Source organism: Akkermansia sp. GGCC_0220, assembly GCF_017566105.1.
Classification (GTDB): Bacteria; Verrucomicrobiota; Verrucomicrobiia; order Verrucomicrobiales; family Akkermansiaceae; genus Akkermansia; species Akkermansia massiliensis.
In genome coordinates, this window is sequence record NZ_JABFCI010000003.1 from 1 (window position 1) to 56,358 (window position 56,358).

Consider the following 56,358-nt stretch of genomic DNA (forward strand, 5'->3'; position numbering starts at 1 on the left):
GCCGGCTGAAAGACTTGGGAGAGGTGTACCATGACATCTCCCTGGTTTCTTCCAGTCTCTTGACGGATTCTAAATCCGCTGCGTGTTTTTCTTTTTCTCAAAAAGCCAGGTTAAGAAATTGTCACAAACCCGTAGTAGACCTGGAGCTTCGTTTTTGGGATACCATGCGGTCAACGGCGCAGGACGCGCCATTTGACCGAACATGACTCCGCATCCAGCCGCCGCCGACCAGACCGCCGTAGAGGTGGATTCCCTGGATTTTTGTTATGGGAGCAAGCAATCCCTGTTCCATGTCACCATGAAGGTTCCCAGGAACCGGGTGACGGCGTTCATCGGCCCTTCCGGATGTGGAAAGTCCACGCTGCTGCGCTGCATCAACCGGATGAATGACCGCATTCCGGAGGCCCGCGTCACGGGCGGCTCCATCCGCATTGACGGGGTGGACGTGACTTCCCCGTCCCTGGACCCCATCCATTTGCGCCGGGAGGTGGGGATGGTTTTCCAGAAGTCCAATCCCTTCCCGATGACTATTTATGAGAACGTTTCCTACGGGTTGAAGCTGGCGGGGGTAAGGAACCGCGGCATTCTGGATGAAGCGGTGGAGGAAAGCCTGAGGCATGCCGCCTTATGGGATGAAGTGAAGGACCGCCTGCATGCTTCCGCCAACGGCCTTTCCGGGGGACAGCAGCAGCGCCTGTGCATCGCCCGTTCCATTGCCGTGAAGCCTCGCATCCTGCTGATGGACGAACCTTGTTCCGCCCTGGACCCCATTGCCACAGTGCGGGTGGAAGAGCTGATGCACCGGCTCAAGGAGGAGTTCACCATCATCGTGGTTACCCACAACATGCAGCAGGCCACCCGCGTTTCCGACCTGACCGGTTTTTTCATGCTGGGAAGACTGGTGGAGTTTGATTCCACGGAGAAGATTTTTTCCAATCCTTCCATGAAAGAAACGGAGGATTATATCACGGGAAGATTCAGTTAACAGAGAGTTGTTTATGGTTTTTTCAAAGTTTACTTCCAGAAAGGGAGCCGGGCATTTTTCCCTTTCCTCCGGCGTTGTACGGAGGCTGGCCGCATCCTCCGCCAAAAGGAACAGCCTGCGCCGCCAGCACATTTTTTACCATGCCGGCAAAAGCGCCGCCAGTCATCAAGCCAATATTCCTAATCATGAATCACGACGCGCACACCCTGAGGGAGTTTGACGCCGCCCTTTCCTCCCTGAATACGCATTTGCTCCAGATGGCCTACAAGGCGCAGAGCGCCCTTGACCTGGCTGCCGCCGGGCTGCTGCAGCAGAATGAATCCGCCTCCAACCAGGCCATTGCGGAGGATGAGGAGCTGGATGAGCTGGAAATGACGGTGGACCGGGAAGGCCTGCATCTGCTGGCTTTTTTCAGTCCCGTAGCCTCCGATCTCAAGGTGGTGCTGGCTTCCATACGCATGTCTTCCATGTATGAACGGATCGGGGATGAGGCCGTGACGATCGCCAAGAGGGCCAACAAGCTTAACAAGCGCCCCCGCATCCGGGAGGCTGCCCAGGCGGACCCCGTTTACCGGGAGATGGCGGAGCAGTTCAGAGCGGTGAACAAGGCCGTCTCCTCCTGGGACGGGAAGGCTCTGGCGGAGCTGGTTCCCGCGCTGGAGACGCTGGCGGAGCATGCGGCGGCCATGACGGATACGTTCACGCGCCTGCCGGAACAGTATCAGGACAATCTGATTTCCGTGGCGGACCTGATTTTTGTGGGCCGTTCCATGGAACGCATGGCGGAAGGCCTGCAAAAGGTGGTGGCGGAAGCCCTTTATGCGGCGTCTTGACAGCGCACGCCTGAAAAGCTGAAAGACGGGGTTCCGGAGTTTGGCGCGCCGGAACATTTCCTGCCTTTCCCGCGCAGGGGACTGCGGATATGCCTTTTACCTGACGGTCCAGGTGATATTGCGCGTGGCTGACTGGCCGGGACGCAGGATGACGCTGGGGAAGTGGGGCGTGTTGACGGCATTGGGGAAGCCCTGGGCTTCCAGCGCGATTCCCTGGCGCGCCTGGGGCAGGTATTCCCCGGTATACACCTGGAGGCCGGGCGCGTCCGTCGCCACGATCAGGCGGTGGCGGGATTCCGGGTCCAGAAGGATGGCGGCGATTTTGTCGCCGGGTTCGGAATCCAGCACGTAGTTGTGGTCCAGTCCGGCGGCGGTGTCCGGATGGGCGGCGGAGTTGCGTTCTCCCAGCAGGGCTGCCTTCCGCAGGTCAAAGTCCGTTCCTTCCACGGGAAGGATGCGGCCGTCCGGAATGTTGGTGGCGTCCACCGGGGTGTAGGCGGAAGCCCGCACCTCCAGCGTCATGGAGTCAATGGTGAGCTTGCCGGAAAGGTTCCAGTAGGCGTGGTTGGTGAGGTTGACGATGGTGGCCGCGTCCGCGTACGCTTCCAGCCGGAGGTGGAGGGTTTCTTCCACCACGGTATAGGTGGCTACCACTTCCAGATTGCCGGGATAGTTTTCCTCCCCGTCTGCGGAGTGCAGGGTAAGCACCAGCGTGTTGCGCGTGGCTTCCTGCACCTGCCAGATTTTGCTGTCGAAGCCCTGCACGCCTCCGTGCAGGTGGTTGGGGCCGTTGTTGACGGCCACGGAATGGGAGTCTCCGTCAATGGAGAACCTGCCTTTTGCGATGCGATTCGCGACACGGCCGCAAATCGCACCGCAATAACAGGTGTCTTTCAGCATGTCTTCAAAGTGCTTGGGCCCTACGATCATGTCCATGCCGTCCTTGACGACGGAGATGATGCGCCCCCCGTAGTTGCTGATGCGTACCGTCAGCTTGTCGGAAGACAGTTCAAACAGTTCTACTGGAGCGCCGCCGGGTAAGGTGCCGAAGATCATGCCGGTATGTAGCTGGTCAGTGAAGGAGGGCCAATTAGTAGGCCAGCACGCGGGAACCGTTGTTGCCGATGATCACGCGCACGCGCTGTCCGACCTGGATCGGGTTGTTCCTGCTGGCGACCTGCACGACCGTGTAGTTGCGGGTGCCGTTCCTTTTCTGGTCCAGGCGCACGGTGATGCGTTCCCCGGTCGTGTTGTTCACGGCCTTGTCAATCTGGTTGCCGGCGATGCCGCCCAGAATGGCGCCGCCCGCTGCCGTGGCGTACTTGGCGTTGCCGCCGCCGAACATGGCGCCGGTCAGGCCGCCCGCCACTGCACCGATGCCGGTGCCGGTATTGGCGTTATTGGCCTGGATTTTGACGTTTTCCACACTGGTGACCGTACCGGTATAGGTTTCCTGTGCGCCGCCGATTTCGTTCAGGTTGTAGGCGTTCGGGGAACCGAAGTTGGTGCAGGAGGTGATGGACAGCGCAATGGCCGCACAGCCGATGGTAAGAATGGAAGTCGTTTTCATGATGACAGTTTATAAAATGGGTTGAAGGTTCAAATCAAGTAATTTCATGGTCAACGGGACGGACGGTTTTACGCCCACCCGGTGGAGAAAACCCTTGCCGAAAGGGTTCGGCAAGGGTTCGCGTTCATTGTGATGGTTTCCGTGAGGTTAGGCCTTGGGAGCTTCTTCCTTTTTGGAGCAGTCGCAGGGCTTTTCACCTTTGCTGCAGGGCTTGTCGCATTTTTTGCCGCACTTGCCTTCCTTGTCGCATTTCTTGTCGCACTTTTTGTCTTTCTTGCAGCACTTCTGAGCAGCGGGGGCGGAGGAATCGGCCGGAGCGGCGGCTTCCTGGGCGTAACCGTTGACACTGAATGCGAAAGCAAAGGCTGCTACAGCGAGGATCTTTTTCATATGATGATGTGTGAGGTTGGTGTTGTTGATGATAAACGGCACATAATCTGCCGTTCTACGACTGATAGAGTAACAGAGTTTAAGATTTGTTCAAAAAAATGTGCAGTCAGCATGTTTTTTTTAGGGAGGTTTTCGATTCAACTGCGTTTTTTAAAACCGGGGTAAGTCTGACAGTGCCGCGGCGTGGACGGAGCGGCGGCTTGCATGGCCTGCCGTCTTAAGGCACGCTAAGAAACATGAGTTCAGCCAAGGAGCCTGTGACGCGCCGTTTCGGAAACGGTTTGACGGTTTTGATCAAGGAGGACAAGTCCCATCCCGTAGTGTCCCTTCAGTACTGGGTGGGCACCGGGTCCATGAATGAGGGCCACTGGCAGGGGAGCGGCCTTTCCCATTTGCTGGAACACCTGGTGTTCAAGGGAACGGAGCATTATTCCGGGCAGGACCTGGCCCGCAAGGTCCAGGAACGCGGCGGCCACTGGAATGCCTATACCAGCGTGAACCGCACCGTGTATTATATAGACGGCCCTGCGGATTCCTGGCAGATTTTCCTGAACCTTCTGACGGAGCTGGTGTTTTTCCCCACGTTCCCGGAGGATGAACTAGAGCGGGAGAAGGGGGTGGTGCGCCGGGAGATGGCCATGTACGCGGACGATCCCGATTCCGTGGCTTACCAGCTTCTGATGCAGACATTGTATCTCAAGCATCCGCGCCGCTGGCCCGTGCTGGGGGAACCCGCCGCGTTTGACTGCCTGACGCGCCAGGACGTGCTGGATTACCATGCCAGCCGCTATGTTCCGAACAATGTGGTGCTTTCCATCGCGGGGGATGTGGATGCCGCGGAGATTTTTTCCCATCTGGAACTGCTGGTGGAAGATTTAAAGTCCCGCCCCCTGAACCGGGAGCTTATTCCCCATGAACCGCACCAGTTCGGTTCCCGCAGGGTGCGCAAGGAATTTGCCGTGCCTTATTCCAAACTGAACCTTGCCTGGCGCCTGCCCTGTTCAGGCCATCCGGATACGCCGGCTCTTTCCGCCCTGGCCAGCATCCTGGGCGGGGGCCGTTCCGCGCGTTTTTATGAAAAGTTCCACGACCGCCTGGGGCTGGTGTACAGCATTGAGGTGCATTCCAACCAGTCCGAGACTGACGAAGGGGCGTTCACCATCAGCATTGACGTGGACCGCGCCCAGCGTGACAAGGTGCGGGACCTGGTGCTCCAGGAACTGCGGAATCTGGCACAGGAGGATTTTACGGAGGATTTGAAGAGAGTTTGCAAGCAGACGCGGGTCAGCCGCCTGCGCCGCAGGAGTTCCGCCGCCGGAGTGGCCTCGGAAATGGGGGCGGACTGGTTCGGGGCGCGCAATTTGAACCTGTCTTCAGAATGGCAGGAAGCCATTGAACGGGTGACCACGGAAGACCTGCACCGCGTGTGCTCCACCTGGCTGTCCTCCCCGAATGTGACGGAAGTCAGCCTGGATCCCGTGGGCAGCAACGCCGCGGAGGAAGACGGTTCCGCCGCCGGGACGGAAACGGCCCTGAGCGAGCATGTGCTTGGCAACGGCATGAAGGTGGTGATTCGTGAGGACCACCGCCTTCCGCTGGCCTATGCCTGCCTGGCCTTCAAGGCCGGCTGCCGTGCGGAGAATGAACATGACGCCGGGGTGACGGATTTGATGTCCGAATGCCTGCTGAAAGGGACCGCCACGCGTTCCGCAGGGGACATAGCGCGTTTTCTGGAGGACATCGGAGGGGCCATCAATACCTCCACAGGCAACAATTCCCTGAGCGTGGGCTGCCAGATTCTGGCGGAAGACCTGGATTCCGGACTGGAGCTGATGGCGGATGTGGTGATGAATCCCTCCTTCCCGGAGGACGCCTTCCTCCGGGAGAAGGAGTCCTTTGTGGCGGATGCGGAGGAGGATTTGGAAGATCCGCTTTCCGTGGCGTTCCGGCAGGAACGGAAGGTGGCCTACGGCCATGTTTCCTACGGGAATTCCCCGTCCGGCACGCCGGAGAGCCTTTCTTCACTGACAGTGCGGGACGTGAAGGAACAGTATGAACGCATCATCTGCGCCTCCAATGCCGTGATATGCATTTCCGGAGATGTCAGGAAGGAGGAGGTTCTCCCTCTTCTGGAAAAGCGTCTTGGCGGAATGAGGGCCGGAATGCCGCCGGTCCTGACTCCCACGCCCGCGCTGCGCGCTGGCCGGGAGGTGTCCGTGCTGGATAAGCAGCAAGCCGTGCTGGTGGTGGGAATGCCGTGCGTGGACGTGGCTTCCCCGGAAATGGCGCAGGCGCTGCTGTTCCAGGCCTGGTGCAGTGACATGGCCGGTCCCGTTTTCACCAACATCCGGGAGGAAGCCGGGCTGGCCTACTATGCCAGCTCCTCCCTGTTCATCGGCATGGACGCCGGAGGCATCTGCTTCTACTTGGGCACCTCTCCGGAACAACTGGAGGAAGCCGGGCGGCGGCTGGAAAAGACTCTGGAGATGATTCATGAGCGCGGCATGACGGAAGAGGAGCTGGAACGCACCAAGGCGTCCGCCCTTTCCTCCCGCCTGCTGGCCATGCAGTCCAACGGAGCCCTGTGCCAGATGCTGGCTCTGGATATCCTGTTCGGGCTGCCCCTGGATGCGTTTGAACGGCAGACAGTCGCCATCAGGAACATGGAGCTGGACCAGGTGAACGCCTTTATCAAGAAGGTGCTGGACCCCGCGCAGCCGCGTTCCTGGTCCATCGTGCGTCCGCCCCTTTCCTGACTTTCCTGAGGAAGCGGGATAACGGAGCGGCTTTTGCTCCACCTCCCGTTTTTTGCCCTGTTGGCGGCCAGGTTCCACCGGAGGCCTGGCCTGCCTGCCGCAAAAGTGGGAATCGGCGTTCCGCCCGGGAATGAGGGCCTTCCGGTCCTCATCAAGTGCGGCTGCGGGAGAAAGGGAAGAAAGACCAGCTTTGCTTCGGACGGACGTAAATGCGAAAGGCGGGAGCCTTCCGCTCCCGGATGGGAGTTTTCCGTCTTTACCGGTTTTTCAAGCGGAGTATTCCTCTTTTTCTGCCGGGCTGCCCTGCCACCGGGCGTAAAAAAGCCGTTCCCTCGCGCAGGAAGGAACGGCTTGATGAAAAAATGAGGTTCGCGGTTTTAACCGATTTCCGTGCGGCCCAGCAGGTGGGCGCCTTCTTCCATGGCGAGGCTGCGGGTCTTCATGTCCCCGACGACGCGGGCCTGCTGCTTGAGTTCGCAGCGGTCGGAGGTGACCTTGCCTTCTACGTTGCCGTAGATGCGCACGTCTCCGGCGGTGATGTCGCCCTTGATCTGGGCGGTTTCTCCGATGGTGACTTTTCCCTTGTCGGAAATGATTTCACCTTCGATTTTGCCGTCGATGTGCATGTCGTTCTGGAAACGGATGGTTCCCTTGATTTCAATGCCGGAGGCGAGGAAGTTTGTTACGTTGTCTGTCATTGTCGTAAAATGGTTGGGGATGGATGGTTCTGGCTCAGATGGTCATGATGTCCTTTTCCTTGACGGCCACCAGCTCGTCAATGTCCTTCACGTACTTGTCCGTGAGCTTCTGGATCTGCGTTTCCAGATCGCGCTGGCCGTCTTCCGTGACGATGTTGTCCGCCTTGAGCTTTTTGGCGGAGTCCATGCCGGCCTTGCGGGCGCCGCGTACGCGCACGCGGGCTTCTTCCGCCTGGGATTTGACAAGCTTCACGAGGTCCTTGCGGCGTTCTTCCGTGAGGGCGGGAATGGGCAGGCGGATGGAGCGGCCTTCCACCAGCGGGTTGAGGTTCAACTTGCTTTCATTGATGGCGCGGCCGATGTCATGGACGGTGCTCGGGTCAAAGGGCTGGATGAGGATGAGGCGGGGTTCCGGCGTGCTGATGACGGCCAGGCCCTTCAGCTTCATGACGGAGCCGTAGCTGGAGACGTGCACGTCCAGGTTTTCAACGAGGCCGGGGGAGGCTTTTCCCGTGCGCACGCCGGAGAATTCCTGTTTGGCGAAGTCCACGGCCTTGAGCATGGATTCCTCCGTTTCCAATATTAATGTTTCTGCGTCCATGATTGTGGTGGGTGCTAAGTGTTTTTTGTAGGTTGGAAAAAGGGGCGTGCGGAGTTCAGCTGATGGTGGTGCCGATGGGTTCCCCGAGCAGGGCGCGCGTGATGTTGCCCGGCGTGTGCATGTCGAATACGATGATGGGCTTCTTGTTGTCCATGCACAGGGTGAAGGCCGTGGAGTCCATCACCTTGAGCTGGCGTTCCAGGCATTCCTGGTAGGAAATGGCGTCAAAGCGCTTGGCGTCGGAAACCTTCTTGGGGTCCGCATCATAAACGCCGTCCACGGAGGTGGCCTTCATGACCACTTCCGCATTGATCTCGCTGGCGCGCAGGGCCGCCGTAGTGTCTGTGGAAAAGAACGGATTGCCGGTGCCGGCGGCGAAGATGACGATTTTATTGTTGTCCAGGTAGGTGCGGGCTTTCAGGCGGATGAAGGATTCCGCCACGTTTTTCATTTCAATGGCGGACTGCACCACGCAGGGGACTCCCGCGCGTTCCAGCGCGCTTTGGAGGGCCAGGGCGTTCATTACCGTGGCGAGCATGCCTACGTAGTCCGCCGTGGCGCGGTCCATGCCGCGCACACTGGCTTTAGCCCCGCGCCAGAAGTTGCCGCCGCCCACGACCAGGCCGATCTGCACGCCGGCGCGGTGCGCCTGGGCGATTTCTTCAGCAATGCGGGCGACGATTTCCGGGGAAATGTTGTCCATGCTGCCGGGGCTGCGCAGGGCTTCTCCGCTGAGTTTCAGGAGGATTCTTTGATAGGCGGGTGCGGATGTGTCAGACATAGATGCGGATTTTACGCAGACAAGATTGAAATTTCACGGGGCAAAAAGAAAGCAAAAAGAGAGCACCTACTGATTTTTCTCCGCCGTGCCGGAGATTTCCACCTGGATGGGGCTTCTGCTCTCCAGACTGCGGGTGGGGAAGGGGAAGGAAATGCCCTCTGCCGCAAAGCGGTGCTTGATGTCGTGGGCAAGCGTTTTCTGGCAGTCCAGAAAGTTGTCCTTCAGGCACCAGGCGCCGATTTTGAATCCCAGGGAGGAATCCTGGAATCCGGTGAACATGATGACGGGAGCCGGGTCGTCCAGGCAGAGCTTGTTCTGTTTGACCACTTCCTGCAATATGCTCACGACGTGTTCAATGTCGCAATTGTAGTCCACGCCCAGGTCCAGGTCACAGCGGCGCGTGGAAAAGCGGGTGATGTTGCTCACCGGGTTTTTGATGATCATTTCATTGGGTATGCGGACCATGGTGTTGTTCGGCAGCCGGAGCTGGACGGACATGAGGTTGATGGAGTCCACATTGCCGGTGATGCCGCCCACTTCAATCATATCCCCCAGGTTGATTTGCTTTTCCCCCACCAGGAAGAGGCCGCTGATGATGTTGGACAGGGAAGTCTGGGAGGCGAAGCCGACCGCCACGCCGATGATGCTGGCCGCGCCCAGCAGGGTGAGGATGTCGAACCCCATCAGGGCGAAGGCTTCCACGCCGATGATGATGTAGCCTGCCTCCTTGACTATTTTAACGGTCAGGCGGGACGCCTGGGGGGACATTTTCAGGGCGGTGATTTTCCGGAGCACCTGGCAGAGCAGCTTCAGGAGAATCCAGCTGACCACCAGCCATATCACCACATGCAGGATTTTGGCGCCCACGGACTGCACCATCTCCAGCTTGAGCCAGTCCGGCATGTTCAGAAAATCCATGGTTCTTGTCCAGATATCTTCCCTGGAGGATGCGGCTGCCATGAAATCCATATTCATGCCAAGGATGTAGCAAACACCCCTGTGCGGCTCAAGGGGCGTGCGCGTATTCCTCCTGATTTATGACAGTTCCGGCATTTCCGGAAAGGGAGAGGCCGCAGCCGGGGAAGGGGGGATAGCCGGGAATGTGCGCCTTAAAGGGCCGTCAGGTACCGGATACGCGCGTCAAGATAGAGAAAAAGCGGGAGGGCCTGTTCGGAATGAGGTACACTTTTCCTCCGGCGGAAAAGAAAATGACTTCCATGCCCTTTTCCGTCCCCCGGTCCACACGAGCCATTTTCCATTCCCCTGCAGGACTGGCGGACGTATAAACCAGATAAAATTTCAGGGAACCGTCCGGGCCTTTCTTGGCCGCTTTTGATTTATTGGAAAAGTCATACAGCTCTCCCGCCTGGTTCTTCCAGATTCCGTTTAACAGCTGGTCCACCGGTCTGCCCTCGGAATTGAATGGCTTCATGTAATTGTGGATGGCGATCGCTTCCTCCATGCTTCCCTGCTGGGCCAGCTGCTTCTGCCTTTTTTCCACGGCGGCCAGATATTTCCGGGTTAACGGCTGGCACGCCTTGGAGTATTCCGTCAGGAATTCCTGGTGCAGGTTGTTCAATCCCGGCTCCGGTGATTTGATGATGTTTTGCCTGCCGTCTTGCAGGGTGAGCCAGTCAGTACTGGAGTCCTTGTAAATCTGAATGATGGTGGAGTCGTCTTTTTTAACCCAGATGCGCAGGGGCTCCCCGGTGAAGACCACTATTTCCCGGGAGGATTTTCCGGGGTCCGCCCACTGGTCCTGGGGCTGGAATGCTGTTTGTTTAACGTCTTTTGAGAACCGCCTCAGCCCGGCATCCAGAAACTGCGTGAATTCGTTGCTGTCCCCGTTCTTTTTCCACGCCTTTCCTATGAAGAACGGGTCGATGGTGTTGGAAGAAGGCGGAGAGAGAATATCTTTTTTGATGTTTTGAAGAACGGATTGAATCTGTTTGGCTTTTTCAAAGTCGGATTGATTGACCGCCTGCTGCTGGAGGGCGAGAAGTTTTTTTGAAAATGCGGGAAGAAGAGCTTCCCCGCGCCTGGTGCAGAATTTTTGATAGGCTGTTTCAAGGTCCCTGATGTTTTCAGGCGCTTGGGCATTTGCGGCCCAGACGGAGCCTGCAAGGGCAGAAATCAACAGGAAAGCCGGCATGAAGTAGTTCATTCCGGGTAAATTAGAACGGAAGGGTTCGTTGTCAATACTTATATGTTAGAGAAAAGCGGCAAAAAGGCCGTTCCCCGGAAAAGGGAACGGCCTTGAAATATTGCCGGGGCAGCTTACTTGCTGAGGTAGGAGGCCACGCCTTCGTGGGACGGGGTCATGGCCGCTTCACCCTTGTGCCAGCCAAGGGGGCAGACTTCTCCGTACAGTTCGAAGTGCTGGAGGGCGTCTACCACGCGGATGGCTTCATCAATGGAGCGTCCCAGCGGGAAGTCGTTGATGAGCTGGTGGCGGACGATGCCGTCCTTGTCGATCAGGAAGAGGCCGCGGTAGGCGATCAGTTCCCCGTTGACTTCCACGTTGCCGTCTTCGTCAATTTCCTCGTCTCCGGCCAGAACGCCGTAGTCGGCGGAAATGGTCTTGTTGATGTCGGAAACGATGGGGTAGCTCACGCCCTGGATGCCGCCCTGGTCACGGGGGGTGTTCACCCAGGCCCAGTGGGAGAATTCGCTGTCCGTGGAGCAGCCTACGACGGCCACGTCACGCTTGTCGAATTCGCCCAGGGCTTCCTGGAAGCCGATCAATTCAGTGGGGCACACAAACGTGAAGTCCTTCGGGTAGAAGAACAGGATCACGTACTTTTTACCCTTGAACTGGTCAAGACTGAAATCCGGTACGATGGTACCGTTTACAACTGCGTTTGCACTGAAATGAGGTGCCGGTTTTCCTATGAGGAGCATGGTCGGTTTTTTGGTTTGGTTCTAAAAGAATGATTCCAAAAAACGAACGAAAGTCAAGTGGCAATGATGCCTTCTCTGTGGCAAAAGGGCCTGTTTTCTCTTGAAAATGAAGCTTTTTTTGTCAGTATTGCCTGCATGTCATCCTCAAAGGCGCAACAAGACGAGTGGTCCGGCAAAATTGGCGTGATTCTTGCTGTGGCCGGGAGCGCCGTGGGGCTGGGCAACTTTCTGCGTTTTCCGGGGCTGGCGGCCCAGTACGGCGGGGGCGCCTTCATGGTGGCGTACGGTCTCATGCTGGTGCTGGTGGGCGTGCCCGTGGCATGGGCGGAGTGGTCCATCGGGCGGCGCGGCGGCCAGATGGGAGCCCACTGCGCCCCCGGCGTATTCTGGTACCTGACCAAGGGGTCCAGGCTGTGGAAGTTCCTGGGGGTGCTCGCGGTTCTGGGCCCTTCCTCCGTGGCCTTTTACTACATGGTGGTGGAGGCGTGGTGCTGCGGCTATTTCTGGAAGATGCTGACCCAGCCGGAGGTATTTGCCACGGCTGAGGGAACGGCGCAGACCTTTTTCAGTTTCACGGGGATGTACGGGGACGGGAGCGCCCTGCTGTCTAACAACGGGCTGCTCTGGATCGTCGGTGGGGTCATCCTGCTGAACCTGGGAATCATTTACCGGGGCATCAGCAAGGGAATCGAGATGTTTTCACGCTGGTTCATGCCGATACTCCTGCTGATTTCCCTGGTGCTGCTGGTGCGCATTTTGTGCATCGGCACGCCGGACCCATCCTATCCGGACCGCAGCATTGAGCAGGGGCTGGGGTATATGTGGAATCCCAGCAAGCTGCTGGTGGAGGAGCAGGACCGGGACAGCGGGGAGTGGAAGACGGTTTCCATGGTGTCCGCCTCCCACCGGGGGGCCATGGATGAAGCCGTGCGGCAGGTGGAAATGTCCGGCGGAACCCGCAGGCTGACCGAGGTGACGTTGTGGGACGGCCTGAAAAACATTGAACTTTGGATAGCGGCGGCCGGGCAGGTGTTCCTGAGCCTTTCCGTAGGGACGGGGCTGATCCTGACTTATGCGAGCTACGTCAGGAAGAAGGAGGACATCGCATTGAGCGGCCTTTCCGCGGCCGCCTCCAACGAGGTGTGCGAGGTGGGCATTGCCGGCATGATGACGGTGCCTGCCGCCGTGGCGTTCCTGGGGGTGGCCGGAGCCGCCGGGCAGGGAACTTTTGCGCTGGGGTTCATGGTGCTTCCGCAGGCCTTTGCCAAGATGGGCTCCAGCGTGATCTTCGGCAGCCTGTTTTTCCTGCTCCTGACCGTGGCGGCGGTTACCAGCTCCATTTCCATGATGCAGGTGGGCCTGTCCTTTATTGAAGAGTTCATGGGGTTGAAACGCAAGATGGCCGTGGTGGTGCAGGGTTTTTTCACGGCCACGGGCACGCTGATCGTCGCTTGGTACAGCGGCAACCTGCTGGCGATGGATACGTATGATTTCTTCCTGGGCACCCTGTGTTTCTTTGTAAGCGCCATGGTGATGATGATTCTGTTTTCCTGGAAGCTGGGAGTGGACCGGGGGCTGATGGATCTGGAAGACGGTTCCGTCATCCGCATTCCCAGAATCTACCGCTTCATCATGAAGTTCGTGACGCCCACGCTGCTGCTGGCGATTTTCCTGACCTGGCTGGCCCAGAACATCTGGGTGAAGCAGGCCGCCCCCATTGAAGCGCTGGGACGCGGGGAGCATGGCGCAGTTATTCCGATGGGCTTTCTGGCGGCCTACACCCTGTTCCTGCTCTTTATCACCATGGCGTCCGGAAGGCACAAGGTGTACCACAGCCCGCGGTAAGCGGGGGAAAACCGGCGCGGATGTCCGTTTATCCGTGGCTTGCGGCAGCCGGAGGTCCAATCCGGAGGCTTGACCGCCGCCGGATTTGATATAGTCTGTTACCATGTCCAGAATGAGGAGGATACGCAGGAAAAAGCCCCGTGCCGGAGGCATTTGGAAAAAGCTGTTGCTGTGGGGCGTGCTGGGGGCTCTGGTGCTGGCTGTGGCGGCGGTAGCCGGCTCCTACCTGTATGTCAGGTCCTATTTGAAGAGTGACGATTTTTTAACCATGCTGGGGCAGTCCGCCGTTGACGACATGAATGTGGATGCCGCCAGGATAGCCCCGCTGGACTGGGACGGTTCCGGCATCCGGTGCGACGGCGTGACGATGGAAGGGCATGAGTTCTTAACCTCCCTCCAGGCAAAAAACATTGAAACGGAGTTCAGCCGCTGGGATTTGCTGAAGCGCGCCTTTGTGATTACCTCCGTGAATATTGCGGAGCTGAAGCTTCAACTGGCTCCGGCGCCCTTCCGTTTCCGGGAAAAGGAGGAGGGACCCAGGAGCTGGGTGGAAAAGAATATCCTGCCGGATACGTTCCGCCTGGAAAAGGGGAGCATTGATTCCCTGTCCGTCTCCTACGGTGTTCCCGGCAAGCTGTACGCCCTGAACGGAACCCGTGTGGAGAGTACCCATGATGCCGGGTCCAGCCAGTACAAGTTTGACGTGCAGGGGGGCAGGCTGCTCCTTCCCTTCAAGGGCTGTCCGGAGTTTTCCCTGATGTCCGGCACGGCGCAGTTCAACCATTCCAGCAGGCGGGTGAACGTTCCCTCCTGCCGCCTGACCACGGATGCCGGCGGCTATGTGGACATCAAGGGGGACTGGGACGGCCTTTCCTCCTCCTGGACGGCGAATATGGTGGTGAACAGCGTTCCCGCCTCTTCCATCCTGGAAAATGACTGGAAGAAGCATGTCCAGGGCAGTGTGAGCGGCGGGGTGGACCTGCGCGGCGGCCGGGACGGCGTGACGCATGTGGCCGGGCTGGTAAGATTGCAGGACGGGATGCTGACCGGGCTTCCCGTCCTGGACAGGCTGGCCCTTTTCTGCGGTTCTTCCAGATTCCGCCAGCTCCCCCTGCACAAGGCGTCCGCCCAGTTCCGCTATAAGGAAGCCGCCTGGCATGTCTCCGACATTCTGGTGGAGAGCGAAAATCTGGTGAGGGTGGAAGGCTGGCTGGAAATCGGAAAAGGAGGCGAGCTTAACGGAAGGTTGCAGGTGGGCCTGCGGTCCGACGGCCTGTGGAGCGCCCTGCCGGGCTTTTCCGACGTGTTTTCCGCTTCCCGCCAGGGAGCCGGAGGCAATCTGGTGTGGGCCAATGTGAACATTGGCGGCACGCTGGACAACCCGTCGGAAGACTTGTCCGCGCGGCTTATCAAGGCGGCGGGAGACCGCCTGACGGAGATCGGCATGGGCAAGGTGGCGGAAGTGGCGGACGTCGCGTCGCGCCTGCTGAACAAGGGGGCCGGGGAAGGCAGGGGGAAGGATGGCACGGAAAAGGGTAACGGGGGGTTCAGGATTCCGGCCGCAGACCAGGTTCCCGCTCCCGTCATGCCCCAGCTTCAGGACGCCGCGGAGAAGGGGCTCAAGACCGGGAGCGACCTGATGAACGGATTGATGAATTTGTAACCTGATTTTTCCAGATGAAACTTTATCCCTACCAGACGGTGCAGGCAGTGGCCGTTATTGCGGAGCGCATCGCGGATACGGCTTTCCGCGCCACCCTGCCGAACGGCAAGACTACTGTGGCTTTTGTGGAGAAAAAGAACGCTCCGTTAAGAGATGTGCTCAAGCCGGGCGACCGGGTGAACGTGACGATTTGCCCGGCGGATTTTGACCGCGCCCGCGTGGACGGCCTGGCGGAATGACGGGGGATTGAGGTTGAAACGGCATATTTCAAGCTGTTTTCATTCCCCTCCTCATATTTGGGAACGTGGACTTTTTGGCACACGGCGGGGGTACGTTTGTGCAGATCCATTTTATTTGCGGGATGGATTCTGCCATGCGGGCTCCGTGGCCCCTTCCTCCGGATTTTTATTCTGTTTTTAGCCGTTATGGCATTTTCATGTGGAAAGGCATATCCATTTTCCCACCGTTTTAAAGCGTCTGAGGATGTTGAATACAAAGACTGAAACAGCAAAGACAAGAACTGGTTCAAAGAATTTCAGGATGGAGTGCAGCGTGCTGTTTTCAATGCTGGCGGGTATGCTGTGATAGAATAGCATAATGCCTATGGGGTGGAAGACATAGACGAAAAAGACGGAAGGCGCCAGGCTGGATAGTTTAGTAGCCGTTCCCGGAGATAGCCGGGTGCAGGCTATGGCGCATACCATGGGGAAAATGACCATGAAGATGTTTTGGACGGATATCAATATGAGGGCGGCATGCTGGCTGTCTCCGGCATCCTGCATGGCGTATTTGCCTACTGCGGCGCACAGCAGCATTACCAGCGTCAAGGATGAAACAAGGGCAAGGTGCTCGCAAATCCATGCGTGAAGACGGATGATGCGCTTCCTGCGCGCGCAAAAAATACCAAGCAGGAACCAGAGGACATGCCGTACGCTCCCTGTGCTTTAAATAAAAAGGGGATGCCATCTAAACCCGCATGGTAAATTAATTCGGGGGCAGCCCCCAGAATTTGGAAAATGACGGTAAATAACAACAGTGCCGCATCATTCAATTTACTTAACAGAGGGCTGACAAGGCTTAACAGCAGCAGTTCCCTCAAGAACCACAGTATTCCGTAGGCGGGGAAGGTGTTGAAGATATTACAGCCGAAAACGGCAACCATGTTGGCATAGATGGCATGAAGATTGAATTTGAAGTAGATCAACGCTCCAATCAGGCACCAGAGAAGATAAGGAATGAACAGTTTGAGAAAACGGCTGTAATTGAGCGCCTTTTTACTGTCCTGCTTAATAAACAAGGCTGAAATGAAAAAGAAAACGAAGACGGACCAAGCGCCTATTATATTATCGCTGAAATAGTTCCATACATTGGCATGGGATGCTATAATACACAGCATGGTGAGTACCCGGCAGATGTCAATCCAGACAATACGCCCGTGAGATTTAATCTGCTGTGTATTAATGAATTGGTTGTCAGCGATGTTGCTACATGCGTGACTGATTGTTTTCAAAGGGAGTCCGGGTTTGTTTTTAGAGCGTTTTCAAAGGGCCGTCCTGCCTTCCAGCGCTTTCATCAGCGTCAGCGTGTCCGCATGGCTGAGGCCGGCGCCGGCGGGCAGGCCCTGGGCGGGGCGGGAAATCTTGCAATCCAGTTCTTTGAGCAGGTGGTGGAGGTAGGTGGCCGTGGCTTCCCCCTCCACGTCGGACCCCGTTGCCAGAATGACTTCACAGCCCGGCTGCCGGGTGACGCGTTCCACCAGGGACTGGATATTGAGGTCTTCCGGCTCCACGTCGTCCAGCGGGGAGAGCTTGCCGCCCAGGCAATGGTACAGCCCGCGGTAGGCGCTGCTGCGCTCAATGGGAATGACGTCCGTGGCCTGTTCCACCACGCAGATGAGGCGGCTGTCCCGTTCTTCATCCCGGCAGGCGGCGCAGAGTTCTCCGGCGGTGCTGAAAAAGCCGCAGACGGGGCACGGCGTGACGTGTTCCGCCGCCTGGCCGATGGTGCGGGCAATCGCCTCCGCTTCCCCCATGTGCCCCTGGAGCATCCACAAGGCCATGCGTTCCGCTCCGCGGGTGCCGATGCCCGGAAGCTGCTTGAGGGCGGTTACCAGTTCAAGCACGGGAAGGGGATAGTCCAGATTATTCATGAGTGGGAGGATGTTCGGAATGATGCGGGCCGGGTGACGGCTGGGGCCACAGGATGGCGAGCGCACCCGCGCTCCCCGCGGAGAGCAGGCACGGAACGGCGTTGAAGAAGATGCCCCACAGCCCCAGCACCGGGGTAAAGCAGGCCAGCAGAAGAAGGAAGGCGGCCAGAACGGCCGTTTTACGGAGTGTTCCGCGGATCAGGATCAGGTCGTAAACCAGGGCCAGCGTCAGCGCAATGCACAGCAGGAAGCCCATGCCGGGGGAGAGGGCCGGAGCATCTGCAGCCAGCAGAAACGGAGCGGAGGCCATGGCTCCCTTCAGGGCTTGCGCCCAGGCGGGGGTGACGCCCAGGGAATACAGCACCACGATCAGGATGATCCCCGCTACGGAGAACAGGGCCCACCGCATGAGCAGAATGTCCTGGTGCGTTTTGGAAGGCATGGCTGTGAAATGAAGAAGGCGGAAGCGCGATGGCTGCGGTGGACACAAACATCAGCGCTTCCGCCAGGAAGGGGTTTCCTGAAAGGGTCAGGCGAATCTCTTCACGATGACGGAGGAGTTATGCCCCCCGAAACCGAAGGAGTTGCTCAGGACGGCGTCCACTTTGGCCTCGCGGGCCTTGTTGGGCACGCAATCCAGGTCGCATTCCGGGTCCTGGTTGTCCACGTTGATGGTGGGCGGGATGATGTTTTCCTGCATGGCCATGAGGCAGGCTGCCAGTTCCACGCCGCCGGCGGCGCCCAGAAGGTGGCCGGTCATGGATTTGGTGGAGCTGATGAGCAGCCCGTTTTTGGCGTGGTCGCCAAAGACGGCCTTGATGGCCTTGATTTCGCAGATGTCCCCCAGCGGGGTGGAGGTGCCGTGCGTGTTGATGTAGTCAATGTCCTCCGGCTTCATGCCTGCGTGTTCCAGGGCCATCTGCATGCAGCGTGCGGCGCCGCGGCCTTCCGGGTCCGGAGCGGTGAGGTGGTGGGCGTCTGCGGAGATGCCGTAGCCGACGAGTTCCCCGTAAATCTTGGCGCCGCGTTTCTGGGCATGTTCCAGCGTTTCCAGAATGACGACGCCGGAGCCTTCGCCCATGACGAAGCCGTCGCGGTCCACATCATACGGGCGGGAGGCGCGCTGGGGTTCGTCATTGCGGGAGCTGAGGGCTTTCATGTTGCTGAATCCGGAGACGCCCGTAGGCAGGATGGTGGCTTCCGCGCCGCCGCAGACCATGACGTCCGCATCGCCGAATTTCATGATGCGCCAGGCTTCCCCGATGTTGTGGTTGGAGGTGGCGCAGGCCGTGACGATGGACATGTTCGGGCCGCCGAATCCGTATTCCATGGAGATGAGGCCGGAGGCGATGTTGCTGATCATGTACGGGATCATGAAGGGGGACACGCGGGCCGGCCCCTTGGAAAGAAGCGTGGCGTGCTGGCTTTCCAGCGTGCCGAGGCCGCCGATGCCGCTGCCCACCATGACGCCTATGCGGGTTTTGTCCTCCGCTTCCAGATCCATTCCGGAGTCCTTGAGAGCCATTCCGGCGGCGCCCATGGCAAAGTGCGTGAAGCGGTCCACGCGGCGGGCGTCCTTGGGCGTCTTGAAATACGGGGTGGGATCGAAATCCTTGACTTCACCGGCGATTTTCGTGGAGTAGTCGGTGACATCCATGGACTTGATGGTGTCAATGCCGCTGCGGCCAGCCTTCATGGCTTCCCAGGTGGATGCAAGATCATTGCCCAAGGGGCTGATCACTCCGATGCCGGTGATAACAATTCTGCGGTCGGTCATAATAAGTGTGAGTGGTTGCAAATAATGCTTGAGTCAGAATAGGCGACATTACAGGAAAGTCAAGCTAATCCCCCCCGTTCCCCAGTGCGGGGCGAACGGGGAATGCGGAAGGGGCTTTCCTGCTGGGGGACAAGGGCTTTCCGGATACGGGCGTTCCCTGTTCCGCCGCGGCGGAGCCGGTCCCGCGAACGGATTTCAGGATAAATTCCACAATGGGAGCCGGGTCCGGCAGGCTGTGGGGATGGTGGCCTGCTCCCGGTTTATGGATCACCCGGATGCTGCCGCCCATGGCGCGGTATTTCCGTTCCACTACGGCCATGTTCTCCTCCAGGGGCACCACGCCGTCCGCGTCCCCCACCACGGCGAGCACCGGAATGCGCGCGTTGGCGAGCGGCGCCAGCCTGTTGACGGGGCTCAGCTTTCCGCTCAGGGCTTCCTGTTCCGTAGCGCCGTAAACGTCCAGCAGGCGGAGCCAGTCTTCCGGGGATCCTGTTCCCTTCCCCCTGCCGCCGGGCCAGCTCGCCACGTCGCAAACGGGGGCGTCCGCATAAATGGCGGCCACCCGGCCGGGATGCAGGGCAGCCCAGTTGAAGGAAAAGAGGCCTCCGCGGCTGAACCCTTCCAGCACCGTTTTTGGAGAAAGGCGGTAGTCCCGGACCAATGTTTCATAAAACCGGTCCATGATGTCCATGGCTGCGGGCGCGCCGTACATGTTCTGCACGTCCACGTAAGCCACATGAAACCCTTCCTTGAGCAGGGCTATGTCCGCCTGCGGCTCGTTCCCGAAGAATTCCTGCCGCCAGATCCACGGCCTGTTTTCCGCCGGGGTTTTGGGGAGAACGAGGGTGGCGTTCCTGCCCGCTACCTTGAAGTGAAGGGACGGGAAGCCGTGCCAGTCCGAGACGGCCACTCCCTCCCGGATGCAGGGAAGAACGGAAACCGGAACCCCCTTCGGGATGCCGGGGCGGCGGTGGCCCGTTTCCGTCAGCCACGCCAGCTTGTACAGGTTGTGGCGCTCCAGGGCTTTCCTGAACTCGTCCCTTTCCGGAAAACGGACGCGGGCGGGCACGCGGAGGATGGAGGCGAGGGGAGGCCAAATGGCCCTGGCAATCATGAAGTGGCCCTCCTGCCCGGGATGGACGCCGTCCCCGGCGTAAATGAAGCGGGGATTCCTTTTCTTCGCTTCCCGGATTTGGCGGCCCAGCTCCGGGCGCATGTCCACAACCTTCCAGCCGTCCTTTTTACGGCTGGCGAGCCATGCGGCATAAGTGTCCAGCACCTGGTTGTAACGGGCCGCATCCTTTTCCGGGGTATCCGCCATATAGGGAGGCGGCGTGATGGCGATGAATTGGGCCCCGGAGTCTTCCACTCTTTTTTTCAGTCGTTCCATGCCTTGTTGATAGGCCTGGAAGCCTGATTCGGAAAAGGGCTGCATCATGCCGTCGTTCATCCCATAGCAGGCAATGACGAGGGTGGGCGCGTATTTGGAGAGAATGGAATCCAGGCGGTCATGAAGGCACGGGCGGGGGAAGGCGCCCCCGGCGTGGCCCGGTTCCGACAGGCCGGAGACCGTTTCACTGGGGAGCGCCATGCTGACGATTTCCGCGTGCCGGTAGGCCGGAGCCTGCCGCAGGGCCGCTTCCACCAGGGCAGGCCATTGTCCGGAATAGGGGATGCTGTCCCCCAAAATGGCGATTTTGGGCTCCCCGCCCATGGCGTGCGCCAGGAAAAGGGCCAGCAGGACCGGGATGATGCGCAGGGTGGTCATTCTCATGATACCACATTACGCAGGGGCGGGAATGAATGTTTCAGAGGCGCATTTCTTCCGGAAAATAGAATTTTCCCGGAGCTTTTATTCGGTTCCCGGCTTTTCCGTCCGGTCCTTTTTTCCGTGCCGTGCGCGTCAATGGGGGCTGTTCGCCATGGCCGGCTGCGGCGCAGCCTGGAATTCCAGGGAAAGGGAATTGACGCAGTAGCGCGTGTTCTTCGGCGTCAGGCGTTCTCCGGTGAAGATGTGCCCCAGATGGGCTCCGCACCGCGCGCATGTGATCTCCGTGCGCCGCCCCTGGCCTGCGTTGATGTTTCTGACGGCGTCCGGCAGGGAATCGTCAAAGCAGGGCCAGCCGCATCCGGCGTCGAATTTGTCTTCCGACCGGAACAGGGCTTCCCCGCACTTGCGGCAGCCATAGGTGCCTTGTTCAAAGAAGCTGACGAACTCCCCGGAAAAGGGCGGTTCCGTTCCCTGGTGCTCAATGATGCGCTTTTCCGTTTCCGTGAGGGGACGGCGCGTTCGGGATGGGCCGGGATCAGGCACGCCCTGGGAGGCGGGAATTCCGCCGTCCACAGCCATGACGCCTGCCACCCCTTCCGCAATCGTTCCTATCCATGATGCCCAGTGTCTACGTTCTTCCTGATTCATACGTACCTATGACCAGGTTGGAGCGGATTTCGCTCATTCATACACCAATATCTTGTGGATAAGGTTGATTTTAAGGGGAGAATACTAAAAATATGGGAGTCTGTGGGAGGATTAGTACTCTAAATCCAGCCAAAGCTGCTCCCAGATTCCTTGCCGCTGTTCTTCCTGGGGGTGGGAGACGGACAGCCCCAGAAGGCGGAACGTGCGGTCCCCGGAATCCAGGTCTTCCATCAAAGTCCGGGCCAGGGGCAGGATGTCCTCCTTCTCCGTCAGGGAATCCGGAACGGTCATGCAGCGGGACTTCTGGACGAAGTCCGGGAATTTAACCTTCAGGGTAAGCGTGTTGCCCCGGAAGCCGGAGCGCGCCAGGCGCCCCGTGAGCTCTTCCACCAGCAGGGGAAGGTGTTGTTCCAGGGCCTCCGCCCTGGTGACGTCTGCCCGGTAGGTTTCTTCACAGCCCACGGATTTGCGGATGCGGGAAGGTTCCACGGGGCGGTCGTCCATGCCGCGGGCGAAGTTGTAGAAGATCCCCCCTATCTTGCCGAAATGGCGGAGCAGGAAATCCAGGCTGCGTTCCCGGAGCTGCGCCCCGTTGGTGATGGAGAGGGCGCGCATGCGTTCGGCGGTGGCGTGGCCGACGCCCCAGAAGGCCTCAATGGGGAGCCGCGCGATGAATTCCTCCGCGCGGGAGGGATGAATGGTGAACAGGCCGTCCGGCTTGCGGTAGTCGGAAGCGATTTTTGCCAGGAATTTATTGTAGGAAACGCCAGCGGAAGCCGTCAGATGAAGTTCCTGCCTGATTTCCCTTTTGATGCGCCGTGCAATGTCGACGGCCAGCGGAATGCCCGGCTTGTTTTCCGTGACGTCCAGAAAAGCTTCATCCAGGGAAAGGGGTTCCACCAAGTCCGTGTAACGGTGGAAGATGGAGCGTATCTGCGCTGAAACGGATTTGTACACGTCCATGCGGTTGCGGGTGAAAATCAGCTTGGGGCAAAGCTTCATCGCCTTCATGGAAGGCATGGCGGAACGCACGCCGAAGCGGCGCGCCTCATAGCTGGCCGCCGCCACCACGCCGCGCATCTCCGGTCTTCCTACGGCGATGGGCTTGCCGCGGTACTCGGGATGGTCGCGCTGTTCGATGGATGCGTAAAAGGCATCCATGTCCACATGGATGATTTTTCTCTGTTTCATGGGTGCGCTTCATGATCCCGGTTAAAGCGGAAATCATGAGGAAAGGAGCGGCCGCATCATAACGCGATTTGCCTGCCAAGTCCAGTTGGACAGGGTAAAGAAAGGCTTGAAAATGAAAGAAAGGGAGGTTTTTGGAAAAGGCGGCGATTTTGAATGAAACGGTTTGGAGGAAGGTGGTTGAACACCGGAATTTCCAGAGGAAAATGGAGCGCCGTCAGACTAATAGGGAAAGTATCTCTTTCTCCGGTCGCGCCGTGCTGAAAGGAACTTCTCTTCTTCCTAGTCCGGAGATTCGTTTTTTGCCGGGAACCCGATAAAAGAGGGAGTGGCTGCGCTTGATAAGGAAGCGGAAAAATGAAGGGAACGGGCTGGAGGGAAAAACAGCAGGCAGTTTCCCCTCTGCACGGAGGAAACGGCCTTGTTGGCGTTGGGGCATGGAAAAGGCGAAGGACGCGGACGCCTTTGCCTTTTCCCTTGATGGCAGTGCGACTTTCGCCATCGTCCGGAACAAGGGAGATTTTTTAAAAAAGATCAGAGGCTCTGGCAGCCCACATTTTTTTCTTGATCACGGGGTATTTGAGGCGAAGGTGTTATGTTCATGGCATGAAGGAACGGCATGCTCCGGATTTTTTTCCTAAGAAAAAAACTGCCGGGCACGGAACCAGTTGGAGAAATGGTGACTTCATGATAAAAACCGAACATCAGGAAACGGCGATGAAGAGGTATTTTTCCGGAGAGGAGATTGAAATAGGCGACCACATCACCACGGACGGGGGCGAGGATCATAACGTGATTCTGAAAATCATCGATTCTCCCGCAGTCAGGGACGATTATGGCCTTGATTGTTTTGGCGCCCTGATGTCCAGCTCTCAAACCGGGGGTATCATCTTCGTGTCTTTTGATGAAATTTGTTCACCAGATGCCAGGCTGCTTCACCGGAAAACGAGTGATGACCATTTGACGGCGATATGAGGGGCATGAATTTCTTGGCCGGAGGAAAGGATAGTGGCCCTTCCTCCGGAACGGGCCGGGATGGCGGCGCATTACTGGAGCGCCAGTTCCATCTGGATATCCACCCTTTCATAGGACGGGCGGTAAATCTCCACTTCCCTGAATCCCGCCTTCCTGTATAGCTGGATGGCCGGGCGGAGCAGGGTATTGCTTTCCAGAAAGATTTTTTTGCAGCCCAGTTCTTTCGCCTTGGCGATGACGGTCCGGCACAGCAGCATGCCGATGCCTTTGCCCTGCGCGCTGGGGCTGACGGCAAGTTTGGCCAGTTCATACTGATGTACGGGGTCATCCTTCCTGCACAGGGCGCATACGCCGACAGGCTCTTCCCTGTAAAGCGCCACGAAGATGTGGCCGCCCTTGTCCAGAATGTGCTCCTGCGGGTGGTCCAGCGCGTGATGGTCCGGTTCTTCCATCTGCCAGTGCGCCGTAATCCATTCTTCATTGAGCGCCTTGAAAGCGGCCCGGTAGCGGGGATCGTAGGGAACGATGGAGACATCCCTGCCTTCCCGTTCCTTTTTTGCTTCCTTCACCCGTTCCAGCAGCGTTTTTTCCGCCAGCAGCCTTTCCCATTCTTCAATGGCGCGCCACAGGTCGTTCCGGGTTTGGCGGGAAATTTGTTCCACGGCGGCTTCCACGTCGGGATATTGTTCCGCCATGATATCGGACATTTTCTTTCCCTTGGCGGACAGCATGACGAGGTTTCTCCGTCCGTCCGCTTTGTCCTTCTTTTCTTTCACCAGCCCCCTGGCGCCCATTTCCTTGACAATGTTGCTGACGGACGGGTGGGAATGCCCTATTTCCCTGGCAATGGAGGTGATGGTCTTGGCTTCCCCCTCTGACAGGACAAAGAATACGGGAAACCATTTGGGACGGATGTCCACGCCGGACATCCGGAAGATCAGGGCGGCGTCATTCGTTATTTTATCCGTCAGCATCCGCAGTCTGCTTCCAATGGCCATTTTTCCTGTCCGGTTGAAGAAATCCATGTTTCCGGGTTCTGTTGTGTTGTTAAAAATGTAACTGATTACGTAATTGGTTATATAATTATTCCCCAATGTCAAAATAATTTTTTTGGATGCATGTCCGAAAATGGCGGGAATCATGTCCGCGGTTTGCTATCATGAGCCTCAACCGTGGAGTTTGCAAAACCATGAAAGGAAATGAAAAGGCCTGGTATGCCGCGTTTAAATCCAAGGATGCCCGTTTTGACGGCCATTTCTTCGTGGGGGTAGCGTCTACGGGCATTTACTGCCGCCCCATATGCCGCGCAAAGCTGCCCAGGGCCGGGAATTGCACCTATTACGCCACAGCGGCTGAAGCGGAACGGGCCGGATTCCGGCCTTGCCTGCAATGCCGCCCGGAGCTTGCGCCCGGAACCGCCCCGGTGGACGCCGCCGCTTCCCTGGCGCGCCGTGCGGCCGGTTTCCTGGAGGAGAATTGCGGAGACATGGAAAGCCTGGAAGAGCTTGCCGCCCACCTGGGCTGCACCGGGCGGCATTTGCGCCGGGCTTTTGCCGCGGAGTTCAATGTTTCCCCCATCCAGTACTTGCAGACTCTCCGGCTGCTGCTGGCGAAGAATCTCCTGACAAGCACGAGGCTTTCTGTTCTTGACGTTGCCATGAGCGCGGGGTTCGGCAGTTTGCGGCGCTTCAATGAATTGTTCAAAAAGGAATACAGGCTTTCCCCGGCGGCATTGCGGAAGCTGGGGAAGGGGGGAAAAGAGGAGGAGGGTTCCGGAATAACGCTGACGCTGCCTTACCGTCCTCCCTGCCGGTGGGAGAGGCTGCTTGAGTTCCTCGCGCTGCGGGCCATTCCCGGCGTGGAGGCCGTACGCGGCGGGGAGTATGGCCGCACCGTGCGCCTTGCAACCAGAAGGGGGAAAGATGTCTATGGCTGGATACGGGTGGGCCATTGCCCCGTGAAAAATGCGCTGATCGTGGTGATCGCGAGGTCTCTGCTTCCCGCCTTGTCCCAGGTTCTTGCAAGGGTGCGGCATTTGTTTGACTTGTACTGTGACCCGGCCGCGGTGGATGAAACGCTGGCTGTCATGAACGGCCTGACTCTGGGGCTATATGTTCCGGGAACCCGTTTGCCCGGCTGTTTTGACCCTTACGAGCTGGCGGTGCGGACAGCGCTGGGAAGGCAAATTTCCATGAAAGCCGCGAATGCTCTGGCGGGGAGGCTTGCGCGGAGCCATGGCGAGCCCGTGCGGACGGGGATGGAGGGGCTGACCCATGCGTTTCCTGCGCCGGGGAAGATTCTTTCCCTGAGTGGCCCGGAAAGCGCTGGATGGGACATTCCCGGAATGACCGCGTCCAGGGGCAGGGCGGTTGTCGAGCTGGCGCGCGCGTTTGAAGAAGGGAGCATTGATTTCAGTTTCCGGGCCGATCCTGAGGCTGAAATGAAAAAGCTGGCGGGGCTCCCCGGCATCGGAACATGGACGGCGCAATATATCGCCATGCGGGCCTTTGGATGGACGGATGCCTTTCCTTCAACCGATCCCGGCATTAGAGAGGCGCTCTCCCCGCGCACGCAAAAGGAAATTCTTGCTCTGGCGGAAGGCTGGAGGCCGTGGCGCGGCTATGCTGCCGTCAATTTATGGAATTCACTGAAACAACACTGAAACAATAGAAAGATGATGTATTACTCAACACACTATTCGTCACCCCTTGGGTCGCTCACGCTGGCGAGCGATGGGGAACATCTCGCAGGCTTGTGGCTGGAGGGCCAGAAGTATTTTGGAGATACCGTCAGCGGGGACATGGAGGAAAGGGACGGCCTGTCGGTATTTGCCGCGGCAAGAGACTGGCTGGACAGGTATTTTGCGGGCGGCAGGCCTCCGATAGCCGAATTGCCGATGGCCCCCGTGGGGGGAGAGTTCCGCCAGGCCGTATGGAAGATTCTCTGCGACATTCCCTACGGAGAGGTTACCACTTACGGAGAGATTGCCCGGAAGATGGCCGCGCGCGGGAATAGAAGGAGCATGTCTGCTCAGGCAGTAGGAGGAGCGGTGGGGCATAACCCCATTTCCATCATCATCCCGTGCCACCGGGTGGTGGGCGCAGGCGGGAGCCTGACGGGCTATGCCGGCGGAATTGCCGCGAAAATCAGGCTTCTGAAGCTTGAGGGAGTGGACATGTCCCGCCTTTTCATGCCGAAGAAAGGGACCGCCCTTTAAGTGGGCGGGGAATGTCCTGCGGTTGATGTTTCCGGGAGGCCGGCAGGATGTGGTGCGGAATAACCTGCACAGGCGGAACATTGCCGCCAGACGGTGCGGAGGGGTAATCAAACGCCGTTCCGATGTCTTGCGATTTCAATCAAACAAAAACCGCAGGCACTGATAAACAGCAACTTGCGGTATGAAAAGTCTGGTAGGCCCGGTAGGAATCGAACCTACATCGTCGGTACCGGAAACCGATGTCCTATCCATTGAACGACGAGCCCATGTTCTCAAGGAACGAGAGAGATAGAATAGAAAAAACGGGCCGGATGCAAGTATTTTTATACGGGTGACGGGATTGGCGTGATGAAAATATTAAAGACGAAAGACTAATGGCAAAAGGGCGCCAGAATGTTCCGGGGCCGGGAAAGCAAAGTTTTCCGTCAGGAGATTTTATGGTGGAAGGAGAAAATGGCTGCCAGAACGGCCACCACCGTAACAGTCATGATGGCCGCGAAGAGGGGCCAGAGGTCCAGGAATCCGGCCCCTTCCAGAAAGATGCGCTGGATGAGTTCCAGGCCGTACCTCATGGGGTTGAGCAGGGTGAGGTCCTGGAAGATTTTCGGCATGCTGGAGATGGGCGTGGCAAAGCCGGAGAGCATGACCATGGGCACCAGCAGCAGGAAGGTTCCCACAATGGCCTGCTGGAGGGACTGGGCAAAGGAGGAGATGCACAGCCCGATGGCCGCCGCCGTGACGATGAAGAGCAGGAGCGCGGCGGAGAGCAGCCAGACGGACCCCTGGAAGGGGATGCGGAACCAGAACATGGCTACCAGCACCACGAAGACGGCCTGCATGATTCCGGTGATGACGGAGGCAATCCCCTTGCCGAGCAGGATTTCTCCGGGGGTGTACGGGGCGACCAGGAGCTGGTCGAAGGTGCCTTCCTCCCGTTCTCGGGCGATGGAGAGCGCGCCGGAGAGGATGGAGTTGATCAGCACGAGCACGGCAATGAGGCCGGGGACGATGAACCAGCGGGTGATGAGGTTGGGGTTGAACCAGGCGCGGGATTCTATTTCCACCGGGGAGGAGCCGCCGTTTTTGGCAAGCAGGTCCGCTCCGTAGGCGGAGGCGATTTGCTGGCCGTAGCTGAGGGCGATGGCCGCCGTGTTCGTGTTGCGGCCGTCCGCAATGAGCTGGAGGGAGGCGGGACGTCCGGTCTGGAGGTTGCGGGAGAAGTCCGGGGGGATGGTGAGCCCCACGACGATTTCCCGGTTGTCGATCATGCGGTCGATGTCCTTTTCCGTGGCCGCCGTGGCCTGCCGCCGGAAGATGCCCGTGCCTTCCAGGTCCGCGATGTACTGGGCGGCCGTTTCTCCCCCGTCCTTGTCCAGCACGGCGTACGGCACGCGGGTGACGTTCATGGTGGCGGCATAGCCGAAGATGGCTATCTGGAGGATGGGCGGGATGATGAGGGCCATCCGGCTTTTTTTGTCCCTGAGCACGGCCAGCAGTTCCTTTTTGACGAGGGAGGCTATTCTGACGAGGAAGTCCATGGCGTTATTCGAGGGATTTGGGGGCTTTCAGCCGGGCGATGCCCATGAGCACCACGGCAAAGACGCCCAGCGTGATGCAGCACGGAATGATGACGGAGGGGATGTCCCCGGCCAGGAAGAGGGTCTGGAGCAGGGTGACGTAGTAGCGGGCCGGGATGATGTAGGTGATGGCCCGGACGGCGGGGGGCATGTTGAGGATGTCGTACAGGAAGCCGGAGAGCATGAGCGCCGGCATGAAGGTGCCCATGATGGCGAACTGGCAGGCCAGGAACTGGTTTTTGGTGGCGGTGGAGATGACCAGCCCCAGCCCCAGGGCCACGATCAGGAACAGGGCGGAGACCGCCAGCAGCAGGATGAGGGAGCCGCGGATGGGGATGTCAAAGACGAAGGCGGCGAAGATCATGGAGATGGCCAGGCTGACCATGCCCAGCAGGAAGTTGGTGGCGGCCTTGGCCGTCAGGATTTCCCCGCTGCCCACGGGCGTGACGAAGAGGCTTTCCAGCGTGCCCCGTTCATATTCCCGCGCCATGACGAGGGAGGTGAGCAGCGCCCCGATCATGGTCATGATGGTGACGATGACGCCGGGGACCAGGTAGTAGTGGCTGTCGTTGGCTTCATTAAAGCGGGTGCGCGTCTGCACGTCCAGCACGGGGGCGGCCTGGCCGTTCAGGGAGGCTGCCCAGGACCCCACGACGGCCTGGAGGTAGTTGCGGATGAGGGTGGCCTGGTTGGCGTTGACGCCGTTGACCACGATCTGGACTTTCGTGACTCCGCCGTTGAGCGTGTCCGGCGCGTCGCTTTGCAGGGCGATGAAGGCGTCCGCCTCATGGGTGCGCAGCTTTTCTTCCGCCTCCCGGGTGGAGAAGACGCGCGCGGTCTGGAAGTACCTGGAGAGGGTGAGCCGCGTTTCCAGCTCCGTGGACTGGCTGGAGGCGGGAACGGCCAGGTACGCGATGCGCACGTTTTTGATGTCCATGCTCATGCCGTAGCCGAAGAGGAGCAGGAGCACGGCCGGCAGGATGACCGCAATGCCCACGTTGCCGGGGTCCCGGACCACCTGGTGGAGTTCCTTGACGATGAGGGCTCCGATTCTTTTAAGGGAGGCAATCATGCTTCTTCCCCTCCTTTCTTCATGTGTTCCTCCGTGATGGACAGGAAGGCGTCTTCCAGGGAAGCGGGGGCGCCGTCCTCCCGCGGAGGGGCGTGTTTGCGGATGTCGTCCGGGGAGCCTTCCGCCAGCGTGGTCCCGTCCATCATGATGAGCATGTTGTCGCAGAATTCCGCTTCTCCCAGGAAGTGCGTGGTGATGATGATGGTGACGCCTTTTTCCGCCAGGGCGTTGATGCGCAGCCAGAAGTCCCGCCGGGCCAGGGGGTCCGCGCCGGAAGTGGGTTCGTCCAGAAAGAGGATGTCCGGGGAGTGGAGGAGGGCGCACGCCATGCTGAGGCGCTGCTTGTAGCCGCCGGGCAGGTGCGCGGCGGGGGCGTTCATGTACGGGGTCAGGTGGAATTCCTCTTCCATGGAACGGATGGCTTCCTGCCGTTCCTTTCCGGCCATGCCGTAGGCCCCGGCGAAGAATTCCAGGTTCTGCCGCGTGGTGAGCATGCCGTACATGGAGAATTTCTGGGCCACGTATCCCACTTTCCTGCGCGCCCGCGCGGCGGCGGTCCTCAGGTCCGCCCCGGCCACATTGAGCGTGCCGCCGCTGGCGGGCAGCAGCCCGCAGAGCATGCGGAAGGTGGTGCTTTTTCCCGCCCCGTTGGGACCCAGCAGACCGAAGACCTGCCCCCTGCGGACGGAGAAGCTGACGTGGTTGACGGCAATGAAGCTGCCGAATTTTCTTACCAGGTCCGTCACCTGGATGACGGTGTCCCCTTTTTCCGCCTGTTCCGGTTCCGGCGGTCCGGCGGGGACGGGGATGTCCTGCGGAGCGAGGTCCATTTGATCGGCCAGCAGGGTCATGAAGCCGTCGGAGAAGTCCGGCTGCGCGGGTTTGGGGTGGTATTCCTCCAGCTTTTCCCGCGCAGGGTGGCCGGGGGGAACGATGATGCGGACGGTGTTGCCTTGCGGGGTGGCGTTGATGATGCCGGGCACGGCGGCCAGCCTGCTCTGGAACTGGCGCGCATGCAGCCCCTCCGGCGTGCGCACCGTGACGCACATGCCTTCCGCCCGGGCAATGACGTCGGAGGGCGGGGCGTCCATGAGCAGGCGCCCTTCATACATGATGAGGGTTCTGTTGCAGTAGGCGGATTCGTCCATGTAGGAGGTGCTGACCAGCACTCCCACGCCTTCCTCCCCGGAGAATTGCTTCAGGATGTTCCACAGTTCCCGGCGGGAGAGCGGGTCCACGCCCACGGTGGGCTCGTCCAGCAGGATGAGGGGCGGGGAGGAGACCAGGGAGCAGCACAGGCCCAGCTTCTGTTTCATGCCGCCGGAGAGCTTGCCCGCCAGGCGCGTGGTGAAGCGTTCCAGATTGGTCATGGAGAGCAGGCTGCGGAAGCGTTTTTCCCTGTCCTGGCCGTAGACGCCGTGCATGCGGGCGTAAAGCTCCATGTTTTCCTGTACGGTGAGATCCTCGTAAAGCCCGAATTTCTGCGGCATATAGCCTATGGAGGCCTGGATGGCCCGGCTTTTTTTCACGGAGTCTAGGTTCAGCACGGAGATGGAGCCGCCGTGCGGTTTCATCAGTCCCGTGATGAGGCGGATGAGGGTGGTTTTTCCCGCGCCGTCCGGCCCCAGCAGTCCCACGATTTCCCCGGCGGAGAGGCGGAAGGAAACGCCGTCCACCGCCGCGAAGGGAACGCCGGCGGGGTCCGGAAACATTTTCTGGACGTTCCGGCAGTCAATCAGGGGCTGGGAGTCCGTAGTCATGGCCTGGGCTGTTCCGGAGGCTGCGTTCCGGCGTTCTGGTCCAGGGGGATGGTGACGGTAGCGGGGGCGCCCAGGCGCAGCTGGTTGTCCGGGTCGTCCACGATGATGCGCACTTCATAGACCAGGGCTGTTCTGAGGTCCGGCGTTTCCACGTTTTTAGGGGTGAATTCCGCCACGGAGGAGATGAAGCCCACCGTTCCCTTGAAGTCCGTATCCGGGAAGCTGTCATTGTGCACGGTGGCGGAGAAGCCGGGCTTCACTTTGCCGAGCTGGGATTCCGTGAGGTAGGCCCGCACCCATTTGGTATGGTTCAGGGAAAGGTTGTAAACGGGTTTCTGCGGGGAGGCCATGTCCCCCTTTTCCAGAATGCGGTTGCGCACCACGGCATTGCTGGGGGCGTAAAGCACGGCGTCTTTCAGGTTCTGTTCCCTGATGGTCAGGTTGGCTTTGGCCTGGTTGTACTGGGCCAGGGCCTGGGCGATGTCTTCCACGCGGGAACCGGCCAGCAGCAGCTCCAGTTGTTTTCTGGCTACGTCCAGATTGGCGGCGGCCACCTGCTGGGAGGCGATGGCGTCGTCCGCCTCCTGGCGGGAGATGGATTTGGTTTCAGCCAGAGCCACCAGCCTCTTGCTGCGCACCCCGGCGTTGTTCAGCGTAGCTTCCGCCGCCTGCACGTTCGCCCTTGCCTGGGCTATTTCTTCCGCGCGCGGTCCGTTTTTAACGCGCAGGTAGTTCTGGCGGGCGGCTTCCGCGGTTTGCCGGGCCTCGTCCGCGGCCTGTTGCAGCCGCACCGTTTCCAGCGTGGCGAGTTTCTGGCCGGGAACAACCGTATCTCCCTCGTCCACCAGCACGGAATCAATGCGTTCGGAAATCAGGAAGGCCAGGTCCACCTGGCGCAGGTCCACATTGCCGTAAAGAACGGCCTTGTCCTCAGGCCCGGACGGAGCTTCCCGGTAGATGAACCAGGCTGCCGCTCCTGCCGCCGCAAGAAGAATCAGGAGGATCACCAGCTTTTTCATGTCTTTATTTATACGCATGTATAATTTATTACAAGCAAAAATGCAGCCGTCATGACGGAGAAGGAATTAGCGGTTTACTAACGGGGGCGGAACAGGCATAATCCGGCGACTTTTACTTTTCCTATTATTGATATGATGACCGCCACCGAGATACGCCAAAGCTTTCTGGACTTTTTCCGCGAGAAACAGCACACGGTCGTGCCCTCCGCTTCTTTGATGCCCCAAAGCCCCGGTTTGTTGTTCACAAATGCCGGCATGAACCAGTTTGTTCCGTATTTCCTGGGCGTATGGACTCCCCCCTGGACGCCCGCCCGCGCCACGGACACCCAGAAGTGCATCCGCGCCGGCGGCAAGCACAACGACCTGGAGGATGTGGGTTATGATTCCTACCACCACACGTTTTTTGAAATGCTGGGGAACTGGTCCTTCGGGGATTATTTCAAGAAGGAAGCCATCCGCTGGGCCTGGGAGCTGGTGGTGGAACGGTGGGGATTCCCCGCGGAACGCCTGTACGCCACCGTGTACGCCCCGGACAAGACCAAGGGCGACCCCGGGGAGTTTGACCAGGAGGCATGGGATTACTGGGCGGAGCTGTTCCGTTCCCGCGGCCTGGACCCGGACGTGCAGATCGTGCACGGGAACGTGAAGGATAATTTCTGGATGATGGGGGAAACCGGCCCCTGCGGCCCGTGTTCCGAGCTGCACGTGGACCTGACCCCGGAGGGGAATACGAAGGGCAGCCTGGTGAACAAGGATTCCGACCAGTGCATAGAAATCTGGAACCTGGTGTTTATCCAGTATAATGCGGAGAGCGACGGCTCCATGCGCAATCTGCCGGCGTGCCACGTGGATACGGGCATGGGTTTTGAACGCGCGTGCTCCATCATGCAGTGCACGGACGGGTTCAGGGATTTTTCCCGCAAGCCTTCCAATTACGCCACGGACGTGTTCCGCCCCCTGTTCGACCGTCTGGAGGCCTTGAGCGGCCGGAAGTACGCGGACGTGTATCCGGCGCCCGGTTCCAAGAGAGTGGAGGCGGGGGACGACACCCTTCAGGAGGCGATTGCCTTCCGCGTGATTGCCGACCATCTGCGCACGCTCAGTTTTTCCATAGCGGACGGCATTCTTCCCGGCAACAATGGCCGTAATTACGTGCTGCGCCGCATTCTGCGCCGCGCCGTGCGCTACGGGCGCCGCCTGGGCTTCACCCAGCCGTTCCTGGCGGAACTGGTGGATACGCTGGTGGAATCCTTCGGCCAGGTGTTCCCGGAGCTGTCCGCCCGCGCCTCCACCGTGAAGGAAGTTCTGAACCGTGAGGAGGCCAGCTTCAATGAAACGCTGGACCGCGGCCTGGATCTGTTTGACGCTGAGACGGCTTCCGCCGGAAAGGTGAGCGGCGAGTTCGCCTTCAAGCTGTATGATACGTACGGCTTCCCCATTGACCTGACCGCGCTGCTGGCGGAGGAACGCGGCCTGGACATCGACATGGAACGGTTCAACAGGCTGATGGAGGAGCAGCGGGAACGCGCCCGCGCCGCCCGCAAGAGCGAGGTGGTGCGCGCCCTGGATTTGAAGACGGACGCCGTGACGGAATTTACGGGATACGATGTGGACGAATGCGCCGCCACGGTGCTGGAAGTGAGCAGCCAGGGGGATTCCCTGTTCATCATTACGGACAAGACTCCGTTTTATGCGGAGATGGGCGGCCAGGTGTCTGACGCAGGGTTGATTGAAATCGGCGGGGAGAGCTACCATGTGATGGCCGTCCAGCAGATCGGCAATGCCCGCGCCCATGTGGTGGAAGCCCGCGAAGGGCTGGACGTGAAACCCGGCGACCGCGTGCATTTGAGCATTGACGCGGAACGCCGCCGCCGCATTGAGGCGCACCATACCGCCACCCATCTTCTTCACTGCGCCCTGCACCAGGTAGTCAGCCCGGATGCGGCCCAGCAGGGTTCCTTCGTTTCGGAAGACCGCCTGCGTTTTGACTTTAACAGCGCCGCCGTGGCGCCGGACCAGCTCCGCCTGATTGAAGAGAAGGTGAACGGCTGGATTGAGGCGGCTCTCCCGGTGCACTGCACGGAACGCGCCTATGCGGACGTAAAGGGCAATTCCGCGATTGCCCAGTTCTTCGGCGACAAGTACGGGGATGTGGTGCGCGTGGTCCAGGTGGGCGGCTGCAGGAATGAACTGGACGGCGTTTCCATGGAATTCTGCGGCGGAACGCATATTGCCAATACGAAGGATATAGGCCTGTTCAAGATCAAGAGCGAGGGGGCCATCGCCTCCGGCGTGCGCCGCATTGAGGCCATGACGGGGGACGCCGCCCTGGAAATGATCCGCCAGCACGTCGTCGCCCGGAGCCTGGAAATCGCCAAGGCGGTGGAAAAGATCAAGGAAGTCAATTATGAGCTGGCGGACATGGGGCTGGAACAGGTTCCGGTTCCCACGATTGAGGACAAGCCGGGGCTGTCCGCCCTGGGAGCCTCCGACATCCGGACGGTGAATGATTCCCTGGCGCGTTTCGACGCCTCCGTGGAGCATTTCAAGCAGACAGCGCTGGAGGCGGAAAAGAAGCTTAGGAAGGCCCGCGCCGGGCAGTCCGCCGCCAGGGCTGACGCCCTGCTGAATGAATGGCTTTCCGATGACCCCGCCTCCCTGATCCAGGTGGCGGAAGGGGCCGGGGAATTGCTTCAGGAATTGCTGAACGGCCTGAAAAAGCGCCAGTATGCGGGCGCCGCCTTCCTGCTGTGCGTGGACAGTTCTTCCTTGCTCCTGGGCGCTTATTGTGGCAAAGATGCCATTGCGGACGGATTGTCCGCCGGGGATATGATCCGCGAGGTTTCCGCTCTTGCCGGAGGCAAGGGGGGCGGCCGTCCGGACCAGGCCCGCGGTTCCGCTCCGCAGGATGCCGATCCCCAGGCCCTGGCCGCGGCGGCCCGCAACATCATTAACGGGTAAGCCCTTCACGGGGCGCCCCACTGGACACCGATCATGGACAAGAAGATTTTTCCGGACGAACCTGAGATTCCCATTCTGCCGAACCTGTTTACGGCAGGGAACCTGGTGTGCGGGTTTTTCGCCATTCTGACGATTTTTGAAGGGATCAACCAGGCGGACAGCGACGCCGTGGCGGCCTTCTCCTATTACCAGAATGCCACGTTCCTGATTTTCGCGGCGTGCCTGTTTGACTTGTTTGACGGCCGCATTGCCCGCATGCGCGGGCAGGACGGCCCCTTCGGCCGGGAATTCGATTCCCTGGCGGACATCGTCTCCTTCGGCATTGCCCCGGCGCTGCTGGTGGCCAAGGCCGTCCTGTTCCAGCTTTCTCCGCCGGAGGTTGGCTGGGGCATAGGCATCCTGTACCTGCTGTGCGCCGCCCTGCGCCTGGCGCGGTTCAACTGCATGGCCGCCGCTCCCCGCAAGGAGGGGCAGAGCAGCGACTTTGTGGGGCTGCCCGTTCCGATGGCGGCGGGAGCCGTGGTTTCCACCATGTACCTGGTGATGTACCTGGCGGGAAGGGCTCCGAACGGGGCCATGGACCTGGGCGTCTTCAAGTACGTGATTGCCCTGGCGATGGCGGGGGTGTCCGTCCTGATGATGAGCCGGGTGGTTTATCCCAGCTTCAAGCACATCAACATGCGCACGCGGGGGACCATGTACGCGATCGTGCTCATTGTGCTGACGGTCATCTGCATCTTCAAATTCCCGTGGGTGATGCCCGCGGTCATTTTCTCCATTTACCTGCTTTACGGGCTGGTGCGCCCCTGGGTGGCCCGCCGCTGGCGTAACAGGCTGGAAGCCAGCAATGGAGAATAAAAGGGCTTTTTAGGAAGCTGTTCCTCCTTTAAATGGGCCGTCGTGCGCCTGGCCAGGGTGGTTGGCGCGGATTTGCCGTGTTTCAAACCTCGGGCATGCCTTTGGACCAGGTCTTTTTCTGGGGAAAGAAAACGTCCGTCTCCGGAACTCGCCGCAATTTTCCCGCACGGCGGTATAACGTCAAACCGGCCGCGCATCACAGAGACGGCGGCCGGTTGAAAGACGGAGAAAACGGATGGCATGCGCGAAGGGCGGAACGATTGCCCGCGGGTCCGGCGCTTACTTGCTCTTCTTTTTAAAATCGTCGGCAAAGGGGTCCTTTTCCGGAGCGGTGGGAACGGCGTGCGTCTCAATGTCCTTGGTGCTCTTGACCAGCGTGATGCACACGGGCTTGCTGCGGTTGCCCATGTCGTCATATGTGTAAAGGAAGCGGCGCACGAGTTCCTTGCTCTTGGAATCGAACATTTGTTCCTCCCTCAGGTTGGCGTTGCCGTCGTAACCGTAGCGTACGAAAAAGAGTTCGTTCTTCTGCCCGTCAAAGATCAGGCATGAGCGCAGTTCTCCAAAGGGGCCTCTTTTGTAGAGGGTTACGGAAACGAGAACGTTGTGGATGTTGTAAGTGGTTTTTTTCATCCCCTTGCCGTCCCCGGTCTTTTCAAAGTAGCTGCGCGACCCGTCTTCATGCTTGACCATGCGGGAGGAAGCGGTCTGGACGTTGAAATCATCCTGGCTGGCCGCCAGGGCTCCGGCCGTCATGAGCAGGGGGATGATGAGAAGCAGGGGCGTTGTTTTCATGGTGAAAAAAGTGTTTCTGACTTATTAAAGTGATGTATAGTGCCTTTGACAAGAACGTAATTAGATGAACTGGCTTGTAAGGCGAGACATATTGAATGTGGCGCGCGGCGGCGTGCTGATGGGAATTGTAAACGTCACTCCGGATTCCTTTTCCGACGGAGGGCGTTTCCATACGGTGGAACGCGCCGTTTCCCATGCAAAAGAGCTTGAGCGGCAGGGAGCCCTTATTCTGGACATTGGGGGGGAATCCACCAGGCCGGGTGCGGCGGAGGTCTCCGTGGAGGAAGAACTGGACCGGGTGCTTCCCGTGGTGCGGGAACTCCGCCCATGCACGGACGCCGTGATTTCCGTGGATACGCGCCATGCCGCCGTGGCGGCGGCTGTGCTGGAAGCGGGAGCGGACGTGATCAATGATATTTCCGGATTGCAGGAGGAGGGAATGGCGGAGCTGTGTGCGGAGGCGCGCTGCGGCGTAGTGGCGATGCACATGCAGGGACGGCCTGAAACGATGCAGAACGCGCCTTTTTATGAAGACGTGGTGCGGGAGGTGCGCGGCTATTTTGAGGAGCGTTATGATTTTCTGCTGGGTCGCGGCCTGGTCCCGGAGCAGATTTGCTGGGACCCCGGCATCGGCTTCGGCAAGACGCTGGAACACAATCTGGCCCTGCTGTCCAATATGGACAGGCTGGAGGTGGCGGGACGTCCGGTATTGCTGGGCCTTTCCCGCAAGCGCATGCTGGGAGCCGTTCTGGGTGATGCGGAGCAGGGGCGGGCGCCGCTGAGCACCGCCGTGATGACGGTATGGGGACATTTGCACGGCGCCCGTATTCACCGTGTTCATGATGTGGAGGAATGCGCCCGCGCCCTGCGCCTGGTCCAGGCCGCCGAACCGTTTGTCCGCTGATTGAGCCATGGAACCCGCTTCTTCCCGCCCGGTATTGACGTCTCTGGCGTCTGTTGCGTTCGCCCTGGCCGTTCTGTTCCTGTTCCTGGCGGTGCGCGGAATTTGGCCGCTTGGCGGCCATTACCTGGAATACATGGATAACGGGCAGATGGTGTATCCCACCTTGAAATATTATGCCTCCGCCCTGATGACCGGAGCGTTGGACGGATCCTTCTTTTATGATGTCAATGGAGGAGCGGGCATCCGCGTGAGCCCCTCCCTGCCGCACCAGCTGCTGGTTCCCTCCACCTGGATTGTGGTGGCGATGGGAGACTCCTTCCTGTTGAAGGACATGGTATGGGTGATGCTGGCGGACGCGGCCTGCATCTGCCTGACGGCTTCCTGGTTCCTGAGACGCGTCTTCCCCTCCCTGCCCGTATGCTGGACCGTGCTGCTGACGGCGGGTTATGCCCTGGGGGGATTTTTCCAGACCAAGTACGGGTTCATGCAGTTCCTGGACCACGCCGCTATGTTCCCCCTGTTTGCCCTGGGCCTTTACCAGCTGGTGAACGGAGGGAGGGGGTGGCTGTATGCCGTCGGCCTCTTTCTGCTGGCTACCTCCATGTACAGCGCTTTCATGGCCGTCGTGACCGGCTGGCTGTTCGCGTGGGCCTTCACGCTTCCCCTGAAAGGGACGGCAGAACGCCGCGTCCGGCTGGCGCGCGTGTTCTGGTACACGGCGGCGGTGACGCTGGCGACCTGCTATTACTGGCTGCCCATGATGGAGATGAGCCGGGATTCCATGCGGTCCCTGTTCATGACTCCCCCCACTTTTTTTGAACTGTCCTGGCCGTTTGACCCTCCCAAATTCCTGGAACGCCTGTATGCCTGCCTGCCGGGAATGGCGTGCGCCGCTTTGGCTGCCGTCTATCTGGTTTACGGGAGGAAAGAGGCTCCGCCGGCGAACAGGGGGAGGCGGCTGTTTCTTCTCCTGCTGGCGGCGTCCGTGCTCCCTGCGTTCATTGAACCCCTTCACCGCGCCGCCCATCTGTGGAGCTACGTGGATTTTCCGGTCCGGTTCGGGTTCATTCCCAATCTGGTGGTGGCGTCGTTCTGCGCCTGGATCCTGTCCGGCGGGAGGTTGCCGCAGCCGGCGGGGCGGCGCTGGGGCTGGGGCTGGGGATGGAGTCTTGGCCTTCCCGTGGCGGCGTTTGCCGTCTCCCTGATTGTCCTTCACGTGACGGATATGGACCTGGTGGCGCGCCTTCTGCCTCTGCTGTTTTTTTCATGCGCGTGGCTGTGCTGGAGGCATGTGGAAGGCAAAAGGCTGGTGTGGTCCATAGCCGCCGTGATGCTGCTGGGGCTGCCCGTGGGGGCTGCCGCGTTCTGGAAGCAGGGAGAAGAGGAAAAGGCCGCTGTACTGGCCCTGAATGCGGAATGGCTGGCGCGCGGAATGGACGGGTACGCCGGGCTTCTGCGCGTGAAAGACAGGGACCGCCTGCTGGTGGACAACGCGGATTGCCTGGGGCCTGTCCCGAGCATCGGCAACTTCCGGCATACCACGAGCATCAGCCATTTCCGTTTTCTGAAAAACCTGGGGTACCGGGATGAATTCACGCGCACGTACGGTCAGGGGGGCACCCTGTTTTCCGATCTGCTGCTGGGCCATGGCTTTATGCTGGCGTCCCGTCCCGTGGAAGGAATGGAGAGCGTGCTTTCCCGGGAAGGCATGTATTTATACAGGCTTCCGGGCGCCCGCTGGGGGCTGGTGGTTCCCCAGAGCGCGCTGGGGCTGCGGCTGGATGCGGAAGCCGGCGTGTTCAGCAATCTCAATGCCCTGCATGCCGCGCTTTGCCCGTCAGCGGAAGGCCCCCTGTATGCTCCCGTGGAAGTGCGGACGGAGAGGAATGGCAACTTTTACCGGATGAGCGTGCCGGAATATCCCGGCGCGGTGTACGGCTTCCCGCAGACGGATACGGAGGAACTCCGCGTCAATGGCCGCGCGGTGCCCGTCATGGCGGAAGCGCAGAAGGCCCCCGGCGGGACGTGCCGCACCTATAATGGAGCATTGGAATTAAAGCGTGCGGGTGTAACCGGGAAAACCGTGGTGGAGGGAAGGATGCGGCGGCTTGTGGAGGCTCCTCTTCTGGCGGCTGCGGCGCGAATGCCGGAGCAGGATGTTCCGGTTCTGGGGAAAGGCCAGGATCAATACGGGTTGGAGGCGCAGGGACGCGGAGGCCATGTGGAAGTGTCCCTCTCTGCCGGAAAGGGGGAGGCGCTGATGGTTCCGGTGGTGCATGACCGTGGATGGAAGGCCACGCGGAACGGGGTGGACGTGCCCGTGGAAAAGGTGGGGGAATTGATGGCGGTGCGCCTTCAGGAGGGGCGGAACAGGGTGGTGTTTGATTATTATCCGCCTCTGTTGAAAGAATCTCTGTTTGTTTCAGCCGGAACGGCTCTGCTTTTTCTGCTGTATGCGTGGTGGGCGCGGCGGCATCCGGAATCCCAGCTCAGAAGGGTGGTACTGGCCTGTGGATACAGGCTCTTCCTGTGTTGCGCCGCCGTGGTGCTGGCGGCCGTTTATGTGGGGTCTGTCGTGTTGTTTGTGGTGCAGTCCATGCTGTAACGGTTTCCGGGGAATGGAGAAAACCGCCTTCCGCCGGTTCATGTACAGGATTTGACCGCTCCTGGCGGTCCCGGGAAGCGTTGCGGGAAGACGGGTAAAACAGCGTGATTGAAGCGGTGGGGCCGGAAACGTATACGTTCCCCGGATTGTTTTCCATGCTGGGAAAGGTGACGGGGCCCGTCGTCCGGTACTGTCCGTTCCTCCGTGGGCCGCCTATGCCGCCGTCGGCATCATGGGGATGCTTCATCGTGACGTGATGCTGACCAGGGATGAAATCCTCGGGCTGATGGAGGACAGGCCCTGCGTTGAAGGCATTCCGCCTGCCGGTTCCATCCGGCTTTCCGCAGGGGCGGAAAAGCATGCCGCGGATTTGGGAAAAGCTTATGCTTGTGAAATGTCCCGGAGGAATTGTTGATGATGAAATTAATGACTTAAAAACGGCTTAGACTATTTCTCGCGGGGTCAAGTTCGATGTCGTTGACATCTTCTACGTTTATTTCCAATGAATTAATTTTCAACAAACCGTGGAGGGGAAGCGTGTTCCTCTTTTCAGGGGTTCATTTTTAGTTTAGTTATTTTTCAGCAGACTGGGCCGGTTTCGTTGAACTGGATCTGTACCAGTGGCTCAGTCATCTTTTTTGCGCTCCTTGGCAAGTAGGCTTAATAATTGACTTTTTACGTGTTTATTTCACTATTTTTTTATGTTTCTGATTGTTAGATCTTATTTATTTATTTGGATCTATTGTTTTTTATACATGGGCATTCCTTCAAATGGCGGAGAATTGCCTGCTTGTCCAGCTTCCTTTATTACGTCTATCGTTTGCACCCGTTCAGGAGATATTTGGGTTGCGACGGAAGGGAAGGGATTGATGCGCTTGCCATACGGAGGGGAAAAATGGGAGCAGCAGAAAGGAAACGGGCTGCCTGATACAACAAATTTCTATGCTCTTCTCGAAGACAGGCAGGGGCGTATCTGGGTGGGGACGGACAATAAAGGAGTGGCTGTGTGGAATGGGAAATCATGGCAACAGTACAACCAGTCAAATGCCTTGCCGGGGGAGAGGATCTTCGCCATGGCTGTATCTCCTGTCAGTGGAGATGTGGCTATTGCTACTTCCGGCGGCCTGACTGTTTATCAACCGGAAACGGAATCATGGAAAGATTACACAAGGGCGGAAGGTTTGCCGGAGGACCAGATTGCTTCTCTCTCCTTTGATCGAAAAGGAACTCTTTGGGCAGCTTTTCAAACTTCCGGAGTGGCTTCAGCAGAACCTTCCAACGGATATTCACGGTGGAATGTAGTGCAGACAAAGTGGTATTGGGATACGCTGCAGAGAGTTCGCCAACCATTTGAAGCCAGAGGGAAAGGCCTGCCTTCAAATTTTTGCAACGCGATTTGTGCCGAATCGGGCTGGATTTGGGTAGGCACCAATTCCGGGCTCGGGTACTCTAAAAATAAAACAGACTGGAACTTTCTGAGGGGCAGGGACTATGGGGCGAAAAATGAAGGACTATGGAAACCGGATGAGAAAACGTCTGTCCGGCATGCTCAAAAACTCTTGAAAATGAACCGTAGGGAAAACAATGACGATTCTCTTTTGCCGGAGGATTATATCACCTGTTTTTATCCGTCTTCCCAAGGGATGTGGATAGGATTCAGGGAAAAGGGCGTTTCTTTTGTGCGGAAAAATTTACAAAAAATTCAGACTGTGGATATGCCCTGTGACGATGAAGTGGAAAAATTGGTCAGCGTGACCAGTTTTGCTTCTCTACCGGATGGCAGCTTGTATGCCGGAACGTATGGAAAAGGATTATTGCATTTGGGCCATGTAGAGAGAAAACGGATTTTCCCGTTGAATGATGTGAAGCATCCTTCTTTCCCGGGCATTGGACAACTGTCGGAACTTTTAAAAACCAGGACAGCAATTGATGGAATGAAAAAAACAAATCCCCCTGCAAAAGCCCTTTTCTGGTATGAAGACTGGGCTACCCGGGGCGACTGGTGCGAACGCTATGGACGGAGTTACATGCTCCTGTGCGGAGCTGCCGGACCTATGGGTTCCGTCCTTGAGGCTTTTGACAATGCATACAGATGCGAATCCGTCAAGGGTCCACACGTCAAAGTGGGTGAAAGCGGTGTATCCGGAAAAGTTATCTGGGAAAATGAACGGGGTGACGAAAACATCCTTTACTGCCCCATCAGCACGACCAGAACGCTTGCCCGGTGGAGTGACCGGGGAGAATCCGTAGACAGAGACTTTGACGGTCCGGACCTTGGCGTGCTGATTCAGGTTCCGGACAAAAAACAGCTCCTCTCCTTTTATTTTTATGATCCAACCCCGCTTGCCGACAATGATCTGGACAACAGCCTCAAGGATTACATACTCGAAATCAGAAAACTACCTGCCAATTTTGATTTTGACTCCTTCCTGGGACTTGGAAAAGAGGAGGAAGTTCAGGAAGAAGACTTATTCCGGGAACCTTCCTATGACGGGCTTAAGGATTACATACCCCTGCCTGTTCTGGCGCGAAGCAGGGTTAAATCATTTGCCGGATGTGGAGTTTACAAGAATTTCATCGTCGAAGGCTCAGGGTGGTACTATGTCAGAATATTGAAAAACTACTCAGTTTCTACAACCCTCAACGGAGTATTTATCTCATCCCTGGACGAAACGAAAATTGCTGTCGACAAACTCCTGGAAAGACTAAATCAAAAATCATTCTACTACGGGCTTTGCATACCATCTCCCCCTCCTTTGAACTCCGAGCAGGCAAGTAAACTTTCTTCTAGCCTCTTAAAATTATGGGCTGCCAGCCAAGACATGGGGCTGTTAAACGGGAAAGAAATCTTCTCATCAAGAAAACTTGGAATTTATGCCTACAGACACCTTCTTGCTACCCAGGCTCCAGATGAAATCAAAAAGAACTGGAGATGGAGACTGAAAATATGGGAAACGGAGGACAGGAAGGACTTCCGGCAACAAATGAAAAAAGCGTGGGCCAGTTTGCAGGATACGGTCTATTTCTACAGATCTTCTGAATGGGCTACATTCGCGCCGGATACCACCATTCCCTTTTCAGTCGATGAAGTCAGAAAAATGTCCGCTTTGAAAATAGATTGGAAACAGTATTTGCCGGGTTCAAACAAGAAACCGGAACTTGACGTTCAACAAATGAAAGAATGGTTAAAGAATAAAAAATAATGAACATCAAATTATTTACTGCCATCTTCTTGCCGGCATTACTGTTTCATCTGATGCCGTTACACGCGGCGGAGGATTACAAGTGCGAAGTAAAAATAACTCCTGGCGAGAATGTCGCCATGTCCGAAGATGGGGATAAAGCCATACTGGACAAGCAGGAAGGAAAATCCTATAAATTTAAAGCCGTTGCCAAATTTACACCCGATTCGCAAAGGGAATGGGTCGAATACCGAGGTGGTAAAACAAGAAAGTACACATGGGAACCCGAGCCAATCATGACGAGCGACCCGCCCAGGGGAAAGGGAGGATTTTCTTCTACGGGAATTTGCTCTCCAAGTGAAGAATACTGGGGAACTGAATTCAAGGTAAAGGTCAAAGTGAGAATGGGGTTGGTCGGTCCAAAGAAAAAAAGAGAGGTGGCCGAAGCCGAAATGGATACTATAGCTCCGTTAATCCAAATACAGTTCGCCAAGTTCAGGGAAAATGCCGGGGGAAATGGTTTCACCATTCACGATCAATTCAGAGGGAAGCCTGTTCCGGTTCCGGAATTCAAAAGGGAGGATAAAGCACCGGATGACGATAAATCACCCGTAGGGTACTATGCAGGGGATATTCCTTCCTTTACTGTCACCTTCAAGGCGCTGCCGGACTCCATGAAAACAATCAAGGCAATGTGCACCGACGGAATATTTGCCTCTGAAGCAACTGAATTGTCCATTGCCAATGGAAAAGCCGAGGGTGTCGTCACCGCCAAGGAAGCGGTGGAGAGAAAATGCCGGGGACGCGCAGAAAATGCATCCTGGAGTTTCTCTGTGCTGGGAGTGAAGTTATCCGCCAAGGAACAAATGACCATCAGCAAATGCTATGTTCTTCTTGACAGGGGTAATCTGGACAAGCCTTGGAAAACCCTGCTGAAAACAGCTTTTGGGAAGTGGAACTTCAGCGGAGCGACCACCCATGATCAGCTTATGGACAGGCTTAGTCGCGGTATATCCAACAGTGCTTCTTATTACGATGAATGGAAACCGGAAGTGGGAAAAACCGGCTCCCTGTATGTGGATCAGAAACAAAACCCCATGCCCTTGTCGGTAGCCGGAATGGTAGATGCCATCGACAAAGGAACGGCAAAAATCATCTGTGTGGAAGCTGCCGGTCTTATGGAATATTCTGCGTCGGTTCTCGGCTCGGGCGGAGTCAGTTCCAGAGGAGTCGGGTGGACGGAAACTAGAAAAACAACAAACGCACAAGGACAGGAGGAGACAAAATCCTGGCGCTCCGGCCATGCCTGGTGCCTTTATGGAGGTAAAGTACATAACCCTGTTCCCTACAATGCAGGTCCTACCAACAAATCGGAAAGTGATTACATAAAAGACGATTTGAAATCCGATGAAAACAGGAGTAATTTTACCGAACCTGGCGGCCGCTACTTCTCATTTAACAAATAACCATCATGACTTGCACGCACAGTATGAAAATTCTCCCCTTTTTCTTCATTGCCGTAACCCTCATAGGGCAGATTCTTCATGGGGCGCCTGTTGCAGGGAATGACCTGTATCCCGGCCAAACAGTCTGGGAAATAAAACCGGCCGCAGTATGGAACCAGACCACCATAAAATCCAATCCTGCTGAGCGCAAGGCCCGTCTGTATAACTTGTATGAGGAAATTAAACCAGGCGGGAATCCTGTTCCTGGACAGTCCGAGGCGGCAAAAGACATGGAAGGGCTCAATATATCTCAGTACTACCTGGGATGGGACTATGAGCAGAATTACTGGGTCATTGTCGATATCATGGGAAACGTCTACATGGCCGTCAAAATGTTCTACTCCCCAAACCCCGTCTACAGTCGTCAGAAAGCAGTAGATGAAATGCTTGTCTCACAAAAACAGGGACCTCCGGTCAACCGTAACCGTGAATACCGATGGACCATGTTTGGTGACGGTATAAAAATGGCATTTCTGCAAGTCCCGTTTATTTTAGACGAAGATAAAAAATTATGTGGGGAATTCTTTGCAGAACAGGAGGGGTTTTCCCTCATTGCTGCTGACCACTGGTTCTTTCCGCTTATTAGAAAAGAGCTTAAGGATAAAGAACTGTTTGAAATATCAGAGACCATACTCGCCGCACTTAATGGAAAACGCCAATTCGGGTATTTTCCGAAAAGGACGCGGCAGGCGGTGAAAAAGTGGAAGGATATTTCAAAGATGCCTTATCAAAAGAGGACCAGGCGTGAAGAAGAATTAAGGAAATTAACAAAAGGCATGCCCGAGAGCTTATACGACAGGATTGATCGGAATGCTCGCGAGCTGCAACGGAATGATAATATTCTCAACCTGAATATGCCGGACGGGAACGAAGACAAGGGGCCTGAAATGATACCCAATATTAATAGCGGCATCGGAACGGTGCGCTGGCTCAAGAAGCACGTAAATATCCCTTTTATTGCGGAAAAAGGTCATGACGAATCTCACGTCAACGGATGTTCCGGTACTTTTAGCGTGAACAAGAATGGACGGGATTATCCCGTCACCTACACGATTCTGCATCTTCATACGAAAGACCAGGCCTTGAGAGCGATGTTCGCGATGCAGGCGGAGCAATCAAAACAACTTATCAAGCCGGATATCCTGAAAAAAATCCTGCAGGTACATCCCGGTCTGGTGGGAGATTACGATGTCTGCCTCAAACCGGTAATCAATGAATTGGGAGTCCCCGTACCCCAGGGAGAATACTCCTCAATTAGTTTCATACGGGGTAATACGGCCGTTATGCTGAAAAACGAGACGATGGATATTTCCGTTTTGCCATTGGCAAAACAAATGGACGAAGCTTTGCTTAAGAATATGCAGTTGTTCATGAAACCCGAAGAAACACGGTAGGTTTCTTGTGATTGAAATTTAATTGCTTAGCGAATATTGGCAAAATAGCTCAAGTTTGGAAGTGCGTCGATTGGTGATTCGAGTCCGGGCAATGGGAAGAAGCGCCAAAGAAATAACGCAGCCCTATGATGTTAAAAGGAACCACTTTATACAATCTGCCCAAACGATGCAGGGAAATAGGGAAGTGTAACCGCATTTCCCAGGTTGTAACCCGGTTCCGGATTCAGAAGGGCTCTTGGTCGCGGAAAAACTTGTCTGATGCCCGCTCTTTTTCCTGATGCCGTTGCCGTTATGGGTAACTTGAGAAGTGACAGGGATTGATGAAATGATGCGATTAGTGGGAACCGGCAGTGCTTTATCTTTTTTAGAGCCCTGCCTTGACTCCTATGGAGGAAATGTGGTCCAGGGTTAATTTTTTGTGTGTCAAGCCAAAGCTTGTTCCCGGTGTTGTTGAGGGGAGTTTTACCTGCTCTTTTTCTGCTATTCGCATGAAGACATTCCTGAGTGGTTCAAACATGATGGTTATTCTTGGTTATAGTTAATTTGCTGTAAAGCGTATCAAGTCTTCGTGCAGCGGGAACGGCTCCGTTCCCTTTTCAATGTTGATGGGTTGACGTGAAAAGGCTTTCCGTTTTTGAAGGATGGTTGACAGGGGAATCTGGCGCGGTAGAGTGGTTTCATGCAGTCTTCCTATTGTCCGAGTCCTTACCGTTATACGCGCCGCGTGACCCGTGAAGTCATGGTGGGGGATGTGGGGGTGGGCGGCTCCAATCCCATCCGGGTCCAGTCCATGCTGACGTCCGATACGCGGGATACGGATGCCTGCGTGAAGGAGGCTTTGGAATTGGCCGCGGCGGGGTGCGAGATTATCCGCCTGACCGCCCAGACCAAGGCGTATGCGGCCAATCTGGAGAATATTTCCCGTGAATTGCGCGCGGCGGGTTGCCATGTGCCGCTGGTGGCTGATATTCATTTCAAGCCGGACGCCGCCATGGAGGCCGCCAAGTGGGTGGAGAAGATACGCATTAATCCTGGCAATTTCATCGACAAGAAGAAGTTTGAAGTGAGGGAGTATTCGGACGCCGAATACCGTGAGGAACTGGACCGCCTGAGGGAGGAGTTTACGCCCCTGGTGCTGTTTTGCCGGGAGCATGGCCGCGCGATGCGCATCGGGTCCAACCACGGCTCCCTGTCCGACCGCATTCTGAACCGCTTTGGCGATACGCCGGAGGGGATGGTGGAGAGCGCGATTGAGTTTGCTCAGATTGCCCGGGACCTGGATTACCATTCCCTGGTGTTTTCCATGAAGGCTTCCAACGTGAAGGTGATGGTGGCCGCCTACCGCCTGCTGGTGGAACGCATGAATGCCCTGGGGCCGGACTGGAATTATCCCATTCATCTGGGGGTGACGGAAGCCGGAGGCGGAGAGGACGGCCGCATCAAGAGCGCGGTGGGCATCGGGTCCCTGCTGACGGACGGCATTGGGGATACCCTGCGCGTTTCCCTGACGGAGGACGCCGTGCGGGAAGTGCCCGTGGCCTACCGCCTGTCCAATCCGTTCCAGCCGTCGGAACGTTCCGATGATCCCGTTTCTTCCTTTCCCGAACCGGAGTTGAGCTATGATCCCCTGAAGTTTTCCAAAAGGCAGGGAGGGCTGGCGATGTGTTACGGGGTGCGCCTGGGCTGGGAGCAGCCCGTGCGCGTGGTGGTGCCGGATGCGGGGTTTTACGCCCTCCAGACGGAACGGGATGCGATGGGGGACATGATGCCGGAGCTGGCCTTCGGCCAACTGGAGGCCATTGAGGTGGACCCCCGCTGCGGTGACGAGCTGGAGCCGCTGAAGGAACTGGCCGAACCGTCCGTTGTCACCGTGAAGAACGGCCTGGACATGGAACCCGTGTATGCGTTCCGCCTTCTGGCTTCCCGCATGGAAGACAGGCACCTGATTCTGCTGAAGGATACGCTGGTGCCCGGTTCCGTTTCCGATGAGGACGTGCCGCTGGTGGCCGCCCGCAATATCGGCTCCCTGCTGAGCGACGGCATTGGAGATGCCGTGCTGATTCAGGGGGAATCGGATCCCCGGCTGGCTTCCTTCCTGGGATTCAATATTTTGCAGGCTACGGGGACGCGCCTGACGCGTGCGGATTACGTTTCCTGCCCGTCCTGCGGACGCACCCTGTACAATATTCAGGAGGCGACGGCCCGCATCCGGAAGGCTACGGAGCATTTGAAGGGCGTGAGGATTGCCGTGATGGGGTGCATCGTGAACGGTCCCGGCGAGATGGCGGACGCCGATTTCGGCTATGTGGGCGGCGCGCCGAACAAGATCAACCTGTACGTGAAGCACACCCCCGTCAAGTTCAACATTCCCCAGGAGGAGGCCGTGGAGCGGCTGGTGGACCTGATCAAGGAGTACGGGCGGTGGGTGGACCCCAAGTGAGGCATTTAACGATTCCGGAGAGGTTCCAGCATGGGAAGGATGTTTATCAGCGGCGGCCACGGCGGTTTGGCGCGGGCTGCCGTGGAGTGTTTTACCGCCGCAGGATGGGAGGCGGATGCTCCGTCACACGCTGAACTGGACGTAGGGGACCGTTCCGCCGTGCGCCGCTGGTTTGATGAACATGCTCCGTATGACCTGGCGGTGTGCGCCGCCGGAATTACCAGAGACAGGCCATTCCTGAAACAGACGGAGAAGGAGTGGGACGAGGTGATGAACGTGAATGTGACGGGAGCCGCCTGGTGCGCCCGCTGTGCCGCCGCAGCCATGGCGAGGGAGAAGCGGGAGGGGCAGGTGGTAATGGTGGGTTCTTATGCGGCGCTTCGCCCGGCTCCGTCCCAGGCGGCCTATGCCGCTTCCAAGTCTGCGCTGGAAGGCCTGGTGAAGAGCCTGGCGCGGGAATGGGGAAGGGAGGGAATACGCGTTAATCTGGTGCTGCCGGGGTTCATGCTGACGGAGATGACGGCCGGGTTGAGGGAGAGCGTGAAGGAGTCTGCTTTGTCCAGGCATGTTCTGGGCAGGTTCAATACGCCGGAGCAGGCCGCGGCGTTTATTCTGTTTTTGCAGGAAGTCCTCACGGCAGCCTCCGGGCAGGTGTTCGATTTGGACAGCCGGATTGCCTGATCATGGGCAGCGGATTTCTTATCCGCGTTTTCATCAATGATGGAAAGGTTTTCCGAAAGAAAAGCCTTTCTTCACAGGGATGCAGCATGATCCGCCATGTGTAAAAAGAATAGGAAAGCCCTGGGAACAAGGGCCTCCCGGTCCTTGAAAAGATATATGAACAGGAGGATATGCCGCTTTCCCCCTCCTGGGATTTTATGCTTTATCCGAAAGCCGGAAGCCTGCCGTTCCCTGCGGGATACCCTTAAACCATCGGAGGTTTTTTCTCAAATACTTTTCCCTCAAGCTTGGAACTTGACCACGGATAAGAAATCCGTTGAAATATCCCCATGAGCTTGCTGTCGGCTGGTGATCAGGGAAAAGGAAAGCCTTCTTCCTATGGTGGTCTGGATATTCCCCTGTCGCGGAATTATGGAATAGACGCCTTGCGCATTGTCGCCATGATGCTGGTTTTGGTTCTTCATCTTTTGGCCGCCACTCATGTATTGCCGCTGGACAATCATGATTCCGCTTCCTACCGGGTAGGGTGGCTTCTGGAGATTGCCGCCTATTGCGGAGTGAATTGTTATGCGCTGATTACTGGGTATGTATGCTGTGACGGGACGTTCAGGTATGAACGCGTGGTTACCTTATGGTTCCAGGTGATTTTTTATACGGCGGGCAGTCTGCTGCTGGTGCTGCTGTTTTCCTCCCAGGTGGTTCATTTTAATGACGTCCTGAATTCGTTGTTTCCCGTTTTAACCGTCCAGTATTGGTATGTGACGGCGTATGTAGGGCTGTTTTTCTTTATTCCTTTCCTTAATGTCCTGGGGAACCGGCTTACCAAATCACAGTTCCAGTATCTTCTGGTTACCGTTTTTGTTCTGTTTTCCGTGGTTCCCACCTTGCTTCACAGGGATGTGTTTCCTGTAGAGGGAGGGTATTCCATCTGGTGGCTGGGCGTTCTCTACATGCTGGGAATGTATATTAAAAAGCATGGCCTGTTGACTGGAATGAGGACGGGCGCCTTATGGATGCTTTATGCCGGGTGTGTATGTTTTGTCTGGGCGTTCAAGATGGTTCTTGACGTGGTGTCCCCGTACCTGATTGGACAGATAAGGGGCGGCGGAACGTTTATTGCCTATAATTCTCCGTTCATTGTAGGAACGGCGGTTGCCCTGTTCCTGATTTTTTCCCGCATGCGTTTTTCATCCCGCAGGACGGTTGCCTGCATTTCATGGCTGGCGGCCGCCTCGTTCAGTGTTTATGTGCTGCATTGCAATGTTTTGATAGGCAAATGGTTTTTATGGGATGTCTTTGAATGGGCCGCGTCTTCTTCCCCTGCGTTGATGGTCGTGAAGGTACTGGCAATGGCTGTTGCGGTGTATGCAGGCTGCTCCCTGGTGGATGCCGTACGGCGTTATTTGTTCAAGACTATGGACGTTAACAGGGAAGCCCGTGCAGTCGTCGGCTTTTTCGGGAAGCTGGGCTGTGCCTTCCGGAAAGTGTGCCGCAGATTGTTTCTGCATTCCTGAAGGCAGGGGAAACGTTCTGTTCCGTTATTCCGCACAACTCGTGTTTGAGAACGGGATGGTTTTCCCGCTTATTGCTGTCCCCTGCCTAAAAGGCCCTTGAGCCAGGGAATGACCAGGTCTTTTTTGAAGAAGTGGTTGCTCGGGTCCACATTGGCGAGGCGGAAAAAGGCGTCTCTGTCCAGCCCTGCGGGCAAATGTTCTCCGTGCCAGCGTTGGGCCGGGTCTGCAAAGCGGGGCTGGTGGCGGTACTGGAAATGGTCCGGCGCTCCGGCTGTGCGGTAGGCCGCGGAAATGAGTTGGAAGTCCCTGTCCAGACCGCCTTCCGTACAGATTACGGGGCGGGGAGCCAGAGCGGCCACAATATCTGGAAAGTCAAACTGCTTCCAGAAACCCGGAATGAGGTGGCGGATGGAGTTGGGCGCGGAGCGCACTCCCCTGCTGCTGGGCATGGTCATGACTTTGGCGCGTTCCAGGGTACGGCACAGGAAGTCATTGTACACAAAGGCAAAGATGTCCGGATTCAGGACGCCCAGCACCATCATGGGTTCCGTTCCCAGGGAGAAGCCGCTCAGGATGATGCGGTTTTTCTGCACCCAGGGGCGTGTTTTTACCCAGTCCAGAACGCATTGGTCCATATAGGAGGTGTAGCCCAGCCAGCTCCAGTCCATTTCCAGCAGGAAACGGGCCAGGTTTTCATAGTCGTGGGAAGAGCGGCCGGCGGCGTGCTCGGCGTCGCCCTCCTCTCCCGTTCCGGCGTTATCCACCACAACGGCGGCCCAGCCCTGTTTGACGTAGTGGCAGGCCATGGCATTGCTGCCCGGCTGCGGTACGGGAGGCTGGGCCAGGTCCGGCGACGTTTCCGCCGCCAGTTCTTCCTTGGTTTGATCAGAACCGGGGATGCAGAATAGCACGGGAACCGGATTTTTTTCTGAAGCGGTATCCGGAACAAGTACCAGAAACGGTACCGCAGCGCCCGGGAGGGGATAGGCTTCCCATTTTTCTACCCAGTAGTGTTCCCTCTGCACGGTTTTTACCAGGACGGGTGCGGGAAGGTTGTCATGAAGGGGGAATTTCATCAGTTTTTCCATGGCTTCCCGGACTTTTTTCTGCCAGGCGGGGAAGTCTTCCGGTCTCATGTCCGGAGAGAATGCGCATGACGGCTGAATGTTTTCCAGCATTGTTTGCACGACGCCGCGGGAGGAGACGTGCCGCTGGTCGTTCCGGGAGGAATGGAGTACCGCCCAGTCAGCCGCCTGGAATTTTCCTTGCGGTGAGGAAAAGGAGAGGGAGGGAAGGCAAATGGCCATGAAGAGAAGAGATAAAAATCCGGCGGTCTGAATGGTCATGGGACTATGATTGCCATAAAAGGAAGCCCGTTGCAAGACGGCAGGGGTACCGTTTTTCCTGGCTGTTCCTGACGTACCGGAAGCTTGAGTTTTTCCGGGTGCGGCAGTAGTCTGGCCGCCGTCATGATTGCGGGGGGAAAAAGTCACGGAAGACCGGAGCCGCGGGTATGCGGCCTGGGGCTGGCTTCCGGCTTTGGCATGGGGGCGGCAGCCCATCTCACCGGAGTGAGGGAAGGGCGCAGCGTGTTGAAGCCGTTGAGGGAACTGTGGGGAGCGGGGTATCCGTGGGGCGATGTTTTGAGCGGGTGGATTCCGGACAGGAAGCTTTTATGCAGCCGCAGGAACGGCCCTGCCTCCCAGTTGGCGCTGCTGCTGGCGCGGCAGGCTGTGGAGGAAGCCGGTTGGGGAGAGGAAGAATTGAAGGATGCGGCCCTGATTGTGGGCAGTTCCCGCGGGAACGCCTCCGGCTGGCTGAGCCCGTGGCCCGGACGGCGGTCCATGAAGATTCTGGCCGTTCCCAATTCCCTGCACAGTGAGCTTGCCTCCTGCGTCAGCATTGAACTGGGGATTCGCGGGCCTTACCACGTGCTGGCGAGCGGCTGCGCCGCCGGTCTGGATGCCGTGGGCATGGCGGCCATGCTGATGCGTCAGGGAATTGTCAGGAGGGCGCTGGCTATCGGGCTGGATTTGCCCTTGTGCCGGGAGCTGCTGGGGACGTACTGGGCTTCCGGGATGCTTTCCCGCAACGGAATGAATGATCCCTACGGTCCCCATGCCGACGGCATGTGCATTTCCGAGGGAGGGGCGGCCATGGCGCTGGAGTTGTCTTCCGGTCCCGGCATTTACGTGAAGGATTATCTGGTGAATTCAGATGCCTACAGCCCGCTGGGAATGCCGGAGGATGGAAAGAGCATTGCCGCCCTGCTGGATGCCGCCCTGCGGAATTGGGATGGAAGGGTTCCTTTGACCGTCTGCCCCCATGCCAGTGGAACGGCGGGGAATGCCGCTTCCGAGCGGGCCGCTTTAAAACGGGTTTTTGGAACCGGCCTTCCGGATTTAAGGATGATGAAGCCCTGGACGGGTCATGCCATTGGCGGCAGCGGCATTCTGGAACTGGCCCTGATGCTGGCTTTTATCAGGGAGGGGGCTTTGCCACCTAATCCTTTCTGGGTAAGTTCCCCGGCAGGTGCGGCTTGTGTTGCGGAAGAATTGCCTTTGGATGGGAGGCGGATGCTGGTTAAGTCCGCCGCTTCCATGGGCGGCCATAATGTAGTGCTGAGCCTTGACGTGGACGGCTAACATGTTTCTGTAGCGAGAACGCTTATGAAGAATCCTGGACAGTTTTTATCAGAGTTGAAGTCCGCGGGACTGCTGCGCGTTCTGCGGAATGTGGATTGCCTGCCCGGCGGCATGGCCCGCATGGAGGACGGCCGGGAGGTAGTCAACCTGGCAAGTAATGATTACCTGGGCCTGGCTCATCATCCGGCCCTGGCGGAGGCTTTTTCCCGTGCGGCGCGTGATGGCGGAGCCGGGGCCATGGCTTCCCGCCTGGTCACGGGGACGCGCCGGGCGCATTCCGGTCTGGAGGAGGCCCTGGCTGATCTGAAGGGGACTGAAGCGACGGTCAGCTTTTCCTCCGGTTACGCAACCTCCCTGGGGGTGATTACCTCCATTGCGGACCGGGAGGATACGGTGCTGATGGACAAGCTGTCCCATGCCAGCCTGATTGACGGGGCGCGGCTGTCCGGTGCCCGCTTGTCCACGTTCCTGCATAACGACATGGAATCATTGAGAAAAAAGCTGGAGCATTTGCGGAGCGCGAATCCTTCCGGCGGAATCCTGGTGGTGACGGAATCCGTTTTCAGCATGGACGGGGACCGCGCGCCTCTTCAGGAAATCGTGCGCCTGAAGGATGAATTCGGCGCTCTGCTGCTGGTGGATGAAGCACACGGATTCGGTGTGCTGGGAGAACACGGGGCGGGATTGGCGGAGGAACTGGGCGTCTCCTCCCGAATAGATTTTCAGATGGGGACCTTGAGCAAGGCCGCCGGGGTGAGCGGCGGTTATGTAGCCTGTTCCCGCGCCTGGGCGGATGTGATGATCAATTCTGCGCGGTCCCTGATCTATTCCACGGCTCCGCCTCCCGCCCTGGCCGCCGCCGCCCTGGCCGCGGTGGAAGTGATCCGGAGTGCAGAAGGGCAGGAACTGCGCCGTCATGTTTCCGTGCTGGCGGATGCCTTGTCCTCCGCGCTGGGAATGCCCGGCAGGCCCGTTTCCTCCATCTTCCCCGTGGTAATGGGAGAGAATGATGCCGCCCTGGCCGCAGCGGGTACGTTGCTGGAACGCGGTTTTCTGGCTCCCGCCATACGTTATCCTACGGTCCCCCGCGGAACGGCCCGTCTGCGCGTTACGGTGACGGCGGCCCATCGGGACGTCCAGATCGGGCGGTTGGGAAAAGCGTTGGCGGAGTTGCTTCACGGATAATAACATAATTACTTGAATAATGATGAAAGCGTTGTCTTCCCATTCCCTTCATTTGGTCCTGAGCCTGTTTTTCCTGCCGATGATCGTGGTGTATGCCGTGACCGGCCTGCTGTACATGGGCGGCGTGGACCAGCACTTCACTTCCCATGTGGCGGTGCATGAGCTGAATGCCGCCGACCAGCCGCCCTATGAGGATTCCTGCAGGGAACTGGAACGCCGCGGAGTGGCATTGCCGGAAGGAAAGGTAAGGCCGTTCAAAGGGAACTACCTCCTGGGTCCTATGACGGATACGCATGTGCTGTTCCTCAGGAAAGGCCATGCCCTCCGGGCGGAAGTGGTGGAGCCCGGCATTTACCCCAATCTGATGCTGGCTCACAAGGGGAAGGCGGGATGGTGGTTTACTGCGTTAGGATACGGGGCGGCTCTTTCCCTGATTATACTGTATGTTACCGGAATTCTGCTGATGTGGAAAAACCGCGGGAAGCGGAAATTGATGCTGGTCAGCGCCTTCTTGGGAACAGCCGCTGTGGTGGTGGGGTATCTGATGCTTTGAGGCGTGGAATGACAGCCGGATGTCCGGAATGGCAGAGCTTGCATCTTGACAGGAATGCTCTCTTCCAGTAAGGGAAGGGATGAAGGTTCCAAAGGGAATTTTCACTGAACTCCATAGAATAACACGATCATGAATGCTCCTGATTCTTCTCCCCCTCCGTCCTGCTGCAGCGGTTCCCCTTCCTGCACGGCTGCTTTGGTCCTCGGCATTATTGCCCTGGTGCTGGCGTTGATCGGATTTTTCCCGTGCCTGGGCTGGATTACCCTGATTCCTGCGGCTCTGCTGGCCATTATTGCCCTCATCATGAGTATTGTGGCTGTGAGCAAGGGCTCTCCCAAGGGCGCTCTTGTCGTCGCCATTATTGCGTTGGCGGCATCTGCCGCAGCAGGCATTGTCCAGGCATGGATGGCCAGCGCGACCGTGACTTACATGGAACAGCACCAGGATTATGTGGAAAAGAAGGCGCAGGAGATCCAGAAAGAGCTTCAACAGATGGAGCAGCAGAACCAGGAGCAATTGAAAAGGCTCAGGGATGCGGAGGATTCCTCCCCCGCTGATGAAACGGGTTCCCAGGACCTGTAGTTTCTGAAACGCTTTCAAGGGAGCACGGCGATGAATTGCATGCGCTCTGCGTGGCGTTCATGCCGCAATAGCTGGATGATCAGGAAAGTGTGGCTGCCTGCATGGGCCATCCTGTCCTTACTGTTGTTGGCGCCGTCCCTCATGGCCCTGGCAGTCAGTCCTGCCGGGATGAATTCACTGGCGGCTTCCGTGGCCGTGCCTCACCGGGAATGCCCTTTGTGCGGCATGACGCGCGGGTATGTGGAAATGGCCCGCGGGAATATACGCGCCGCATGGGAGAGGAACCGGGGCGCTCCGGTCTGGTTTATGGCTGGGCTGCTCAATGGAGGAGCTGCCGTGTTTTATCTGGCATGGTGTTGGCGGAGGAGGGCAGGCTTG

51 protein-coding genes and 1 tRNA gene are annotated in these 56,358 nt (G+C 57.9%); 25 read left to right on the plus strand and 27 right to left on the minus strand.

Features of this window, described 5'->3' with window-relative positions:
- The 3 genes from HJW02_RS02785 to HJW02_RS02795 all read left to right on the plus strand — a co-directional run.
- A partial coding sequence (locus HJW02_RS02785) for a hypothetical protein (protein WP_208050596.1) occupies positions 1-206 on the plus strand: 206 nt, incomplete at its 5' end.
- Entirely contained in the window at positions 203-985 is a 783-nt protein-coding gene (pstB, locus tag HJW02_RS02790; protein ID WP_102721019.1) for a phosphate ABC transporter ATP-binding protein PstB, read from the plus strand. The genes HJW02_RS02785 and pstB, both read left to right, overlap by 4 nt.
- Positions 986-1,170: 185 nt before the next feature.
- Positions 1,171-1,818, plus strand: a complete 648-nt coding sequence (locus tag HJW02_RS02795; RefSeq protein WP_180970978.1) for a PhoU domain-containing protein — start codon at positions 1,171-1,173, stop codon at positions 1,816-1,818.
- 96 nt (positions 1,819-1,914) lie between these two features.
- On the opposite strand, the gene HJW02_RS02800 is transcribed toward HJW02_RS02795, so the two are convergent.
- The 3 genes from HJW02_RS02800 to HJW02_RS02810 form a co-directional block, all read right to left on the minus strand.
- On the minus strand, positions 1,915-2,874 hold the full coding sequence (locus HJW02_RS02800; protein ID WP_102733129.1) for an aldose epimerase family protein: 960 nt from the start codon (positions 2,872-2,874) through the stop codon (positions 1,915-1,917).
- 34 nt (positions 2,875-2,908) lie between these two features.
- On the minus strand, positions 2,909-3,388 hold the full coding sequence (locus HJW02_RS02805) for a glycine zipper 2TM domain-containing protein (RefSeq protein WP_022396303.1): 480 nt from the start codon (positions 3,386-3,388) through the stop codon (positions 2,909-2,911).
- 147 nt (positions 3,389-3,535) lie between these two features.
- A complete protein-coding gene (locus HJW02_RS02810) occupies positions 3,536-3,778 on the minus strand; it encodes a hypothetical protein (protein WP_022396302.1) in 243 nt (80 codons plus the stop codon).
- A 236-nt stretch (positions 3,779-4,014) separates the two neighbouring features.
- Between HJW02_RS02810 and HJW02_RS02815 the strand changes: the two genes are divergently transcribed.
- On the plus strand, positions 4,015-6,534 hold the full coding sequence (locus HJW02_RS02815; RefSeq protein ID WP_102721017.1) for a pitrilysin family protein: 2,520 nt from the start codon (positions 4,015-4,017) through the stop codon (positions 6,532-6,534).
- A gap of 377 nt (positions 6,535-6,911) precedes the next feature.
- Here the strand turns inward: HJW02_RS02815 and HJW02_RS02820 are convergent, their stop codons facing one another.
- From HJW02_RS02820 to HJW02_RS02845, 6 genes are all read right to left on the minus strand, one after another.
- Positions 6,912-7,232 (minus strand): polymer-forming cytoskeletal protein, encoded by a 321-nt coding sequence (locus HJW02_RS02820; protein ID WP_012420356.1) that lies wholly within the window; start codon positions 7,230-7,232, stop codon positions 6,912-6,914.
- A gap of 34 nt (positions 7,233-7,266) precedes the next feature.
- Positions 7,267-7,833: a ribosome recycling factor gene (gene frr / locus HJW02_RS02825; protein WP_022396300.1), complete on the minus strand. Its 567-nt coding sequence runs from the start codon at positions 7,831-7,833 to the stop codon at positions 7,267-7,269.
- 55 nt (positions 7,834-7,888) lie between these two features.
- Positions 7,889-8,614: a UMP kinase gene (gene pyrH, locus HJW02_RS02830; protein ID WP_022396299.1), complete on the minus strand. Its 726-nt coding sequence runs from the start codon at positions 8,612-8,614 to the stop codon at positions 7,889-7,891.
- A 66-nt stretch (positions 8,615-8,680) separates the two neighbouring features.
- Entirely contained in the window at positions 8,681-9,574 is an 894-nt protein-coding gene (locus tag HJW02_RS02835) for a mechanosensitive ion channel family protein (RefSeq protein WP_180970977.1), read from the minus strand.
- A 160-nt stretch (positions 9,575-9,734) separates the two neighbouring features.
- Positions 9,735-10,778 carry a hypothetical protein gene (locus tag HJW02_RS02840; RefSeq protein WP_102727822.1) on the minus strand — a complete coding sequence of 348 codons (1,044 nt, stop codon included), beginning with the start codon at positions 10,776-10,778 and terminating at the stop codon, positions 9,735-9,737.
- A 113-nt stretch (positions 10,779-10,891) separates the two neighbouring features.
- Complete coding sequence (locus HJW02_RS02845; protein WP_022396296.1) at positions 10,892-11,515, minus strand: peroxiredoxin; 624 nt, start codon at positions 11,513-11,515, stop codon at positions 10,892-10,894.
- A 135-nt stretch (positions 11,516-11,650) separates the two neighbouring features.
- On the opposite strand from HJW02_RS02845, the gene HJW02_RS02850 reads away from it, so the two are divergent.
- The 3 genes from HJW02_RS02850 (at position 11,651) to HJW02_RS02860 (ending at position 15,262) form a co-directional block, all read left to right on the plus strand.
- Complete coding sequence (locus HJW02_RS02850; protein ID WP_180970976.1) at positions 11,651-13,360, plus strand: sodium:calcium symporter; 1,710 nt, start codon at positions 11,651-11,653, stop codon at positions 13,358-13,360.
- A gap of 103 nt (positions 13,361-13,463) precedes the next feature.
- Positions 13,464-15,023 carry a hypothetical protein gene (locus tag HJW02_RS02855; RefSeq protein WP_146018169.1) on the plus strand — a complete coding sequence of 520 codons (1,560 nt, stop codon included), beginning with the start codon at positions 13,464-13,466 and terminating at the stop codon, positions 15,021-15,023.
- 14 nt (positions 15,024-15,037) lie between these two features.
- The gene (locus tag HJW02_RS02860) at positions 15,038-15,262 is read left to right on the plus strand and encodes a translation initiation factor IF-1 (RefSeq protein WP_022396293.1); all 225 of its coding nucleotides are present in this window, start codon (positions 15,038-15,040) and stop codon (positions 15,260-15,262) included.
- Between the two features lie 195 nt (positions 15,263-15,457).
- Here the strand turns inward: HJW02_RS02860 and HJW02_RS02865 are convergent, their stop codons facing one another.
- The 8 genes from HJW02_RS02865 to dinB form a co-directional block, all read right to left on the minus strand.
- Positions 15,458-15,838, minus strand: coding sequence for a hypothetical protein (locus HJW02_RS02865; RefSeq protein ID WP_208050597.1), 381 nt, complete (start codon positions 15,836-15,838; stop codon positions 15,458-15,460).
- Positions 15,839-15,846: 8 nt separating this feature from the next.
- Entirely contained in the window at positions 15,847-16,533 is a 687-nt protein-coding gene (locus HJW02_RS02870; RefSeq protein WP_279538370.1) for an acyltransferase family protein, read from the minus strand.
- A gap of 30 nt (positions 16,534-16,563) precedes the next feature.
- Entirely contained in the window at positions 16,564-17,172 is a 609-nt protein-coding gene (recR, locus tag HJW02_RS02875; RefSeq protein WP_102727825.1) for a recombination mediator RecR, read from the minus strand.
- Entirely contained in the window at positions 17,165-17,614 is a 450-nt protein-coding gene (locus tag HJW02_RS02880) for a hypothetical protein (RefSeq protein ID WP_102721009.1), read from the minus strand. Before HJW02_RS02880 ends, recR begins: the two co-directional genes overlap by 8 nt.
- 87 nt (positions 17,615-17,701) lie before the next feature.
- The gene (gene fabF / locus HJW02_RS02885) at positions 17,702-18,949 is read right to left on the minus strand and encodes a beta-ketoacyl-ACP synthase II (RefSeq protein ID WP_102721008.1); all 1,248 of its coding nucleotides are present in this window, start codon (positions 18,947-18,949) and stop codon (positions 17,702-17,704) included.
- Positions 18,950-19,013: 64 nt separating this feature from the next.
- On the minus strand, positions 19,014-20,723 hold the full coding sequence (locus HJW02_RS02890; RefSeq protein ID WP_102733125.1) for a GDSL-type esterase/lipase family protein: 1,710 nt from the start codon (positions 20,721-20,723) through the stop codon (positions 19,014-19,016).
- Between the two features lie 129 nt (positions 20,724-20,852).
- Positions 20,853-21,368, minus strand: coding sequence for a peptide-methionine (R)-S-oxide reductase (locus HJW02_RS02895; protein ID WP_240454293.1), 516 nt, complete (start codon positions 21,366-21,368; stop codon positions 20,853-20,855).
- A 111-nt stretch (positions 21,369-21,479) separates the two neighbouring features.
- A complete protein-coding gene (dinB, locus tag HJW02_RS02900) occupies positions 21,480-22,559 on the minus strand; it encodes a DNA polymerase IV (protein ID WP_102721005.1) in 1,080 nt (359 codons plus the stop codon).
- Between the two features lie 603 nt (positions 22,560-23,162).
- Here dinB and HJW02_RS02905 point away from each other — a divergent pair.
- The gene (locus HJW02_RS02905) at positions 23,163-23,531 is read left to right on the plus strand and encodes a hypothetical protein (protein WP_205575939.1); all 369 of its coding nucleotides are present in this window, start codon (positions 23,163-23,165) and stop codon (positions 23,529-23,531) included.
- Positions 23,532-23,602: 71 nt separating this feature from the next.
- On the opposite strand, the gene HJW02_RS02910 is transcribed toward HJW02_RS02905, so the two are convergent.
- Positions 23,603-24,556, minus strand: coding sequence for a GNAT family N-acetyltransferase (locus tag HJW02_RS02910; protein ID WP_102721310.1), 954 nt, complete (start codon positions 24,554-24,556; stop codon positions 23,603-23,605).
- Positions 24,557-24,720: 164 nt separating this feature from the next.
- On the opposite strand from HJW02_RS02910, the gene HJW02_RS02915 reads away from it, so the two are divergent.
- Positions 24,721-26,193, plus strand: a complete 1,473-nt coding sequence (locus tag HJW02_RS02915; RefSeq protein WP_102721001.1) for an AlkA N-terminal domain-containing protein — start codon at positions 24,721-24,723, stop codon at positions 26,191-26,193.
- A gap of 15 nt (positions 26,194-26,208) precedes the next feature.
- Positions 26,209-26,748 carry a methylated-DNA--[protein]-cysteine S-methyltransferase gene (locus HJW02_RS02920; RefSeq protein ID WP_102721309.1) on the plus strand — a complete coding sequence of 180 codons (540 nt, stop codon included), beginning with the start codon at positions 26,209-26,211 and terminating at the stop codon, positions 26,746-26,748.
- Between the two features lie 191 nt (positions 26,749-26,939).
- Here HJW02_RS02920 and HJW02_RS02925 read toward each other — a convergent pair.
- The 5 genes from HJW02_RS02925 to HJW02_RS02945 all read right to left on the minus strand — a co-directional run bounded on the left by HJW02_RS02925 (position 26,940) and on the right by HJW02_RS02945 (position 32,176).
- Positions 26,940-27,014, minus strand: a tRNA-Arg gene (locus HJW02_RS02925).
- 159 nt (positions 27,015-27,173) lie between these two features.
- Positions 27,174-28,286: an ABC transporter permease gene (locus HJW02_RS02930; protein WP_102721000.1), complete on the minus strand. Its 1,113-nt coding sequence runs from the start codon at positions 28,284-28,286 to the stop codon at positions 27,174-27,176.
- Positions 28,287-28,290: 4 nt separating this feature from the next.
- Complete coding sequence (locus tag HJW02_RS02935) at positions 28,291-29,397, minus strand: ABC transporter permease (protein WP_022396280.1); 1,107 nt, start codon at positions 29,395-29,397, stop codon at positions 28,291-28,293.
- The gene (locus HJW02_RS02940; protein ID WP_102720999.1) at positions 29,394-31,157 is read right to left on the minus strand and encodes an ATP-binding cassette domain-containing protein; all 1,764 of its coding nucleotides are present in this window, start codon (positions 31,155-31,157) and stop codon (positions 29,394-29,396) included. Before HJW02_RS02940 ends, HJW02_RS02935 begins: the two co-directional genes overlap by 4 nt.
- A complete protein-coding gene (locus tag HJW02_RS02945) occupies positions 31,154-32,176 on the minus strand; it encodes an efflux RND transporter periplasmic adaptor subunit (RefSeq protein ID WP_022396278.1) in 1,023 nt (340 codons plus the stop codon). The genes HJW02_RS02940 and HJW02_RS02945 overlap by 4 nt, the downstream gene beginning before the upstream one ends.
- A gap of 135 nt (positions 32,177-32,311) precedes the next feature.
- On the opposite strand from HJW02_RS02945, the gene alaS reads away from it, so the two are divergent.
- Entirely contained in the window at positions 32,312-35,137 is a 2,826-nt protein-coding gene (gene alaS / locus HJW02_RS02950; RefSeq protein WP_240454384.1) for an alanine--tRNA ligase, read from the plus strand.
- A 33-nt stretch (positions 35,138-35,170) separates the two neighbouring features.
- Complete coding sequence (pssA, locus tag HJW02_RS02955) at positions 35,171-35,995, plus strand: CDP-diacylglycerol--serine O-phosphatidyltransferase (RefSeq protein WP_102720997.1); 825 nt, start codon at positions 35,171-35,173, stop codon at positions 35,993-35,995.
- 279 nt (positions 35,996-36,274) lie between these two features.
- On the opposite strand, the gene HJW02_RS02960 is transcribed toward pssA, so the two are convergent.
- Positions 36,275-36,790: a hypothetical protein gene (locus tag HJW02_RS02960; RefSeq protein WP_102720996.1), complete on the minus strand. Its 516-nt coding sequence runs from the start codon at positions 36,788-36,790 to the stop codon at positions 36,275-36,277.
- Positions 36,791-36,854: 64 nt separating this feature from the next.
- Between HJW02_RS02960 and folP the strand changes: the two genes are divergently transcribed.
- The 6 genes from folP (at position 36,855) to HJW02_RS02990 (ending at position 46,380) form a co-directional block, all read left to right on the plus strand.
- Positions 36,855-37,694 (plus strand): dihydropteroate synthase, encoded by an 840-nt coding sequence (gene folP / locus HJW02_RS02965; RefSeq protein ID WP_022396274.1) that lies wholly within the window; start codon positions 36,855-36,857, stop codon positions 37,692-37,694.
- A 7-nt stretch (positions 37,695-37,701) separates the two neighbouring features.
- On the plus strand, positions 37,702-40,299 hold the full coding sequence (locus HJW02_RS02970; protein ID WP_102720995.1) for a YfhO family protein: 2,598 nt from the start codon (positions 37,702-37,704) through the stop codon (positions 40,297-40,299).
- Positions 40,300-40,531: 232 nt separating this feature from the next.
- Complete coding sequence (locus HJW02_RS02975) at positions 40,532-40,714, plus strand: hypothetical protein (protein WP_022396272.1); 183 nt, start codon at positions 40,532-40,534, stop codon at positions 40,712-40,714.
- 340 nt (positions 40,715-41,054) lie between these two features.
- Positions 41,055-43,502, plus strand: a complete 2,448-nt coding sequence (locus HJW02_RS02980; RefSeq protein WP_180971758.1) for a two-component regulator propeller domain-containing protein — start codon at positions 41,055-41,057, stop codon at positions 43,500-43,502.
- The gene (locus HJW02_RS02985; protein ID WP_102720993.1) at positions 43,502-44,947 is read left to right on the plus strand and encodes a hypothetical protein; all 1,446 of its coding nucleotides are present in this window, start codon (positions 43,502-43,504) and stop codon (positions 44,945-44,947) included. The genes HJW02_RS02980 and HJW02_RS02985 overlap by 1 nt, the downstream gene beginning before the upstream one ends.
- Before the next feature lie 5 nt (positions 44,948-44,952).
- Positions 44,953-46,380: a hypothetical protein gene (locus tag HJW02_RS02990; protein ID WP_146019596.1), complete on the plus strand. Its 1,428-nt coding sequence runs from the start codon at positions 44,953-44,955 to the stop codon at positions 46,378-46,380.
- Positions 46,381-46,744: 364 nt separating this feature from the next.
- Here the strand turns inward: HJW02_RS02990 and HJW02_RS02995 are convergent, their stop codons facing one another.
- A complete protein-coding gene (locus tag HJW02_RS02995) occupies positions 46,745-46,897 on the minus strand; it encodes a hypothetical protein (protein WP_156340805.1) in 153 nt (50 codons plus the stop codon).
- Positions 46,898-47,059: 162 nt separating this feature from the next.
- Here HJW02_RS02995 and ispG point away from each other — a divergent pair, with 162 nt between their 5' ends.
- The 3 genes from ispG (at position 47,060) to HJW02_RS03010 (ending at position 51,015) form a co-directional block, all read left to right on the plus strand.
- Positions 47,060-48,820 (plus strand): (E)-4-hydroxy-3-methylbut-2-enyl-diphosphate synthase, encoded by a 1,761-nt coding sequence (gene ispG, locus HJW02_RS03000; protein WP_022396268.1) that lies wholly within the window; start codon positions 47,060-47,062, stop codon positions 48,818-48,820.
- A gap of 30 nt (positions 48,821-48,850) precedes the next feature.
- A complete protein-coding gene (locus HJW02_RS03005) occupies positions 48,851-49,501 on the plus strand; it encodes an SDR family oxidoreductase (RefSeq protein WP_022396267.1) in 651 nt (216 codons plus the stop codon).
- 329 nt (positions 49,502-49,830) lie between these two features.
- Positions 49,831-51,015: an acyltransferase gene (locus HJW02_RS03010; protein ID WP_022396266.1), complete on the plus strand. Its 1,185-nt coding sequence runs from the start codon at positions 49,831-49,833 to the stop codon at positions 51,013-51,015.
- A 68-nt stretch (positions 51,016-51,083) separates the two neighbouring features.
- Here HJW02_RS03010 and HJW02_RS03015 read toward each other — a convergent pair whose 3' ends face one another.
- Entirely contained in the window at positions 51,084-52,361 is a 1,278-nt protein-coding gene (locus HJW02_RS03015) for an alpha/beta hydrolase family protein (protein ID WP_102720991.1), read from the minus strand.
- A gap of 84 nt (positions 52,362-52,445) precedes the next feature.
- Here HJW02_RS03015 and HJW02_RS03020 point away from each other — a divergent pair, with 84 nt between their 5' ends.
- The 4 genes from HJW02_RS03020 (at position 52,446) to HJW02_RS03035 (ending at position 55,980) form a co-directional block, all read left to right on the plus strand.
- The gene (locus HJW02_RS03020; protein ID WP_146017768.1) at positions 52,446-53,660 is read left to right on the plus strand and encodes a beta-ketoacyl synthase N-terminal-like domain-containing protein; all 1,215 of its coding nucleotides are present in this window, start codon (positions 52,446-52,448) and stop codon (positions 53,658-53,660) included.
- A gap of 24 nt (positions 53,661-53,684) precedes the next feature.
- Positions 53,685-54,845 (plus strand): 8-amino-7-oxononanoate synthase, encoded by a 1,161-nt coding sequence (locus tag HJW02_RS03025; protein ID WP_102720989.1) that lies wholly within the window; start codon positions 53,685-53,687, stop codon positions 54,843-54,845.
- Between the two features lie 19 nt (positions 54,846-54,864).
- Positions 54,865-55,398, plus strand: coding sequence for a hypothetical protein (locus HJW02_RS03030; RefSeq protein ID WP_102720988.1), 534 nt, complete (start codon positions 54,865-54,867; stop codon positions 55,396-55,398).
- 129 nt (positions 55,399-55,527) lie between these two features.
- Positions 55,528-55,980, plus strand: coding sequence for a hypothetical protein (locus HJW02_RS03035; protein WP_102733121.1), 453 nt, complete (start codon positions 55,528-55,530; stop codon positions 55,978-55,980).
- Positions 55,981-55,994: 14 nt separating this feature from the next.
- Here the strand turns inward: HJW02_RS03035 and HJW02_RS13995 are convergent, their stop codons facing one another.
- On the minus strand, positions 55,995-56,123 hold the full coding sequence (locus tag HJW02_RS13995) for a hypothetical protein (protein WP_257228080.1): 129 nt from the start codon (positions 56,121-56,123) through the stop codon (positions 55,995-55,997).
- Between the last annotated feature and the right edge of the window lie 235 nt (positions 56,124-56,358).

Excerpts from the sequence above, each read along its gene's own strand:
- HJW02_RS02850 (WP_180970976.1), top strand. The coding sequence starts at position 11,651 with ATGTCATCCTCAAAGGCGCAACAAGACGAGTGGTCCGGCAAAATTGGC.
- HJW02_RS02960 (WP_102720996.1), bottom strand. The coding sequence starts at position 36,790 with ATGAAAACAACGCCCCTGCTTCTCATCATCCCCCTGCTCATGACGGCC.
- HJW02_RS13995 (WP_257228080.1), bottom strand. The coding sequence starts at position 56,123 with ATGAGGGACGGCGCCAACAACAGTAAGGACAGGATGGCCCATGCAGGC.
- HJW02_RS02920 (WP_102721309.1), top strand. The coding sequence starts at position 26,209 with ATGTATTACTCAACACACTATTCGTCACCCCTTGGGTCGCTCACGCTG.
- alaS (WP_240454384.1), top strand. The coding sequence starts at position 32,312 with ATGACCGCCACCGAGATACGCCAAAGCTTTCTGGACTTTTTCCGCGAG.
- HJW02_RS02935 (WP_022396280.1), bottom strand. The coding sequence starts at position 29,397 with ATGATTGCCTCCCTTAAAAGAATCGGAGCCCTCATCGTCAAGGAACTC.
- HJW02_RS02890 (WP_102733125.1), bottom strand. The coding sequence starts at position 20,723 with ATGAGAATGACCACCCTGCGCATCATCCCGGTCCTGCTGGCCCTTTTC.
- HJW02_RS03010 (WP_022396266.1), top strand. The coding sequence starts at position 49,831 with ATGAGCTTGCTGTCGGCTGGTGATCAGGGAAAAGGAAAGCCTTCTTCC.
- HJW02_RS03025 (WP_102720989.1), top strand. The coding sequence starts at position 53,685 with ATGAAGAATCCTGGACAGTTTTTATCAGAGTTGAAGTCCGCGGGACTG.
- HJW02_RS02800 (WP_102733129.1), bottom strand. The coding sequence starts at position 2,874 with ATGATCTTCGGCACCTTACCCGGCGGCGCTCCAGTAGAACTGTTTGAA.
- HJW02_RS02810 (WP_022396302.1), bottom strand. The coding sequence starts at position 3,778 with ATGAAAAAGATCCTCGCTGTAGCAGCCTTTGCTTTCGCATTCAGTGTC.
- HJW02_RS02940 (WP_102720999.1), bottom strand. The coding sequence starts at position 31,157 with ATGACTACGGACTCCCAGCCCCTGATTGACTGCCGGAACGTCCAGAAA.
- HJW02_RS02805 (WP_022396303.1), bottom strand. The coding sequence starts at position 3,388 with ATGAAAACGACTTCCATTCTTACCATCGGCTGTGCGGCCATTGCGCTG.
- HJW02_RS03035 (WP_102733121.1), top strand. The coding sequence starts at position 55,528 with ATGAATGCTCCTGATTCTTCTCCCCCTCCGTCCTGCTGCAGCGGTTCC.
- HJW02_RS02930 (WP_102721000.1), bottom strand. The coding sequence starts at position 28,286 with ATGGACTTCCTCGTCAGAATAGCCTCCCTCGTCAAAAAGGAACTGCTG.
- HJW02_RS02845 (WP_022396296.1), bottom strand. The coding sequence starts at position 11,515 with ATGCTCCTCATAGGAAAACCGGCACCTCATTTCAGTGCAAACGCAGTT.
- frr (WP_022396300.1), bottom strand. The coding sequence starts at position 7,833 with ATGGACGCAGAAACATTAATATTGGAAACGGAGGAATCCATGCTCAAG.
- HJW02_RS02835 (WP_180970977.1), bottom strand. The coding sequence starts at position 9,574 with ATGGCAGCCGCATCCTCCAGGGAAGATATCTGGACAAGAACCATGGAT.
- pstB (WP_102721019.1), top strand. The coding sequence starts at position 203 with ATGACTCCGCATCCAGCCGCCGCCGACCAGACCGCCGTAGAGGTGGAT.
- HJW02_RS02985 (WP_102720993.1), top strand. The coding sequence starts at position 43,502 with ATGAACATCAAATTATTTACTGCCATCTTCTTGCCGGCATTACTGTTT.
- HJW02_RS02915 (WP_102721001.1), top strand. The coding sequence starts at position 24,721 with ATGAAAGGAAATGAAAAGGCCTGGTATGCCGCGTTTAAATCCAAGGAT.
- pssA (WP_102720997.1), top strand. The coding sequence starts at position 35,171 with ATGGACAAGAAGATTTTTCCGGACGAACCTGAGATTCCCATTCTGCCG.
- pyrH (WP_022396299.1), bottom strand. The coding sequence starts at position 8,614 with ATGTCTGACACATCCGCACCCGCCTATCAAAGAATCCTCCTGAAACTC.
- HJW02_RS02815 (WP_102721017.1), top strand. The coding sequence starts at position 4,015 with ATGAGTTCAGCCAAGGAGCCTGTGACGCGCCGTTTCGGAAACGGTTTG.
- HJW02_RS02880 (WP_102721009.1), bottom strand. The coding sequence starts at position 17,614 with ATGCCTTCCAAAACGCACCAGGACATTCTGCTCATGCGGTGGGCCCTG.
- HJW02_RS02865 (WP_208050597.1), bottom strand. The coding sequence starts at position 15,838 with ATGCTGCTGTGCGCCGCAGTAGGCAAATACGCCATGCAGGATGCCGGA.
- HJW02_RS02945 (WP_022396278.1), bottom strand. The coding sequence starts at position 32,176 with ATGAAAAAGCTGGTGATCCTCCTGATTCTTCTTGCGGCGGCAGGAGCG.
- HJW02_RS02820 (WP_012420356.1), bottom strand. The coding sequence starts at position 7,232 with ATGACAGACAACGTAACAAACTTCCTCGCCTCCGGCATTGAAATCAAG.
- HJW02_RS03030 (WP_102720988.1), top strand. The coding sequence starts at position 54,865 with ATGATGAAAGCGTTGTCTTCCCATTCCCTTCATTTGGTCCTGAGCCTG.
- HJW02_RS02990 (WP_146019596.1), top strand. The coding sequence starts at position 44,953 with ATGACTTGCACGCACAGTATGAAAATTCTCCCCTTTTTCTTCATTGCC.
- HJW02_RS02905 (WP_205575939.1), top strand. The coding sequence starts at position 23,163 with ATGAAGGAACGGCATGCTCCGGATTTTTTTCCTAAGAAAAAAACTGCC.
- HJW02_RS02860 (WP_022396293.1), top strand. The coding sequence starts at position 15,038 with ATGAAACTTTATCCCTACCAGACGGTGCAGGCAGTGGCCGTTATTGCG.
- fabF (WP_102721008.1), bottom strand. The coding sequence starts at position 18,949 with ATGACCGACCGCAGAATTGTTATCACCGGCATCGGAGTGATCAGCCCC.
- HJW02_RS03015 (WP_102720991.1), bottom strand. The coding sequence starts at position 52,361 with ATGACCATTCAGACCGCCGGATTTTTATCTCTTCTCTTCATGGCCATT.
- HJW02_RS02975 (WP_022396272.1), top strand. The coding sequence starts at position 40,532 with ATGGGGATGCTTCATCGTGACGTGATGCTGACCAGGGATGAAATCCTC.
- folP (WP_022396274.1), top strand. The coding sequence starts at position 36,855 with ATGAACTGGCTTGTAAGGCGAGACATATTGAATGTGGCGCGCGGCGGC.
- dinB (WP_102721005.1), bottom strand. The coding sequence starts at position 22,559 with ATGAAACAGAGAAAAATCATCCATGTGGACATGGATGCCTTTTACGCA.
- ispG (WP_022396268.1), top strand. The coding sequence starts at position 47,060 with ATGCAGTCTTCCTATTGTCCGAGTCCTTACCGTTATACGCGCCGCGTG.
- recR (WP_102727825.1), bottom strand. The coding sequence starts at position 17,172 with ATGAATAATCTGGACTATCCCCTTCCCGTGCTTGAACTGGTAACCGCC.
- HJW02_RS02995 (WP_156340805.1), bottom strand. The coding sequence starts at position 46,897 with ATGTTTGAACCACTCAGGAATGTCTTCATGCGAATAGCAGAAAAAGAG.
- HJW02_RS02970 (WP_102720995.1), top strand. The coding sequence starts at position 37,702 with ATGGAACCCGCTTCTTCCCGCCCGGTATTGACGTCTCTGGCGTCTGTT.
- HJW02_RS02895 (WP_240454293.1), bottom strand. The coding sequence starts at position 21,368 with ATGAATCAGGAAGAACGTAGACACTGGGCATCATGGATAGGAACGATT.
- HJW02_RS02910 (WP_102721310.1), bottom strand. The coding sequence starts at position 24,556 with ATGGATTTCTTCAACCGGACAGGAAAAATGGCCATTGGAAGCAGACTG.
- HJW02_RS03005 (WP_022396267.1), top strand. The coding sequence starts at position 48,851 with ATGGGAAGGATGTTTATCAGCGGCGGCCACGGCGGTTTGGCGCGGGCT.
- HJW02_RS02840 (WP_102727822.1), bottom strand. The coding sequence starts at position 10,778 with ATGAACTACTTCATGCCGGCTTTCCTGTTGATTTCTGCCCTTGCAGGC.
- HJW02_RS02980 (WP_180971758.1), top strand. The coding sequence starts at position 41,055 with ATGGGCATTCCTTCAAATGGCGGAGAATTGCCTGCTTGTCCAGCTTCC.
- HJW02_RS02855 (WP_146018169.1), top strand. The coding sequence starts at position 13,464 with ATGTCCAGAATGAGGAGGATACGCAGGAAAAAGCCCCGTGCCGGAGGC.
- HJW02_RS02795 (WP_180970978.1), top strand. The coding sequence starts at position 1,171 with ATGAATCACGACGCGCACACCCTGAGGGAGTTTGACGCCGCCCTTTCC.